Source organism: Streptomyces sp. AHA2, from assembly GCF_036857595.1.
GTDB lineage: Bacteria > Actinomycetota > Actinomycetes > Streptomycetales > Streptomycetaceae > Streptomyces.
Map to the genome: position 1 here is coordinate 1 of NZ_JAUQWJ010000028.1, position 55077 is coordinate 55077.

56 protein-coding genes, 1 rRNA gene, 1 pseudogene and 1 riboswitch (1 of these 59 only partly in view) are annotated in these 55077 nt (G+C 72.3%); of the genes and pseudogenes, 36 read left to right on the forward strand and 22 right to left on the reverse strand.

The window, feature by feature from the left end; genetic code table 11:
* From rrf to Q5694_RS32215, 11 genes are all read left to right on the forward strand, one after another.
* A 5S ribosomal RNA gene (gene rrf / locus Q5694_RS34945) occupies positions 1-70 on the forward strand; the annotation flags it as partial.
* Positions 71-181: 111 nt separating this feature from the next.
* Positions 182-790 carry a CDP-alcohol phosphatidyltransferase family protein gene (locus tag Q5694_RS32170; protein WP_333937046.1) on the forward strand — a complete coding sequence of 203 codons (609 nt, stop codon included), beginning with the start codon at positions 182-184 and terminating at the stop codon, positions 788-790.
* A 115-nt stretch (positions 791-905) separates the two neighbouring features.
* Positions 906-3401, forward strand: coding sequence for a mannose-1-phosphate guanyltransferase (locus Q5694_RS32175; protein WP_333937047.1), 2496 nt, complete (start codon positions 906-908; stop codon positions 3399-3401).
* Between the two features lie 109 nt (positions 3402-3510).
* On the forward strand, positions 3511-4422 hold the full coding sequence (locus Q5694_RS32180) for a DUF881 domain-containing protein (protein ID WP_333937048.1): 912 nt from the start codon (positions 3511-3513) through the stop codon (positions 4420-4422).
* Positions 4419-4751, forward strand: a complete 333-nt coding sequence (locus Q5694_RS32185) for a small basic family protein (RefSeq protein WP_003988855.1) — start codon at positions 4419-4421, stop codon at positions 4749-4751. The genes Q5694_RS32180 and Q5694_RS32185 overlap by 4 nt, the downstream gene beginning before the upstream one ends.
* A gap of 5 nt (positions 4752-4756) precedes the next feature.
* Positions 4757-5698 (forward strand): DUF881 domain-containing protein, encoded by a 942-nt coding sequence (locus tag Q5694_RS32190; protein WP_333937049.1) that lies wholly within the window; start codon positions 4757-4759, stop codon positions 5696-5698.
* A gap of 61 nt (positions 5699-5759) precedes the next feature.
* Complete coding sequence (locus Q5694_RS32195; protein ID WP_333937050.1) at positions 5760-6710, forward strand: FHA domain-containing protein; 951 nt, start codon at positions 5760-5762, stop codon at positions 6708-6710.
* A 49-nt stretch (positions 6711-6759) separates the two neighbouring features.
* Positions 6760-7497 carry a transcriptional regulator FtsR gene (gene ftsR / locus Q5694_RS32200; RefSeq protein ID WP_333937051.1) on the forward strand — a complete coding sequence of 246 codons (738 nt, stop codon included), beginning with the start codon at positions 6760-6762 and terminating at the stop codon, positions 7495-7497.
* A gap of 83 nt (positions 7498-7580) precedes the next feature.
* Positions 7581-8054 (forward strand): bifunctional nuclease family protein, encoded by a 474-nt coding sequence (locus Q5694_RS32205; RefSeq protein WP_003988851.1) that lies wholly within the window; start codon positions 7581-7583, stop codon positions 8052-8054.
* A 241-nt stretch (positions 8055-8295) separates the two neighbouring features.
* Positions 8296-8979 carry a MerR family transcriptional regulator gene (locus Q5694_RS32210; RefSeq protein WP_333937052.1) on the forward strand — a complete coding sequence of 228 codons (684 nt, stop codon included), beginning with the start codon at positions 8296-8298 and terminating at the stop codon, positions 8977-8979.
* Positions 8980-9049: 70 nt separating this feature from the next.
* On the forward strand, positions 9050-10528 hold the full coding sequence (locus Q5694_RS32215; RefSeq protein WP_333937053.1) for a DNA polymerase IV: 1479 nt from the start codon (positions 9050-9052) through the stop codon (positions 10526-10528).
* Between the two features lie 137 nt (positions 10529-10665).
* On the opposite strand, the gene Q5694_RS32220 is transcribed toward Q5694_RS32215, so the two are convergent.
* On the reverse strand, positions 10666-11043 hold the full coding sequence (locus Q5694_RS32220; RefSeq protein WP_333937054.1) for a PRC-barrel domain-containing protein: 378 nt from the start codon (positions 11041-11043) through the stop codon (positions 10666-10668).
* Between the two features lie 113 nt (positions 11044-11156).
* Positions 11157-11252, forward strand: a riboswitch (glycine riboswitch).
* Between the two features lie 176 nt (positions 11253-11428).
* On the opposite strand from Q5694_RS32220, the gene gcvP reads away from it, so the two are divergent.
* A complete protein-coding gene (gene gcvP / locus Q5694_RS32225; RefSeq protein ID WP_333937055.1) occupies positions 11429-14314 on the forward strand; it encodes an aminomethyl-transferring glycine dehydrogenase in 2886 nt (961 codons plus the stop codon).
* 126 nt (positions 14315-14440) lie between these two features.
* Here gcvP and Q5694_RS32230 read toward each other — a convergent pair whose 3' ends face one another.
* The 4 genes from Q5694_RS32230 to Q5694_RS32245 all read right to left on the reverse strand — a co-directional run bounded on the left by Q5694_RS32230 (position 14441) and on the right by Q5694_RS32245 (position 17779).
* On the reverse strand, positions 14441-15529 hold the full coding sequence (locus tag Q5694_RS32230; protein WP_333937056.1) for an ABC transporter ATP-binding protein: 1089 nt from the start codon (positions 15527-15529) through the stop codon (positions 14441-14443).
* A gap of 52 nt (positions 15530-15581) precedes the next feature.
* Positions 15582-16427 carry an ABC transporter permease gene (locus Q5694_RS32235; protein ID WP_443040983.1) on the reverse strand — a complete coding sequence of 282 codons (846 nt, stop codon included), beginning with the start codon at positions 16425-16427 and terminating at the stop codon, positions 15582-15584.
* Positions 16424-17230: a molybdate ABC transporter substrate-binding protein gene (gene modA / locus Q5694_RS32240; protein ID WP_333937058.1), complete on the reverse strand. Its 807-nt coding sequence runs from the start codon at positions 17228-17230 to the stop codon at positions 16424-16426. The genes Q5694_RS32235 and modA overlap by 4 nt, the downstream gene beginning before the upstream one ends.
* Positions 17231-17383: 153 nt before the next feature.
* Positions 17384-17779: a TOBE domain-containing protein gene (locus Q5694_RS32245; RefSeq protein WP_333937059.1), complete on the reverse strand. Its 396-nt coding sequence runs from the start codon at positions 17777-17779 to the stop codon at positions 17384-17386.
* 366 nt (positions 17780-18145) lie between these two features.
* Here Q5694_RS32245 and Q5694_RS32250 point away from each other — a divergent pair, with 366 nt between their 5' ends.
* The 4 genes from Q5694_RS32250 to Q5694_RS32265 all read left to right on the forward strand — a co-directional run bounded on the left by Q5694_RS32250 (position 18146) and on the right by Q5694_RS32265 (position 22420).
* Positions 18146-19438: an extracellular solute-binding protein gene (locus Q5694_RS32250; protein WP_333937060.1), complete on the forward strand. Its 1293-nt coding sequence runs from the start codon at positions 18146-18148 to the stop codon at positions 19436-19438.
* Between the two features lie 6 nt (positions 19439-19444).
* Positions 19445-20443 carry a carbohydrate ABC transporter permease gene (locus tag Q5694_RS32255; RefSeq protein ID WP_333937061.1) on the forward strand — a complete coding sequence of 333 codons (999 nt, stop codon included), beginning with the start codon at positions 19445-19447 and terminating at the stop codon, positions 20441-20443.
* A 71-nt stretch (positions 20444-20514) separates the two neighbouring features.
* The gene (locus tag Q5694_RS32260) at positions 20515-21279 is read left to right on the forward strand and encodes a carbohydrate ABC transporter permease (protein WP_333937103.1); all 765 of its coding nucleotides are present in this window, start codon (positions 20515-20517) and stop codon (positions 21277-21279) included.
* A gap of 55 nt (positions 21280-21334) precedes the next feature.
* Positions 21335-22420 (forward strand): endo-1,4-beta-xylanase, encoded by a 1086-nt coding sequence (locus Q5694_RS32265; protein WP_333937062.1) that lies wholly within the window; start codon positions 21335-21337, stop codon positions 22418-22420.
* A 100-nt stretch (positions 22421-22520) separates the two neighbouring features.
* On the opposite strand, the gene Q5694_RS32270 is transcribed toward Q5694_RS32265, so the two are convergent.
* Both Q5694_RS32270 and Q5694_RS32275 read right to left on the reverse strand, forming a co-directional pair.
* The gene (locus tag Q5694_RS32270; RefSeq protein ID WP_333937063.1) at positions 22521-22727 is read right to left on the reverse strand and encodes a DUF5999 family protein; all 207 of its coding nucleotides are present in this window, start codon (positions 22725-22727) and stop codon (positions 22521-22523) included.
* A gap of 452 nt (positions 22728-23179) precedes the next feature.
* Entirely contained in the window at positions 23180-23764 is a 585-nt protein-coding gene (locus Q5694_RS32275; protein WP_333937064.1) for a hypothetical protein, read from the reverse strand.
* A 549-nt stretch (positions 23765-24313) separates the two neighbouring features.
* Here Q5694_RS32275 and Q5694_RS32280 point away from each other — a divergent pair.
* Together Q5694_RS32280 and Q5694_RS32285 are read left to right on the forward strand one after the other, a co-directional pair.
* Positions 24314-25831: a glutamate--cysteine ligase gene (locus tag Q5694_RS32280; protein ID WP_333937065.1), complete on the forward strand. Its 1518-nt coding sequence runs from the start codon at positions 24314-24316 to the stop codon at positions 25829-25831.
* 68 nt (positions 25832-25899) lie between these two features.
* Positions 25900-26700, forward strand: coding sequence for a CPBP family intramembrane glutamic endopeptidase (locus Q5694_RS32285; protein ID WP_333937104.1), 801 nt, complete (start codon positions 25900-25902; stop codon positions 26698-26700).
* Between the two features lie 52 nt (positions 26701-26752).
* Here Q5694_RS32285 and Q5694_RS32290 read toward each other — a convergent pair whose 3' ends face one another.
* Positions 26753-27571 carry a PhzF family phenazine biosynthesis protein gene (locus tag Q5694_RS32290; RefSeq protein ID WP_333937066.1) on the reverse strand — a complete coding sequence of 273 codons (819 nt, stop codon included), beginning with the start codon at positions 27569-27571 and terminating at the stop codon, positions 26753-26755.
* A gap of 174 nt (positions 27572-27745) precedes the next feature.
* Here Q5694_RS32290 and Q5694_RS32295 point away from each other — a divergent pair, with 174 nt between their 5' ends.
* The 4 genes from Q5694_RS32295 (at position 27746) to Q5694_RS32310 (ending at position 31399) form a co-directional block, all read left to right on the forward strand.
* On the forward strand, positions 27746-28366 hold the full coding sequence (locus tag Q5694_RS32295) for a PadR family transcriptional regulator (RefSeq protein WP_333937067.1): 621 nt from the start codon (positions 27746-27748) through the stop codon (positions 28364-28366).
* Between the two features lie 222 nt (positions 28367-28588).
* The gene (locus tag Q5694_RS32300; protein WP_333937068.1) at positions 28589-29137 is read left to right on the forward strand and encodes a Clp protease N-terminal domain-containing protein; all 549 of its coding nucleotides are present in this window, start codon (positions 28589-28591) and stop codon (positions 29135-29137) included.
* A gap of 77 nt (positions 29138-29214) precedes the next feature.
* The gene (locus Q5694_RS32305) at positions 29215-30219 is read left to right on the forward strand and encodes an EamA family transporter (RefSeq protein WP_333937069.1); all 1005 of its coding nucleotides are present in this window, start codon (positions 29215-29217) and stop codon (positions 30217-30219) included.
* A gap of 226 nt (positions 30220-30445) precedes the next feature.
* Positions 30446-31399 carry a DMT family transporter gene (locus tag Q5694_RS32310; protein ID WP_333937070.1) on the forward strand — a complete coding sequence of 318 codons (954 nt, stop codon included), beginning with the start codon at positions 30446-30448 and terminating at the stop codon, positions 31397-31399.
* Between the two features lie 38 nt (positions 31400-31437).
* Here Q5694_RS32310 and Q5694_RS32315 read toward each other — a convergent pair.
* Both Q5694_RS32315 and Q5694_RS32320 read right to left on the reverse strand, forming a co-directional pair.
* A pseudogene (locus Q5694_RS32315) lies at positions 31438-32071 on the reverse strand (FMN-binding negative transcriptional regulator).
* On the reverse strand, positions 32071-32754 hold the full coding sequence (locus Q5694_RS32320; RefSeq protein WP_333937105.1) for a pyridoxamine 5'-phosphate oxidase family protein: 684 nt from the start codon (positions 32752-32754) through the stop codon (positions 32071-32073). Before Q5694_RS32320 ends, Q5694_RS32315 begins: the two are co-directional and overlap by 1 nt.
* Before the next feature lie 35 nt (positions 32755-32789).
* Here Q5694_RS32320 and Q5694_RS32325 point away from each other — a divergent pair, with 35 nt between their 5' ends.
* A complete protein-coding gene (locus tag Q5694_RS32325; RefSeq protein WP_333937071.1) occupies positions 32790-34121 on the forward strand; it encodes an aminotransferase class I/II-fold pyridoxal phosphate-dependent enzyme in 1332 nt (443 codons plus the stop codon).
* Here the strand turns inward: Q5694_RS32325 and Q5694_RS32330 are convergent.
* On the reverse strand, positions 34112-35059 hold the full coding sequence (locus Q5694_RS32330; protein WP_333937072.1) for a DMT family transporter: 948 nt from the start codon (positions 35057-35059) through the stop codon (positions 34112-34114). The two genes, Q5694_RS32325 and Q5694_RS32330, sit on opposite strands and share 10 nt — an antisense overlap.
* A 75-nt stretch (positions 35060-35134) precedes the next feature.
* Between Q5694_RS32330 and Q5694_RS32335 the strand changes: the two genes are divergently transcribed.
* Positions 35135-36037 (forward strand): LysR family transcriptional regulator, encoded by a 903-nt coding sequence (locus Q5694_RS32335; protein ID WP_333937073.1) that lies wholly within the window; start codon positions 35135-35137, stop codon positions 36035-36037.
* Between the two features lie 13 nt (positions 36038-36050).
* Here Q5694_RS32335 and Q5694_RS32340 read toward each other — a convergent pair whose 3' ends face one another.
* Positions 36051-36563 carry a pyridoxamine 5'-phosphate oxidase family protein gene (locus Q5694_RS32340; RefSeq protein ID WP_333937074.1) on the reverse strand — a complete coding sequence of 171 codons (513 nt, stop codon included), beginning with the start codon at positions 36561-36563 and terminating at the stop codon, positions 36051-36053.
* Between the two features lie 192 nt (positions 36564-36755).
* The gene (locus Q5694_RS32345) at positions 36756-37241 is read right to left on the reverse strand and encodes a Rieske (2Fe-2S) protein (protein ID WP_333937075.1); all 486 of its coding nucleotides are present in this window, start codon (positions 37239-37241) and stop codon (positions 36756-36758) included.
* A gap of 196 nt (positions 37242-37437) precedes the next feature.
* On the opposite strand from Q5694_RS32345, the gene Q5694_RS32350 reads away from it, so the two are divergent.
* The gene (locus tag Q5694_RS32350) at positions 37438-38193 is read left to right on the forward strand and encodes a HipA family kinase (protein WP_333937076.1); all 756 of its coding nucleotides are present in this window, start codon (positions 37438-37440) and stop codon (positions 38191-38193) included.
* Positions 38190-38603 carry a DUF3037 domain-containing protein gene (locus Q5694_RS32355; RefSeq protein WP_333937077.1) on the forward strand — a complete coding sequence of 138 codons (414 nt, stop codon included), beginning with the start codon at positions 38190-38192 and terminating at the stop codon, positions 38601-38603. The genes Q5694_RS32350 and Q5694_RS32355 overlap by 4 nt, the downstream gene beginning before the upstream one ends.
* A 13-nt stretch (positions 38604-38616) precedes the next feature.
* Here the strand turns inward: Q5694_RS32355 and Q5694_RS32360 are convergent, their stop codons facing one another.
* On the reverse strand, positions 38617-38904 hold the full coding sequence (locus tag Q5694_RS32360; protein WP_333937078.1) for a hypothetical protein: 288 nt from the start codon (positions 38902-38904) through the stop codon (positions 38617-38619).
* 425 nt (positions 38905-39329) lie between these two features.
* Between Q5694_RS32360 and fabG the strand changes: the two genes are divergently transcribed.
* The 5 genes from fabG to Q5694_RS32385 all read left to right on the forward strand — a co-directional run bounded on the left by fabG (position 39330) and on the right by Q5694_RS32385 (position 44069).
* Positions 39330-40091, forward strand: a complete 762-nt coding sequence (gene fabG, locus Q5694_RS32365; protein ID WP_333937079.1) for a 3-oxoacyl-ACP reductase FabG — start codon at positions 39330-39332, stop codon at positions 40089-40091.
* A gap of 12 nt (positions 40092-40103) precedes the next feature.
* Entirely contained in the window at positions 40104-40862 is a 759-nt protein-coding gene (locus tag Q5694_RS32370; RefSeq protein ID WP_333937080.1) for an SDR family oxidoreductase, read from the forward strand.
* Between the two features lie 219 nt (positions 40863-41081).
* Complete coding sequence (locus tag Q5694_RS32375; RefSeq protein ID WP_333937081.1) at positions 41082-42662, forward strand: ABC transporter substrate-binding protein; 1581 nt, start codon at positions 41082-41084, stop codon at positions 42660-42662.
* A gap of 93 nt (positions 42663-42755) precedes the next feature.
* Entirely contained in the window at positions 42756-43439 is a 684-nt protein-coding gene (ung, locus tag Q5694_RS32380) for a uracil-DNA glycosylase (RefSeq protein ID WP_333937082.1), read from the forward strand.
* 120 nt (positions 43440-43559) lie between these two features.
* On the forward strand, positions 43560-44069 hold the full coding sequence (locus tag Q5694_RS32385) for a hypothetical protein (protein ID WP_333937083.1): 510 nt from the start codon (positions 43560-43562) through the stop codon (positions 44067-44069).
* Between the two features lie 28 nt (positions 44070-44097).
* Here the strand turns inward: Q5694_RS32385 and Q5694_RS32390 are convergent, their stop codons facing one another.
* From Q5694_RS32390 to Q5694_RS32400, 3 genes are all read right to left on the reverse strand, one after another.
* On the reverse strand, positions 44098-44601 hold the full coding sequence (locus Q5694_RS32390; RefSeq protein ID WP_333937084.1) for a hypothetical protein: 504 nt from the start codon (positions 44599-44601) through the stop codon (positions 44098-44100).
* Positions 44602-44779: 178 nt separating this feature from the next.
* Complete coding sequence (locus Q5694_RS32395; RefSeq protein WP_333937085.1) at positions 44780-45292, reverse strand: DinB family protein; 513 nt, start codon at positions 45290-45292, stop codon at positions 44780-44782.
* A gap of 43 nt (positions 45293-45335) precedes the next feature.
* Complete coding sequence (locus tag Q5694_RS32400; RefSeq protein WP_333937086.1) at positions 45336-45977, reverse strand: TetR/AcrR family transcriptional regulator; 642 nt, start codon at positions 45975-45977, stop codon at positions 45336-45338.
* Between the two features lie 80 nt (positions 45978-46057).
* Between Q5694_RS32400 and Q5694_RS32405 the strand changes: the two genes are divergently transcribed.
* Entirely contained in the window at positions 46058-47242 is a 1185-nt protein-coding gene (locus Q5694_RS32405) for an FAD-dependent monooxygenase (protein WP_333937087.1), read from the forward strand.
* 13 nt (positions 47243-47255) lie between these two features.
* Positions 47256-48161, forward strand: a complete 906-nt coding sequence (locus tag Q5694_RS32410) for a Gfo/Idh/MocA family protein (protein ID WP_333937088.1) — start codon at positions 47256-47258, stop codon at positions 48159-48161.
* Here Q5694_RS32410 and lnt read toward each other — a convergent pair.
* Positions 48085-49659 carry an apolipoprotein N-acyltransferase gene (lnt, locus tag Q5694_RS32415; RefSeq protein WP_333937089.1) on the reverse strand — a complete coding sequence of 525 codons (1575 nt, stop codon included), beginning with the start codon at positions 49657-49659 and terminating at the stop codon, positions 48085-48087. The genes Q5694_RS32410 and lnt overlap by 77 nt on opposite strands.
* A gap of 211 nt (positions 49660-49870) precedes the next feature.
* On the opposite strand from lnt, the gene Q5694_RS32420 reads away from it, so the two are divergent.
* A complete protein-coding gene (locus tag Q5694_RS32420) occupies positions 49871-50473 on the forward strand; it encodes a DUF4291 domain-containing protein (protein ID WP_333937090.1) in 603 nt (200 codons plus the stop codon).
* Positions 50474-50486: 13 nt separating this feature from the next.
* Here the strand turns inward: Q5694_RS32420 and Q5694_RS32425 are convergent, their stop codons facing one another.
* The 3 genes from Q5694_RS32425 to Q5694_RS32435 form a co-directional block, all read right to left on the reverse strand.
* Entirely contained in the window at positions 50487-50666 is a 180-nt protein-coding gene (locus Q5694_RS32425) for a hypothetical protein (RefSeq protein ID WP_333937091.1), read from the reverse strand.
* A gap of 109 nt (positions 50667-50775) precedes the next feature.
* Positions 50776-51651: an undecaprenyl-diphosphate phosphatase gene (locus tag Q5694_RS32430; protein ID WP_333937092.1), complete on the reverse strand. Its 876-nt coding sequence runs from the start codon at positions 51649-51651 to the stop codon at positions 50776-50778.
* A 158-nt stretch (positions 51652-51809) separates the two neighbouring features.
* Entirely contained in the window at positions 51810-52280 is a 471-nt protein-coding gene (locus tag Q5694_RS32435) for a winged helix-turn-helix transcriptional regulator (protein ID WP_333937093.1), read from the reverse strand.
* Positions 52281-52393: 113 nt separating this feature from the next.
* On the opposite strand from Q5694_RS32435, the gene Q5694_RS32440 reads away from it, so the two are divergent.
* Complete coding sequence (locus Q5694_RS32440; protein WP_333937094.1) at positions 52394-53563, forward strand: thiolase family protein; 1170 nt, start codon at positions 52394-52396, stop codon at positions 53561-53563.
* 21 nt (positions 53564-53584) lie between these two features.
* Here the strand turns inward: Q5694_RS32440 and Q5694_RS32445 are convergent, their stop codons facing one another.
* A complete protein-coding gene (locus Q5694_RS32445) occupies positions 53585-54376 on the reverse strand; it encodes a TVP38/TMEM64 family protein (RefSeq protein ID WP_333937095.1) in 792 nt (263 codons plus the stop codon).
* Between the two features lie 367 nt (positions 54377-54743).
* Between Q5694_RS32445 and tuf the strand changes: the two genes are divergently transcribed.
* Positions 54744-55077, forward strand: the 5' end (the start) of a protein-coding gene (tuf, locus tag Q5694_RS32450) for an elongation factor Tu (protein WP_333937096.1). The gene runs 836 nt beyond the window's last position; only the first 334 of its 1170 coding nucleotides appear in the window; it begins with the start codon at positions 54744-54746; the stop codon falls past the right edge of the window.

Sequence of the window (55077 nt, forward strand, 5' to 3'; positions counted from 1 at the left end):
GGAAGCTAAGCCTTACAGCGCCGATGGTACTGCAGGGGGGACCCTGTGGGAGAGTAGGACGCCGCCGAACAATTCTTGAGCTCCGGCTCTCGGGTTTATGCAAACCCGAGAGCCGGAGCTTTTTTGCGTTGAGGTAGGGTCAGGGGGCATCGTCGGCACGTTTCCCACAGGAGGCCCCCGGGTGGAGGTTCAGGAGACTCGCGTCCAGACGGACCGTGTGCTCACCATCCCGAACATCCTCAGCATGGCGCGTCTCATCGGCGTTCCCGTCTTCCTGTGGCTGATCCTGCGCCCCGAGTTCGGTGGGCCGAAGAGTGACGGCTGGGCCCTTCTCGTGCTCGCCCTGAGCGGCGTCAGCGACTATCTGGACGGCAAGCTGGCACGCCGCTGGAACCAGATCAGCAGCCTGGGCCGGCTCCTCGATCCCGCGGCCGACCGGCTCTACATCCTCTCGACGCTGGTGGGCCTCACCTGGCGCGAGATCCTGCCGCTGTGGCTGACCGCCGTACTGCTGGCGCGTGAGCTGGTGCTGCTCGTCATGGTGGGCATCCTGCGCCGGCACGGCTATCCACCTCCCCAGGTGAACTTCCTGGGCAAGGCCGCGACCTTCAACCTGATGTACGCCTTCCCCCTGCTCCTGCTCAGTGACGGAAGTGGCTGGATCTCGTCACTGGCTGCTATTTTCGGATGGGCGTTCGCCGGATGGGGTACAACCCTCTATTGGTGGGCAGGAGTCCTCTACGTAGTACAAGTCCGCCGCCTGGTCCGTGCGGACGCCACGGCCGATTGAACCCCCGCTGATTGCTCCGGTAGCACGGGCGAGATGGCCCGCGCCGGAAAGGCGCGGGACGATCCTGGCGGGGGAGGTCGGCTAGACCCGTCTCTGCGAGGAGGACGCTTCCGACATGAAGGCCGTCGTGATGGCCGGTGGCGAAGGCACGCGCCTTCGTCCCATGACCTCGAGCATGCCCAAGCCGCTCCTGCCTGTGGCCAACCGCCCGATCATGGAGCACGTTCTGCGGCTGCTCAAAAGGCATGGGCTCAATGAAACAGTCGTCACCGTCCAGTTCCTGGCCTCGCTCGTCAAGAACTACTTCGGTGACGGCGAAGAGCTGGGCATGGAGCTCACCTATGCCAACGAGGAGAAGCCCCTCGGTACCGCCGGAAGCGTCAAGAACGCGGAAGAGGCGCTGAAGGACGACGCCTTCCTCGTCATCTCCGGCGATGCTCTCACCGATTTCGACCTGACCGAGCTCATCAATTTCCACAAGGAAAAGGGCGCGCTGGTCACCGTCTGCCTGACGCGTGTGCCCAATCCGCTGGAATTCGGTATCACCATCGTCGACGAGGAGGGCAAGGTGGAGCGCTTCCTCGAGAAGCCCACCTGGGGCCAGGTCTTCTCCGACACGGTGAACACCGGCATCTACGTGATGGAGCCCGAGGTCTTCGACTACGTCGACCCCGACGTCCCCGTCGACTGGTCCGGCGATGTCTTCCCGCAGCTGATGAAGGAAGGCAAGCCGATCTACGGCTACGTCGCCGAGGGCTACTGGGAGGACGTCGGCACGCACGAGAGCTACGTGAAGGCGCAGGCCGACGTCCTCGAGGGCAAGGTCGACGTCGACATCGACGGGTTCGAGATCTCCCCGGGCGTCTGGGTCGCCGAGGGAGCCGAGGTCCACCCCGACGCCGTGCTGCGCGGACCCGCCTACATCGGTGACTACGCCAAGGTCGAGGCGGGCGCCGAAATCCGGGAGCACACCGTCGTCGGCTCCAACGTGGTGGTCAAGAGCGGCGCGTTCCTGCACAAGGCCGTCGTCCACGACAACGTGTACGTGGGTCCCCACACCAACCTGCGCGGCTGCGTGATCGGCAAGAACACCGACATCATGCGCGCGGCGCGGATCGAGGACGGCGCGGTCATCGGTGACGAGTGCCTGATCGGTGAGGAATCGATCGTCCAGGGCAATGTGCGGGTCTACCCGTTCAAGACCATCGAGGCCGGCGCCTTCGTCAACACCTCGGTCATCTGGGAGTCCCGCGGCCAGGCGCACCTGTTCGGCGCCCGCGGTGTGTCCGGCATCCTCAACGTGGAGATCACGCCCGAGCTCGCCGTACGGCTGGCGGGTGCCTATGCGACGACCCTGAAGAAGGGCTCGACCGTCACCACCGCGCGCGACCACTCGCGTGGTGCCCGTGCGCTGAAGCGTGCGGTGATCTCGGCGCTGCAGGCCAGTGCCATCGACGTACGGGACCTGGAGAACGTGCCGCTGCCGGTGGCCCGGCAGCAGACGGCCCGGGGCAGTGCCGGCGGCATCATGATCCGCACCACGCCCGGGGTGCCGGACTCCGTCGACATCATGTTCTTCGACAGCCAGGGCGCCGACCTCTCGCAGGGCAGCCAGCGGAAGCTGGACCGGGTGTTCGCACGCCAGGAGTACCGGCGCGCCTTCCCCGGCGAGATCGGTGACCTGCACTTCCCGTCCAGCGTCTTCGACTCGTACACCGGGTCGCTGCTGCGGAACGTCGACACGACCGGGATCGCGGAGTCCGGGCTCAAGGTCGTCGTGGACGCGTCCAACGGAAGCGCCGGTCTCGTGCTGCCGAGCCTGCTCGGCAAGCTCGGTGTCGACTCGCTGACGATCAACCCCGGTCTCGACGAGGCCAGGCCGACCGAGACGGCCGACATCCGGCGCTCGGGCCTGGTCCGGCTCGGGGAGATCGTGGCGTCCTCGGGTGCCGCGTTCGGCGTGCGGTTCGACCCGGTCGGCGAGCGGCTGTCGCTCGTCGACGAGAAGGGCCGGATCATCGAGGACGACCGGGCGCTGCTGGTGATGCTGGACCTGGTCGCGGCCGAGCGGCGCAGCGGCCGGGTCGCGCTCCCGGTCACCACGACCCGGATCGCCGAGCAGGTGGCGGCTTACCACGGCACGCAGGTCGAGTGGACGACGACGTCCCCCGACGACCTGACGCGGGTCGGTGGTGAGGAAGGCACGATCTTCGGCGGCGACGGCAAGGGCGGTTTCATCGTCCCCGAGTTCAGCAGCGTGTACGACGCCACGGCGGCCTTCGTGCGGCTCATCGGGCTGGTGGCGCGCACGCAGCTCACGCTCAGCCAGATCGACGCGCGGATCCCGCGGGCGCACGTCCTGAAGCGGGACCTCGCCACCCCGTGGGCGGTCAAGGGCCTGGTGATGCGCCGGGTCGTCGAGGCGGCCGGGGACCGGTTCGTGGACACCACGGACGGTGTCCGCGTCGTGGAGACCGACGGCCGCTGGGTGATGGTGCTGCCCGACCCGGCCGAGGCCGTCACCCACCTGTGGGCCGAGGGCCCGGACGACGCCTCCGCGCAGGCGCTGCTAGACGAGTGGGCCGCGGTGGTGGACAGCGCCGGACGCTGACCGGCGGATGGAACGGCCCGCACGCGTGCGTGCCGGACATGTGCCCCCAACGGGGCCTGTCCGGCACGCCGGTGGGGCCGTTCGGAGGTAGTGGCCGCGACGTGCGACGATGTGCGGCATGCCGCAGCAACCCCCCATTCGGAGCACACCAGCGCGGCCCCGGCGCCCGGATGCGTCCATGTCGTTGCTCACCAACGTCATGGACCACAGCCTCGACGACGGCTACGCCGAGGCCGCGGCGCGCAAGAAGGCCGCCGGCGACGGCGGTCTGCCGAAGACCCTGCGGGCCAAGCTCGGGCTGGCCGCCGGTCTGGTGCTCGCGGCACTGGTCGTGACCGTGGGCGCCGCCCAGGCACGGGTGGCCGCCCCGGTGGTGGCCAAGGAGCGCGAGGAACTGGTCGACCGCATCGACCGGGAGACCGAGGCGGCCGACGAGCTGGAGGACGCCGTCGACGAACTGCGCGCGGACGTGAGCGCGCGGCAGCGCGAGGCGCTGAAGCACAGCGGCGGCGCCGAATCCGACCTGGTGGGCATCCTGTCCGGCGCCGTCGCGGTGCACGGGCCGGGCGTGAAGCTCGTGGTGAACGACGCCAAGGAAGCCGGTACGGGCGGTGACGGCGACCCCCGTGGGACGTCCGGGTTCTCCGACACGGGCCGGGTGCGCGACCGGGACATGCAGCGTGTGGTCAACGGGCTGTGGGAGTCGGGCGCCGAGGCGATCTCCATCAACGGGCAGCGGCTGACGGCGCTGTCGGCGATCAGGGCCGCCGGGGACGCCATACTGGTCGACAACAAACCGCTGGTGCCGCCGTACACGGTGCTGGCGGTGGGGGACGGGCAGCGGCTGAGCACGCGGTTCCAGAACAGCGCGGACGGGATCTACCTGAACGTGCTGCAGGAGAGCTACGGCATCAGGACAGGCATCTCGGCCGAGGACGACCTCCGGCTGCCTGCCGCGCCGAGCGTGACCGTGCGTACCGCACAGCCGAGCACTGAGAAGAGCGGGAAGGGCACATCGTGATCGCCGTACTGGGCCTCGTCGTGGGAGTCGTGGCCGGCCTGTTGGTCCGGCCTGAGGTTCCGGCGGTGGTCGAGCCTTATCTGCCGATCGCCGTCGTGGCGGCGCTCGACGCCGTCTTCGGCGGTCTGCGGGCGATGCTCGACGGCATCTTCGACGACAAGGTCTTCGTCGTGTCCTTCCTGTCGAACGTGGTCGTGGCCGCGCTGATCGTCTTCCTGGGCGACAAGCTGGGTGTGGGAGCCCAGCTGTCCACCGGTGTGGTGGTCGTCCTCGGCATCCGCATCTTCTCCAACGCCGCGGCGATCCGCCGGCACGTGTTCCGGGCGTGAGGCCGATGAGCGAGCACGACGACCAGCACACCGAGAAGCACATCGAGAAGCACCGCCACGCGCGCGGTGTGCAGCGCGACGGCGGGACGGCCGGGAACGGACTGCGCCGCGAACTGCCGCAGGAGGTGACCGGTGCCGCGCCCGCTGCCGGCGCCGCCCCGGCTCCGGGGGCCGCGTCGGAGACCGGGCCGGGGCCCGAGTCGCAGGCCGCCGCCGGGCAGCGGCTGACGGGCCGGCAGCGGCTGGTGCAGGGATTGTGGCCGCCGCGGGTCACCCGCGCGCAACTGATCGTCGCGCTGCTGCTGTTCGGCCTCGGCTTCGGACTCGCCGTGCAGGTGGCCTCGAACAGCGACGGCGACAGTGCCCTGCGCGGCGCACGTCAGGAAGATCTTGTCCGCATCCTCGATGAACTGGATGACCGCACTCAGCGTCTTGAAGACGAGAAGCAGGGACTCGAGCAGCAGCGCGACGAGCTGGAGAACAGCTCGGACCAGGCCGAGGAGGCCCGCAGGCAGACGGTCGAGAAGGAGCGGCAACTCGGCATCCTGGCGGGCACGGTGGCCGCGCAGGGGCCCGGCATCACCATGACGATCCAGGACACGAAGGGGACGGTCGAGGCGGACATGCTGCTCGACGCGGTTCAGGAACTGCGCGCGGCGGGTGCGGAGGCGATCCAGGTGAACGGCGTCCGGGTGGTCGCCGGGACGTACCTCAGCGACTCGGGCAAGGGGGTGAGCGTCGACGGGAACAAGATCAACGCGCCCTATCGTTTCCTTGTCATCGGCAAGCCGCAGGACCTCGAGCCGGCGCTCAACATCCCCGGAGGCGTGGTGCAGACTCTCGAGAAGGAACAGGCCACCGTCACGATCGAGCGGTCGACCAAGGTGGTCGTGGACGCCTTGCGAGCGGCGAAGCGGCCTGACTACGCTCGGTCGTCCTCGCGGTGAACCGGTGGTGCATGCGCGTCGTCCGGCGAGGGCATGAGGTTGCGGGGGGTCGGCGCACCGATTGGGTGGTGCGTGGTGGAAACTGTCTGGTGCAGACGGACGTTGTCAGGATGTCCGGGTCGGCCAGAGTGTTCAGTCAGGGTTCGTCCTGCCCCACGGGCGGGTCTGTTTCGGTCAAGGGGAATCGCCCGTGAAGTTGTTTGCGAAGTTGTTCGGCAAGAGCTCGCGAGAGGGCAGCGACAACGCGACCGCCCGTCATCGCGCACAGCCTGACGCGGAGGGCCAGCGGCCGCTCTTCCGTGACCAGGTGGGCGGTCCGGGCGGCGATGTCTCCGGCGCCCAGGGCGCGCCCTCCGTCGACCCCGCGCAGTCCGGCGGAATAGGTTTCGGCCAGCCGTCAGCCTCAGGTGCGGGTGGGTTCTCCGACCCGTACGCGTCCCACGCTCCGGGTGAGCAGCCGCGGCAGGAGGATCCCATGTCGGCCCTGGTGTGTACGCGCTGCGGCAACCGCAACGCGGAGAACAGCCGCTTCTGCTCCAACTGCGGTGCTCCGCTGCGGGCGGGCGCGGCGGCCGAACGCCCGTCCGAGACGACGTCCACGATCTCCATCTCCGGTCTCGAGGCCTACGACAGCGAGACCACCGGCCAGACGCAGATGCCGACCCTGTCGCCCGAGGCGCAGGCCGCGGTGGACGCGCTGCCGCTGGGTTCCGCGCTCCTGGTCGTGCGCCGCGGGCCGAACTCGGGCAGCCGCTTCCTGCTGGACGGCGATCTGACGACGGCCGGGCGGCACCCGCAGAGCGACATCTTCCTGGACGACGTGACCGTCTCCCGGCGGCACGTGGAGTTCCGCCGCGCCCAGGACGGCTCGTTCACGGTGGCCGACGTCGGCAGCCTCAACGGCACCTACGTCAACCGCGAGCGGATCGACCAGGTCGCTCTGAACAACGGCGACGAGGTGCAGATCGGCAAGTACCGGCTGGTCTTCTACGCGAGCCAGCGGGGCTACTGACCCGCTGCGCTCCCGGGACCGGTGAAGGTCCGTCCGTCAGGGAAGGTCCATGCTTCGAACACCGAGCGGCGGTGCCGGACACGGCACCGCCGCCGCGGACAGTGGGCTGATGAGCATCGGCACAGTGCTGACCGTGCTGCGCGACGAGTTCCCCGAGGTCACCGTCTCCAAGATCCGCTTCCTGGAGTCGGAGGGGCTCATCGAACCGCAGCGGACCCCGTCGGGGTACCGCAAGTTCAGCGCCCACGACGTGGAGCGCCTCGGGCACGTCCTGAGGATGCAGCGGGACCACTACCTGCCCCTGAAGGTCATCCGGGAGCACCTGGAGGCCATGGAGCGGGGTGAGAGCGTCCAGCTGCCCGTCGTGGGCCGTCAGCGGGACGGCGAGGTGGTGACCGAGACACCCGAGGGGCCGACGGCGGCCCGGATCGGGCGAGCCGAGCTGCTCGCCGCCGCCGGCATCGAGGAGCAGCAGCTGAAGGAGTGGGAGTCCTACGGGCTGCTCACTCCACTGGAGGACGGGGCGTTCGACGCCGAGGCGGTGACGGTCGCGGAGCTGATCGGTGAGCTGGGGCGGTTCGGGATCGAGCCCCGGCACCTGCGGGCGATGAAGGCGGCCGCCGACCGTGAGGCGGGCCTCGTGGACCAGGTGGTGGCCCCGCTCAAGCGGCACCGCAACCCCCAGACCAGGGCGCACGCGGAAGCCCGTACGAAGGAGCTGGCGGGGCTCACGGTGAAGCTGCACGCCGCACTGGTGCGCACGGCGCTCGGAGTGCGGCAGCCCTGACGGGGCGGGACGCCGGGGCCGGATCGGGCGCCCGATCCCGGCCCGACTACCCAAACATCCCGGGCACGGCCTAGGGTTGCTGTGTGAACGAGCTCGATGTCGTAGGTGTCCGGGTGGAAATGCCCTCCAACCAACCGATCGTGCTGCTGCGTGAAGTGGGAGGCGACCGTTACCTCCCCATCTGGATCGGACCGGGGGAGGCGACGGCGATCGCCTTCGCCCAGCAGGGCATGGCTCCGGCACGGCCGCTGACCCACGACCTGTTCAAGGACGTGCTGGAAGCAGTCGGCCAGGAGCTCACGGAAGTGCGCATCACGGACCTGCGTGAGGGCGTCTTCTACGCGGAGCTGGTCTTCGCCAGCGGCGTCGAGGTGAGTGCCCGCCCGTCCGACGCCATAGCGCTGGCCCTGCGCACCGGAACGCCGATCTACGGCAGTGACACGGTGCTCGACGACGCCGGTATCGCGATCCCGGACGAGCAGGAGGACGAGGTCGAGAAGTTCCGCGAGTTCCTCGACCAGATCTCGCCGGAGGACTTCGGCAGCAGCAGCCAGTGAGGACCCCGGAGCGGGCGCCTCGCGCAGCTGTGCGAGGCGAGTGAAACGCCCGCATGTGCCGCAGGCGTGTGAGAGCGTCATACGGGCCGCGACGAGGGCATTCGGCTAGCCTTTCCCCGCGACGGGGCACGGGAAACCACTCTCAGGGTGATTATCACTCGGCGTGGCGAGTGTGGCGATCGTTGACGCACCCCTGGTGACTGCCTACCGTCGAGAAGGCAGGTCAAGGACGGAGGTCGGCGTGAGAAGCAGCGGCGACGGTACGGCTGGGGGCGGCCCCGAGCGCAGTCTCAGGGCGAGCGGTCCGTACCCTCCCCCCGGCTCACGGCTCCGCGCGAGCGGGGCGTGTCCCCAGCCCGAGAGTGCGGCCGACCACGTTCCGCAGCGACCCGTGGCGGTGCCGAGCAGCGGAGGGACGACGTCCATGGCGTCCGAGCAGATCGGTTACCGCGGCCCCACGGCCTGTGCGGCGGCCGGCATCACGTACCGGCAACTGGACTACTGGGCCCGCACGGGGCTCGTGGAGCCGAGTGTGCGCCCCGCGTACGGATCCGGGACGCAGCGGTTGTACAGCTTCCGGGACGTCGTCGTCCTGAAGATCGTCAAGCGGTTCCTCGACACCGGGGTCTCGCTGCAGAACATCCGCACGGCGGTGCAGCACCTCAGGGAACGCGGCTTCAGCGACCTGGAGCGCATGACGCTGATGAGCGACGGCGCGACGGTCTACGAGTGCACTTCGCCCGACGAGGTCCACGCCCTGCTGCAGGGAGGCCAGGGGGTCTTCGGGATCGCCGTGGGCGTCGTGTGGCGGGACGTGGAGAGCGCGCTGTCCCAGTTGCACGGGGAGCGCGTCGACACCGGGGAGACCCTGATCGGCTCCAACCCCGCCGACGAGCTGGCCCGGCGGCGCAACCGCGCCGTCTGAGCCGCCGGTCCCGAACCCTGCGGGGCGCCCCGCACGAGCGTTGTCAGTGGGGTAGGGCAGCATCGGAGATGTGAGAACCGCGCCCACGATCCTGCATCTCGACATGGATGCCTTCTTCGCCTCGGTGGAGCAGGCGTCCAAGCCGAGTCTGCGCGGGAAGGCCGTGGTCGTGGGCGGGCTGGGGCCGCGGGGGGTGGTGGCGACCGCGTCGTACGAGGCCCGGGTCTTCGGGGTGCATTCGGCGATGCCCATGGGCCAGGCCCGGCGGCTGGCGCCCCACGCCGCCTATCTCGTGCCGCGCTTCGCCCTCTACCGCTCCATCAGCGAGCGCGTGATGGAGCTGCTGCGGGCCCTCTCGCCGCTCGTGGAGCCCTTGAGCCTGGACGAGGCGTTCGTCGATCTGGAGGCCGGGGGCAAGGCCTGGGACGAGGGCTCGGCGCGGCTGGTCGGCGCGCAGCTGCGGGCGGACATCCGCGCCGTCACGGGCCTCACCGGGTCGGTGGGGCTGGCCGCCTCCAAGATGCTCGCGAAGATCGCCTCCGAGCAGGCCAAGCCGGACGGCCTGGTGGTGATCGAGCCGGGGACCGAGCGGGCGATGCTCGGGCCGATGTCCGTGCGGACCCTGCCGGGGGTGGGCCCGGCGACGGGGGACCACCTGCGCAGGGCCGGGATCACCACGGTCGAGGAGATCGTCGAGGCCGGCGAGGACGAGCTGGTCCGGCTGCTGGGGAAGGCCCACGGGCACGGTCTGTACGCCATGGCGCTCGCCCGGGACGACCGGCCCGTGGTCGCCGAGCGGGAGGCCAAGTCGGTGTCGGTCGAGGACACCTACGACGTGGACATCCACGACCGGACGCGGGTGGGACACGAGGTGCAGCGGCTCGCCGACCGGTGCGTGCGCAGGCTGCGCGGGGCCGGGCTGTCCGGACGGACCATCGTGCTCAAGGTGCGGCGCTACGACTTCTCGACCCTCACCCGCTCGGAGACGCTGCGCGGCCCCACGGACGATCCCGCGGTGATCCGGGAGGCGGCGGCCCGGCTGCTGGACTCCGTCGACACGACGGGCGGGGTGCGGTTGCTCGGTGTGGGTGTCACCGGTCTCGCCGACTACACGCAGGAGGACCTGTTCGCGCAGGCGGCGGGGGAGCAGACCGAGGCGCGAGCACTCGCCGAGGAGCGTCCCACGGCGCCGGCCGAGGAGCAGCCGCCCTCGCTCGCCGAGCGGCGCTGGCCCGCCGGGCACGACGTGCGTCACGCCGAGTTCGGGCACGGGTGGGTGCAGGGCAGCGGCCTGGGACGGGTCACCGTGCGGTTCGAGACGCCCGCCTCCGGGCCGGGGCGGGTACGGACCTTCCGGATCGACGACCCCTTGCTGGAGCCGTCCGATCCGCTGCCGCTGGTGTTATGGAGACGTGGGGGCGGGGGAGCGGCGTCGTTGGGGACGGGGCGGGCGAGCGAGGAACGGGCGGGAGCGGACGCGGTGGCCGTGGTGGAGGACGGTGTGGCCGCCGGGCCGGAGGACCGTCCGTCCGGGGCGGCGTTGGCATAGGCAGGTCGGGTCCGCTCGGACCGGGCCCGGGGATCTGCGCCCAGCGTTCCCCTGAGGGGTTTCCTCGGCCTGGCGGCCCGGACCGTGGGCCGGGTGCCCGGTCCGAAGATGACGGGACAGATCCGCCCGGGGCCGTCCTACGCCTTCGTTTCGTCCGAGCCCGCCAGTCGGCCGAAGTCGCGGTCCGGGAGCGGGGGCGGGGCGGCGATGTCCAAACCGTAGTGGTGGTACAGCTGGAGTTCCTGCTCGGGGGAGAGGTGGCGGCCCACGCCGAAGTCGGGGGCGTCCTTGATGAGGGCGCGGTCGAAGGGGACGTGCAGCGCGCCCTCGATCAGTTCGCTGGGCTCGAGCGGGACGAACGCGTCCCTGCTGAACAGGCCGGTGCGTATCGCCGCCCACTCGGGCTCGCCGGTGGCGTCGTCGAGGTAGACCTCGTCGATGGTGCCGATCCTGGTGCCGTTGCGGTCGAACGCCTTGCGGCCGATCAGACTGCGCGGATCGATGTCGGTACGCACGGGCCCTCCACATGGTCGCAAGTCATCTGTAGACCTAACAAAACGGTACAAGCGGGGATGCGGCCACTCGAAGGCTCGTGCGTTGACCTCGCTGGTACGCTGACAGCGGCTGCTGACCCCGTGCGGGAGAGTCCTCCAGACACCACCGGAGGCGCCGAAGGAGCAAATCCTCCCCGGAATCTCTCAGGCACACGTACCGCACGGACGAGGTCACTCTGGAAAGCAGGGCGGGTGTCGACGGCTTCCGCTCTCACCGACGGTGAAAACCGGACGCCTTCGGGCGATCCGGTGAAGCTCTCAGGTTGAGATGACAGAGGGGGAGGCCGTCCGGGTACCCGCGCCGTGGTGCCCCTCGCAGGTCGCGTCAGACCAGGAGGCCTCCGCAATGACCGCCCACCGCATTCCGCTCTCCGAGCTCGAAGAGGCAGTCCCCTTCGAGCAGCGCCACATCGGGCCCGACCACGAGGCCCGCGCCAAGATGCTGGCCCACGTCGGCTACGGCTCGCTGGACGAGCTGACGGCCGCCGCGGTCCCGGCCGTGATCAAGAGCGCCGAGGCGCTGGACCTGCCGGGCGCCCGCAGCGAGGCCGAGGTGATCGCCGAGCTGCGTTCCCTCGCCGACCGCAACCAGGTGCTCGCTCCCATGATCGGCCTGGGCTACTACGGCACCCACACGCCGCCGGTCGTGCTGCGCAACGTCATGGAGAACCCGTCCTGGTACACGGCCTACACGCCCTACCAGCCGGAGATCTCGCAGGGCCGGCTCGAGGCGCTGCTGAACTTCCAGACCATGGTCGCGGACCTCACCGGACTGCCCACCTCGGGTGCCTCGCTGCTCGACGAGGGCACCGCGGCCGCCGAGGCCATGGCGCTGTCGCGGCGCCTGGGCAAGAACAAGAAGGGTCTGTTCCTGGTCGACGCGGACGCGCTGCCGCAGACCATCGCCGTCATCCAAACCCGCGCCGAGCCGGCCGGTGTCGAGGTCGTCGTCGCCGACCTCGGTGACGGAATCCCCGCCGAGATCGCCGAGCGTGAGATCAACGGCGTACTCATCCAGTACCCGGGTGCCTCCGGAGCCGTGCGGGACATCAAGCCGGTCATCGACCAGGCGCACGGGCTCGGGGCACTCGTCACGGTCGCCGCCGACCTGCTCGCGCTGACGCTGCTGAAGTCGCCCGGGGAGCTCGGCGCGGACATCGCCGTCGGGACGACCCAGCGCTTCGGCGTGCCGATGGGCTTCGGCGGCCCGCACGCCGGATACATGGCCGTCCAGGACAAGATGGCGCGCAGTCTGCCCGGGCGGCTCGTCGGCGTGTCCGTCGACGCCGACGGGAACAGGGCCTACCGGCTGGCGCTGCAGACCCGCGAGCAGCACATCCGCCGGGAGAAGGCCACCAGCAACATCTGCACCGCGCAGGTGCTGCTCGCCGTCATGGCCGGCATGTACGCCGTCTACCACGGGCCCGACGGCCTCAAGGGGATCGCGCAGCGCACCCACCGGTACGCCACCGTCCTCGCCGCCGGGCTCGCCAACGGCGGGGTCGAGGTCGTCCACGGGTCCTACTTCGACACCGTGACCGTGCGGGTCGAAGGGCGTGCCGCCGAGGTCGTCGCCGCTGCCCGGGACAACGGGGTCAACCTGCGCCTGGTCGACGCCGACCACGTCTCCGTCGCCTGCGACGAGACCACCACCCGCGCCCGGCTGCGTGCCGTGTGGGCGGCCTTCGGTGTCGAGGGCGGCGTGGAGGCCCTGGACGCCGCCGCGGACGAGGTCATCCCGACCGCCCTGCTGCGCACCGACGACTACCTGACCCACCCCGTCTTCCACCAGCACCGCTCCGAGACGGCCATGCTGCGCTACCTGCGCAAGCTGGCCGACCGGGACTACGCGCTCGACCGCGGCATGATCCCGCTGGGCTCCTGCACCATGAAGCTCAACGCGACCACGGAGATGGAGCCGGTCACCTGGCCCGAGTTCGGGCAGATGCACCCCTTCGCGCCCGCCGAGCAGGCCGCGGGGTACCTCACCCTGATCCACGAGCTCGAGGACCGTCTCGCCGAGGTCACCGGCTACGACAAGGTCTCCCTGCAGCCCAACGCCGGTTCGCAGGGCGAGCTGGCCGGTCTGCTCGCCGTACGCGGGTACCACCGGGCCAACGGAGACGAGCAGCGCACGGTGTGCCTGATCCCGTCGTCCGCGCACGGCACCAACGCGGCCAGCGCCGTCATGGCGGGCATGAAGGTCGTCGTCGTGAAGACCGCCGAGGACGGCGAGATCGACGTCGAGGACCTGCGGGCGAAGATCGAGCAGTACCGCGACGAGCTGGCCGTGCTCATGATCACCTACCCGTCCACCCACGGGGTGTTCGAGGAGCACGTCGCCGACATCTGCGCGCAGGTGCACGAGGCGGGCGGCCAGGTCTACGTCGACGGGGCCAACCTCAACGCGCTCGTCGGCCTCGCCAAGCCCGGCCACTTCGGCGGCGACGTCTCGCACCTGAACCTGCACAAGACGTTCTGCATCCCGCACGGCGGCGGCGGTCCCGGCGTGGGCCCCGTGGCGGTCCGCGAGCACCTGGCGCCGTACCTGCCGAACCACCCGCTGCAGCCGGAGGCCGGTCCGGTGACGGGCGTCGGTCCGATCTCGGCGGCTCCCTGGGGCTCGGCCGGCATCCTGCCCATCTCGTGGGCGTACGTCCGGCTGATGGGTGGTGAGGGGCTGAAGCGAGCCACCCAGGTGGCCGTGCTCAGCGCCAACTACATCGCCAAGCGGCTTGAGCCGCACTACCCGGTCCTCTACACCGGCCCGGGCGGGCTCGTCGCCCACGAGTGCATCATCGACCTGCGCCCCCTCACCAAGGCGACGGGTGTGAGCGTCGACGACGTGGCGAAGCGGCTGATCGACTACGGCTTCCACGCGCCGACGATGTCGTTCCCCGTGGCCGGGACGCTGATGATCGAGCCGACCGAGTCGGAGGACCTGGCCGAGCTGGACCGGTTCTGCGAGGCGATGATCGCCATCCGTGCGGAGATCGAGAAGGTCGGCTCCGGCGTGTGGCCCGCGGAGGACAACCCGCTGCGCGGCGCCCCGCACACCGCCGGCGCGCTCGCCGGTGAGTGGGAGCACGCCTACAGCCGCGAGGAGGCGGTCTTCCCGGCCGGGGTGTCGGCCGCCGACAAGTACTGGCCGCCGGTGCGCCGCATCGACCAGGCCTACGGCGACCGCAACCTGGTTTGCTCGTGCCCGCCGCTGGAGGCGTACGAGAACTGATCCGGCCGATCGGCCGCACCGGTCACAGGGAGGGGCTCCGCGGGTGCGGGGCCCCTCCCGTCGTGTGAGTCGCCCGGTGGTTCACGGGCCCCGGTCGGCTCGATCGAGGCGGTCGCCGGACGGGTGTCAGGCCGGGTACGCGTGTGTCTGGGTCGCCTTGACCGCCGCCCACACCGGTGCTCCGGGGCGCAGGTCGAGTTCCGCCGCCGCGACCGTGGTCAGGTCGGCGGTGAGGGGGAGTTCGCCGGTGAGGTCGGCGCGGATCTGGTCGCCGTGCGTCTCCAGCCCGGCGACCTCGCACCGCCACAGGTTGCGGGCGCTGGAGCCGGCCGGACGCTCGCGGTACAGCGTGACCGCGCCCGGCGGGAACGCCACGAAGACCGGGCCGGACAGCTCCTCGGTGGTGGTGATGGCGGGGCCCGTGCCGAGCCGGACGGTGTGTCCCTCGGCCCGTCCCCGGTAGAGGTTGAGACCGACCAGCCGGGCGATGTAGTCGGTGCGGGGGTGGCGGGCGATGTCGGCGGGGGTGCCCTCCTGGACGACCTCGCCGTGCTCGACGACGACCAGACGGTCGGCCAGCACCATGGCGTCCAGCGGGTCGTGGGTGACCAGCACGGCCACGGCCTCGAACGCGGCGAGGTGCCGGCGCAGCTGGGCGCGGACCTCCAGCCGGGTCCGGGCGTCGAGGGCCGCGAGGGGCTCGTCCAGGAGCAGCAGCCGGGGTTCCGTCGCCAGGGCCCGGGCCAGGGCCACGCGCTGGGCCTGGCCGCCGGAGAGGTGGCGGGGCTTGGCGCCGGCGTGGTCCGCCAGGCCCATGCGGTCCAGCCACCCGGCGGCCCGGACACGCGCCTCGGTCTTGCCGGCGCCCCGGCAGCGCGGGCCGAAGGCGACGTTGTCCAGCGCGGTCAGGTGCGGGAACAGCAGGTAGTCCTGGAAGACGACGCCGACCGGCCGGGCCTCGGGAGGCAAGCCGTCCAGCGTCGTGCCGTCCAGGCGCAGATGTCCGGCGGTGAGGGGGACGAGCCCGGCGAGCGCGCGCAGGGCGGTGGTCTTGCCGGCGCCGTTCGGGCCGAGCAGAGCCACGACGTCGCCCGGGGCGGCGGCCAGCGTGACGTCCAGCCGGAACGCACCGCGCTCGACGAGGAGACGGGCGTCGAGGCCCTGGGGGAGCGCGCCCCGGGGCTTGTCGTCGGCGGAGTCGGTCGAGTCGGTCATCGGGGAGTCGTCCAGAGGTCGGAAGGGTCGGCCGTACCGCGCGCCCATGCCGTCATGACGCCGTCATCCACCGGTCGCGCAGGGCCGCCAGCACCGCGATGGACACCGCCAGCAGCACCAGGCTGAGGGCGATGGCCGCCGCCGGGTCGTTCTGCAGGGCCAGGTAGACGGCGAGCGGCATGGTCTGCGTACGGCCGGGGAAGTTGCCCGCGAAGGTGATGGTCGCGCCGAACTCCCCCAGGGCCCGGGCCCAGGCCAGGACGGCCCCGGCCGCGATGCCCGGCGCGATCAGCGGCAGGGTGACCCGGCGGAACGCGGTGAAACGGGAGGCTCCCAGCGTGGCGGCGGCCTCCTCGTAGCGGGGGTCGGCGGCTCGCAGGGTCCCCTCCACGCTGATGACGAGGAACGGCATCGCCACGAAGGTCTCGGCGAGGACGACGCCCGCCGTGGTGAAGGGCAGGGTGATGCCGAACCAGGAGTCCAGCCACTGCCCCACCACGCCGTTGCGCCCGAAGGCGAGCAGCAGGGCCACACCCCCCACGACCGGCGGCAGCACCAGCGGCAGCGTCACCAACGCCCGTACGAGACCCCGGCCGGGGAAGCTCGTGCGGGCCAGCAGCCAGGCCAGGGGCACACCGACGACGAGGCTCAGACCCGTCGCCGCCGTGGCGCACACCAGGGAGAGCCGGAGCGCCTCCCAGACCTCCGGGCTGGTCAGCTGCTCGGGGAGGCTGCGCCAGGGGGCCCGCACCAGCAGTGCGACCAGCGGCAGGAGCAGGAAGGCCAGAGCGACCACGGCGGGGACGAGCAGGGGTACGGGCACGGTCCGGGTCCGGCCGCGCGGGCTGCCGCGACGCGGCCGGTCGCGGCGCGGACGGCTCCAGGGCGTGTCGGTCACGGCTTGAGGAATCCGGCCCCGGACAGCACCTTCTGGCCTTCGGCGGAGCGCACCAGGGCGATGAAGGCCTTCGCGGTCTCGGGGTTGCGGGCGTGCTCGAGCAGGGCGATCGGGTAGTCGTTGACGGCGTCGGCCGACTCCGGGAAGTCCACGCCGTCCACCTTGTCACCCGCCGCGCGCACATCGGTGCGGTAGACGACGGCCGCGTCGGCCTCCTTCAGCTCGACCTTGGTCAGGGCGCTCTTGACGTCCTGCTCGTAGGAGGCGGGCGTGACCTTCAGCCCGCCCGCCCTCAGGGCCTTCTGGGCGGCCGCACCGCAAGGAACCGTCCTGTCGCACAGGACGACCTTGAGGCCGGGCTTCGCGAGGTCCCTCAGGGAGGTGATCCGGTCGGGGTTGCCGGGCAGGGTGGCGATCTGCAGGCGGTTGCGGACGAAGGTCGCCGGGGTTCCCGCCGTGGCCTTCCGGTCCGCCACCAGTGCCATGGTCCTGGGGCTGGCGGCCGCGAAGACGTCGGCCGGGGCGCCGCTGTTGATGCCGGCGGCGAGGCTGTCGCTGCCGCCGAAGCTGAAGGTGATCTCGGTGCCCGGGTGCCGCTTCTCGAACGTCGCGCCGAGCTTTTCGAAGCTCTCCTGGAGGGAGGCGGCGGCGAACACGGTGACCGAGCCCGAGAGTTCGGAGGACGAGGGGCCCCGGTCCGAAGCCGTGTCCGCGGAGGAGCAGGCGCTCAGCGCCAGCAGCACCGCCGCGGCCCCGCCGGCGATCGGGAGCGTGCGCCGGGTGCGGTTCGCGGAACGGATCATCTGGGGGCCACTCCCTCGGTCTGCGGGGAAGAGCGCGCAGGCCCTTCCGATACGCCGATCATACTGGCGCATCTGCCAGGCAGAAGTCTCCTGCCCCATCGCATGAGCCAGGCGAACCGGACCTGTAGATGTGTATGTGCGGGAGCCGGGGATTCACGCCCTGTCGATGTGTACGTTTGTCGACTTCACGCGGGCCGTGGCCTCCATGCCGACCTCCAGGCCCAGCTCCTCCACGGCTTCCCGGGTGAGCAGGGAGACCAGCCGGTGCGGACCGGCCTGGATCTCCACCTGGGCGGCGACGTCCCCGAGCTTGATGGCGGTGACGATGCCGGGGAAGGCGTTGCGGGCCGAGGTGTAGGGGGTGTCGTCCTCGGGGGTCGCGGACCTGGCGAGTTCGACCGAGAAGGCCGCCAGGTCCCGCCCGTCGACGAGTCGCCGTCCGGTCTCGTCCCGGTGGGTGGTGATGCGGCCCGCGTCCGCCCAGCGCCGGGCGGTGTCCGGGCTCACGCCGAGCAGCCGTGCTGCCCGGCCGATCGTGTACGACTGCATGCCCGTCACACTAGTGCGGCGCCACGGAGTGGCCGTGACCGGTTCCGTCGCGGCCCCTGCCCGACGGCCGAGGCGCGTCGGCGGAGCGTGAGGCGGACGGGGCCCCGCCGGACGGGGCCGTTCCCGGGCTTCCGCGGTGGGTGAGCCCGTGTGCCCGGACGGTGTGATCGGGGCCGTCGTCGATCGCCCGGCAGGGAGTCGCCGTAACGTTCGACTCCGTAGCCGAATGTTTCGTTCGCCTCAACGTCCCTGTGCCGTCTGAAGATTCACCGCGTACGAGGGGTTGTCACCGTTTGGCCGCTGTCTCTAGGGTGCGGCATCAGCGCAGCTTTCTGGAACTCAGTCGAAACTTTCGAGGAGCTCATGATGGGCGACCCGGCACTGTCCCGCCGCGGCTTCCTGGCGGCCTCCGCCGCGGCAGGTCTGGGGGCGACGGCACTGACCGCGTGCGGCGGGGACTCGGACGGAGGGTCGTCCGGGACGACCACCATCGAGTGGTGGAACATCTCCACCACCCAGCCCGCCAAGAGCGTCTGGGCCTCGCTCGCCAAGAAGTACGAGGCACAGAACCCCAAGGTCAAGATCAAGATCGTCCAGCTGGAGAACGACGCCTACAAGTCGAAGATGACGGCCCTGACGGCGTCCGGGAAGCTGCCCGACATCTTCCACACCTGGGGCGGCGGCGTCCTGAAGCAGCAGGTCGACGCCGGGCTCGTCGAGGACCTCACGGACCGGACCAAGCCGTGGAGCCGGTCCCTGCTGCCGGTCGCCAAGGAGCCGTACCTGATCGACGACAAGCTCTACGGCATTCCGTTCGACATCGGCATGATCGGCTTCTGGTACAACAAGGCCCACTTCGCCGAGGCCGGCATCGACCGGCCCCCCACCACCTGGGACGCGTTCCTCGACGCCGTACGCAAGCTCAAGGACGCGAAGATCACACCCCTGGCACTGGCCGGCAAGGAGAAGTGGCCCGGCATGTACTACTGGGCCTACCTGGCGATGCGCACCGCCGGCGCCGACGCGCTGCAGACGGCCTACGAGGCCAAGGACTTCACCGGCGCCCCGTTCGTCGAGGCGGGCGAGCACCTGGACGAACTCGTCGGGCTCCGGCCGTTCCAGAAGGGGTTCCTCGGCGCCGCCTACTCCACGCCCACCGGGCAGGCCGCCACCGTCGGCAACGGCAAGGCCGCCATGGAACTGATGGGCCAGTGGGCGCCCACCGTGCAGGCCGACGCGGGCAAGGGGCTCGGCAAGGACCTCGGCTTCTTCCCGTTCCCCGCGGTCGAGGGCGGCAAGGGCTCCATCACCGAGGTGTTCGGCGGGGGCGGCGGACACGCCCTGCGCCGGGGCGCCCCGCAGGAGGCCGTCGACTTCCTGAAGTTCTTCGCCTCCGAGGCCACCGACCTGGAACTGGTCGAGAAGACCGGCGTGCTGCCCGTCGTCCCGGCCGCCGAGAAGGCCATCGCCGACCCCAACATCAAGGCCGTACAGGCCCAGCTGAAGGCGGCCACCGGCTTCCAGCTCTACCTCGACCAGGCCTACGCGCCCGCCGTCGGCCAGGAGGTCAACGACAGCGTCGCCGCGCTCATCGCCGGCTCCAGGTCGCCCGGCCAGGTCGCCCAGTCCATCACCAGGACCGCGAAGGAAGAGCAGTAGCCGGCGATGACCTCCACGTTCCTGCCGGACGAACGGACCGGCCCCGGCCTCGGCGCCCCGCCCCCGCCCGTGCCGCGGACCCGGAGCCGCGCCCGGCGCCGCACCCTGCACTGGCTCACCGCGGCGGGCTTCCAGGTGCCCGCCCTGGTGCTGTTCCTCGGGCTCGTGCTGCTGCCGATGCTCTTCGCCCTGTACGCCGCGTTCTTCCGCTGGGGCGGCTTCGGCATGCCCACCGACTACATCGGCGGCGAGAACTTCACCCGGCTCCTCCAGGACGACGTCTTCCTCGGCGACCTGTGGCGCTGCCTCGTCCTGGTGGTGCTGACGCTCGCGATCCAGCTGCCGTTCGCCCTCGCCATGGCCGTGCTGCTCAACCAGCGCATGCGCGGCCGGGCGGTCTACCGGATGCTGTTCTTCGCCCCGTACGTCCTGTCCGAGGCGATCACCGGCATCCTCTTCGGCATGATCTTCGCCCCGGACGACGGCTTCGCCGACCAGGTCCTCGGGCGGATCGGGCTGGACGGCCTGGGCGGACAGTGGTTCGCCGACCAGTCCACGGTGATGGCGACCCTCTTCCTGGTCATGACGTGGAAGTACTTCGGCTTCCACATGATGCTGTACCTGGCCGGACTCCAGGCCGTCCCCCGCGAGCTGACCGAGGCGGCGCTCATCGACGGGGCCGGCCCCTGGCAGCGCTTCCGCAACGTCACGCTGCCGCTGCTGGCGCCCACCCTGCGCATCAGCGTGTTCCTGGCGGTCATCGGCTCGATCCAGCTGTTCGACCTGGTGTGGGTCACCACCGCGGGCGGCCCCGACCATCACTCCGAGACCATGGCCGTGACCATGTTCCAGTACGGCTTCAAGCGCTACCAGGTCGGCTACGCCAGCGCGATCAGCGTGGCCATGTTCGCCATCAGCCTCGTCTTCGCCCTCGCCTACCAGCGGTTCGTGCTCCGGCGCGACCTGGAAGGAGCCACCACGACCATGCGGGGTGACGGAAAGTGACCAGTCGTCCGACCGTGCGCAAGGGCCGCAACCTCCCGCTGCACCTCGTGCTGGTCCTCGTCGGCGCGGTGATGGCCGTCCCCCTGCTCTACGCCGGGCTGTCGGGCTTCAAGACCACCGACGAGCTGTCCCGCAACCCGGTCGGCCTGCCCGAGTCCTGGGTGACGTCCAACTACACCCAGATCCTCGGCTCGGGGGACTTCTGGCGGCTGATCGGCAACAGCACCCTGATCGCCGTGGGCACGACGGTCCTGGTCGTCGCCGTGTCCGCGCTGTCGGCGTTCTCCTTCGCGCGGTTCGCCTTCCGCGGCCGGGAGGCGCTGTTCACCCTGTTCACGATGGGGCTGATGTTCCCGTTCGCGGTGGCGGCCCTGCCGTTGTTCCTGCTGCTGCGCTCCCTGGACCTGCTGGACAATCCGCTCGGCGTGATCCTCCCGCAGGCGGCCTTCGGCCTGCCGATGACGATCATCATCCTGCGCGGCTTCTTCCGGCAGATCCCCGGGGAACTGGAGGAGGCCGCCACGCTCGACGGGTGCAGCTCCTTCGGCTTCTTCTGGCGGGTGCTGCTGCCCATGGCACGGCCCGCACTCGGCACGGTCTCCGTCCTGGCCGTCGTCACCAGCTGGAACAACTTCTTCCTGCCGCTGCTGGTGTTCACCGAGTCGACGTGGTGGACGCTGCCCATCGGCGTCCAGCAGTTCCAGGGGCAGTACTCCGCGGAGTACGCCAAGGTCTTCGCCTACCTGGTGCTGGCCATGGTCCCCGCGCTCGCCTTCTACTCCGTCGCCGAGCGCCAGCTCGTCGGCGGCCTGACCGCCGGCGCCACCAAGGGCTGACACCCGCCCGCGACACGTACGGCTCACCACCCACCCGACCGTGAGGAGTCGCACCATGCGCACCACATCCACCACCGCACCACGCCTCGTCCTGGCCGGGGCGCTCGCCGCCGCGCTGCTGCTCGGCGGCGCCACCACCGGGCCCGCGGCCCGGGCGGCCGAGCGCCCCGGCCAGGAGCACACCCTCGCCGACCTCGCCCAGCGCCACGGCCGCTACTTCGGCAGCGCCACCGACAACCCCGAACTGGCCGACGAACCGTACACCGCCCTGCTGGGCCGCGAGTTCGACCAGATCACCCCCGGCAACGGCATGAAGTGGTACGCCACGGAGCCCCGGCAGGGCGTGTTCGACTTCTCCCAGGGCGACGAGATCGTGAACCTCGCCCGGTCCAAAGGGCAGAAGGTGCGCGGCCACACCCTGGTGTGGCACAGCCAGCTCCCGGACTGGCTCACCGGACGGGAGTGGACGGCCCCGGAGCTGCGCGCGGTGCTGAAGAAGCACATCCAGACCCAAGTGCGCCACTACCGGGGCAAGGTGTTCGCCTGGGACGTCGTCAACGAGGCCTTCAACGAGGACGGCACCTACCGGGACACCGTCTTCCTCCGGACCCTGGGACCCGGGTACATCGCCGACGCGCTGCGCTGGGCCCACCAGGCCGACCCGCACGTCCGGCTCTACCTCAACGACTACAACATCGAGGCGACCGGCCCGAAGAGCGACGCCTACCACGAGCTGGCCAAGCAGCTGAAGGCCCGGCACGTCCCGCTGCACGGCATCGGCTTCCAGACCCATCTGGCGCTGCAGTACGGCTATCCGGCCACCCTGGAGGACAACCTGCGCCGCTTCTCCCGGCTCGGTCTGGACACCGCCCTCACCGAGGTCGACGTGCGGATGCAGCTGCCCGCGACCGAGGAGAAGCTCGCCGAGCAGGCCCGGTGGTACCGGAGCCTCACCGAGGCGTGCCTCGCGGTTCGCCGGTGTGTCGGCATCACCCTGTGGGACTACACCGACAAGTACTCCTGGATCCCGGCGTTCTTCCCCGGCGAGGGCGCGGCCCTGCCCTGGGACGAGGCGCTGCGGCCCAAGCCGGCGTACCACGCGCTGCGGGAGGCACTGCAGACGCCGCGTCGCGGGCGGTGACGGGCGGTGACGGCGGCCGGACACGCGTCGGGGCCGGTGCGCGGGACGTTCCGCGGCCGGCCCCTCGTAGCCGGGCGGAGTGACGCCCCGCCCGGTGGCCTCAGGCGGCCGTCACCACCTGGCTGCCCGCCATCGGGCGGTGCGGGGCGATGACCCTGCCGTCCGGCAGCAGTTCACCGGTGTCCTCGAAGAGCACCACGCCGTTGCACAGCAGGCTCCACCCCTGCTCCGGGTGGTGCGCCACGAGGCGGGCGGATTCCCGATCGGCGGAGTCGGCTGACGGGCACGGTGTCTGGTGCTGGCACATGGGTGGGATCTTTCGCTTCGTCGTGATGGACGTGGTGACCGAGTCGACAGGCTCGGCCGTCGCTTCTGTTCCGCGGCTGGAAGTGTGGTCCATGGCCGCCCCCCGTCGGTTTGTTCGTCGGAACCCAGTGTTGCCCCACGGGCGGCGATCCGCAGGGATTTCGCCGCACCGCCCCTCACAGCTTCAGGACGCATCACCCGCGCGGGCGGTTCATCTCAACTGGGCCGTCCCTTCGGATGGTTCGCCGTGGCCTGAAGGGGCTAGTCCGGTCGGCAGGCCGACGCTGTCCGGCTCGTACGAGCCATGGTGCGCTCGTCGGAGCGAGCCACGCCGGCACGGCCGCCGGGAGGGCGGCCGGGAGGGCGGGGTCGGGCGGGCCAGGTGCGCGCACACGGTCGTACCCCGCCGCCGTGACGCCGGTGACGGGGTACGGGAACGTCGGTCGGCGGGGCTCAGGCGGGTGAGCCGAGAAGGCGCGTCGGGGTCGCCCGGTGGGTCAGCACCGGGAGGAGCTCGGCGACGCGGTGCGGGCGATGGGCCGCGATGCCGGGAGGCGCGGGGGCCAGGGGCACGAGGAGGTCGGTGGCCGCGGGGTGGCCGTCGGCCCCGTCCGCCGCGCAGTCCTCGTGCAGCCACAGCGTCAGCATGTAGAGGCCGGGCACCGACAGCAGGCGCGGCTGGTAGGGGTGCGGCATCGCCTCGGCCTGGCGCAGGGCCGACTCGGTGGAGCTGATGTACGGGCCCTCGAAGAAGTGGGAGAAGGTCCAGCCGTCCGCCGTCAGCACGGTGTCCGCCGCGGCCACGGCGTGCTCGCCGCAGCGGATCAGGAACCGCCACCCGGCCAGCCGGGTCGTGGACACGCCCTCGGCGGTGACCCGGTCCAGCACGTGCACGGGCAGCGGGAGCTCGGGGGTGCCGGGCACCTGGCTGCGCAGCAGGGAGGGAGTTCGCGCTTCTCGGACCGCGGTGGGCGAGGAGAGCGCGGCCAGGACGGAACGGAGTGCGGGCGCGGGAGCCGGCGGGACATGCAGCGGCATGGTGGGTCGCCTCTCATTCAAAGGCACGGTGGCGCGAGGGCGGGGGCGGACGGCGCTGTCAGCTCACGAAAGGTCAGGGAGGCAGGGCCGGGTCAGGAGAAAACGGGGGTGGGGTCCGTCGAACATCGCCTCGACGGCAGGACCCATCGACCGTGGGCGCCAACCTTCTGCCTTGTTCGCGAAGTTTATACGACACGGGTTCAGACTGTGTTTCGCCTAGCCGTTTCCGGTGAGTACAACAAGGGTACATTCGGTCGGCGATACGCGAGATAAATCCCGATTTCAGGCGGGGGTGCACGGCGGTGACCTCGGAACATGTCCGCGCAGCGGTCGGCCCATTCTCGTCGGCGTTTTTCACGAGTTCGCCGGAGCCGAATCACGTCGTGCGCGCCATGCCGGGTGAATGTGCCACCGGTCACATGTGACCAGCGTAGCGGTCGCCGGGTCCGCCCGGGACGTTATCGATCGCTTTCGCTGGGCATCCTCCACCTGACCGGGACCCCGGCGGCCGGATCTCGGCCTGCACATCATCCGAGGAGGGACGCTTCAATGGGGGAGAAGGTCGTGGCAGGCCGGTTCGACCTGTCCGATCGCCAGCGCTACCGCGACAAGCTGCGTCAGTGTCTGACGGGCCTGGAGCGACTCCTGGCGGAGAAGCGGTTCGACCGCCCCAAGAACCTCATGGGGTTGGAGATCGAACTGAATCTGGCGGGTGCCGACGGCATGCCGAAAATGTTGAACAAGCAAGTCCTCGAACGCATCGCGAGCCGTGACTTCCAAACCGAGCTCGCCATGTTCAACCTGGAAGTCAACATCCCCCCGCATCGCATCGACGGCCGGGTATTCGACCGGCTCGCGGAGGAACTCCGTACGTCACTGGCATATGCGGACCGGAAAGCGGCCGAGGTGGACGCCGGCATCGTGATGATCGGTATTCTGCCGACTCTCGACCGTGACGACCTGGTCTCGTCGAACCTGTCCGACGTCGACCGCTACACCCTCCTCAACGACCAGATCGTGGCCGCCCGCGGCGAGGAGTTCACCCTCGACATCGAGGGGGTGGAGCACCTGCGGTGCACCTCGAAGTCCATCGCGCCCGAGGCGGCCTGCACCTCGGTGCAGCTGCACCTGCAGGTGACCCCGGCCCGCTTCGCCGACGTGTGGAACGCGGCCCAGGCGGTCGCCGCCGCACAGATCGCGGTCGGCGCCAACTCGCCCTTCCTGTTCGGCCGCGAGCTGTGGCGCGAGTCGCGGCCCCCGCTGTTCACGCAGTCCACCGACACCCGCCCGCCCGAACTCCAGGCCCAGGGCGTCCGCCCGCGCACCTGGTTCGGCGAGCGCTGGATCTCCTCCGCGTACGACCTCTTCGAGGAGAACCTGCGCTACTACCCGGCGCTGCTGCCGATCTGCGACGACGAGGACCCGCTCGAGGTGATCGACCGGGGCGGTGCCCCCTCGCTCGCCGAGCTCGTCCTGCACAACGGCACGATCTACCGCTGGAACCGCCCCGTGTACGAGGTCGCCGACGGTGTGCCGCACCTGCGTGTGGAGAACCGCGTGCTGCCCGCCGGGCCGACCGTCGTGGACATCGTCGCCAACGCGGCGTTCTACTACGGCGTCGTCCGGGCCCTCGCCGAGGAGAGCCGGCCGGTGTGGACACGGCTGCCGTTCGAGGCGGCCGCCGCCAACTTCGACGCCGCCTGCAAGGACGGCATCGACGCCCGCTTCACCTGGCCCCGGCGCGGCCGCCACGGCGGTACGACGCAGGTCGACGCGGTGAACCTGATCCGCGACGAACTGCTCCCGCTCGCCGAGGCGGGGCTGGACGCCTGGGGCGTCGAACCGGCCGACCGCGACCTGTACCTGGGCGTGATCGAGGAGCGCTGCCGGCGCCGGACGAACGGGGCGAGCTGGCAGGCCGCGACCTTCCACCAGGCCCTCGACGCGGGCCTCGGCCGGGAGGACGCGCTGGCCGCCACCACCCGGCGCTACCGCGAGCTGATGCACAAGGGCGACCCGGTGCACACCTGGCCCGTGGGGCTGCCCGAACCGGTGTCGCTGGGCTGAGGGCACCCGCCGGGCCGCGGCCCGCTGCCGCCATACTGATCCGACAGGTCGGTGAAGTGGAGGCGGGTGTGCAGGCGGAGGCGAGCCCGGTGGGCGATTCCCTACCCCGGCAGGGGCTCTCGCGGCGGATGCTGCGCGACGAGACGCTGCTGGTCCTCGCGCTGTCGCTCGGGGCGAGCGGCGTCTCCGCGCTGATCAGCTTCCTCGGGTCGGTCACCGAGCCGGGCGGGCTCAAGGACCAGGCGGCCACCATGAACGCCTCGGCCGCCCCCGGCCGCCCCTGGCTCGACCTCGCCTGGCAGCTGTTCGGGATCACCACCGCACTGGTGCCCGTCGCGCTCGTCGCGCACTTCCTGCTGCGCGAGGGCGCGAGCCTGCGCACGATCGGTTTCGACCGCACCCGCCCGTGGTTCGACCTCGGGCGGGGCGCGGCGATCGCCGCGGTCATCGGCAGCACCGGCATCGCCTTCTACCTGGCCGCCCGAGGCCTCGGCTTCAACCTCACCGTGGTTCCCGAGGCGCTGCCCGACGTGTGGTGGAAGTACCCGGTCCTGATCCTCTCGGCCGTCCAGAACGCCGTGCTGGAGGAAGTGATCGTCGTCGGCTACCTGCTGCGCCGCCTGGACCGGCTGGGCTGGACGCCGACGGCCGCGCTGGTGGGCAGTTCGGTGCTGCGCGGCTCGTACCACCTGTACCAGGGCATCGGCGGCTTCGTCGGGAACCTGGTGATGGGCGTCGTCTTCGTCCACCTCTACCGCCGCTGGGGCCGGGTCGGGCCTCTGGTGGTGGCGCACTCGCTGCTCGACATCGGGGCGTTCGTCGGCTACGCGCTGCTGGCGGGCAAGGTGGGCTGGCTGCCGACGGCGTGACCGGCGGGCCGGACCGGGGCGTACGACGGCGTCGTGCGCCCCTTCGGTGTCCTCAGGCCAGCAGGTCGCCGTCGACGACCGTGACCGCGCTGCCGGTGAGCAGGGTGCGGTCACCGCGCAGTTCCGTACGGACGCGGCCGGAGCGGGGCGAGGCCTGCAGGCCCGTCAGGCCGGAGCGGCCGAGGCGCGCGGACCAGAACGGGGCGAGTGCGGTGTGGGCGCTCCCCGTCACCGGGTCCTCGTCGATGCCGACGTTCGGGAAGAAGCAGCGCGAGACGAAGTCGTAGCCCCGGGACGGGTCCTCGGCGCGTGCCGTGGCGATGACACCGCGCTCGGAGTGGGCGGCGAGGGCCTTCAGATCGGGACGGAGGCCCCGGACGGTCTTCTCGTCGGCGACCTCGACGAGCAGGTCGCCGACGTTCGGGCCGGTGTCGAGGACCGTGAGCGGTTCGGTGCCCAGGGCGGCGCCGAGGCCGGCGGGCGGCTCGGCCGGGGTGAGCGGGGCGGTGGGGAAGTTGAGCGTCACGGACCCGTCCGGGGCGGGCGTGGCGACGAGGACGCCGCTACGGGTGGTGAAGCGGACCGGGCCCTCGTGGGCGCCGGTGGTGTGCAGGACGTGGGCCGTGGCCAGGGTGGCGTGCCCGCACATGGCGACCTCGGTGGCCGGGGTGAACCAGCGCAGGGCCCAGTCGCCCTCACCGTCCGGCGGGAGGGGGTGGGCGAACGCCGTCTCGGCGTGGTTGACCTCCAGGGCGACGTTCTGCAGCCAGGTGTCGTCCGGGAAGGCGTTCGCGTCGTTCAGCAGCAGGACCCCGGCGGGGTTCCCGGAGAAGGGGCGATCGGTGAAGGCGTCGACGATTCGGATCCGCATGCCGCGACGCTAGAGCCTTGCCGAAGCCGCGGGCCAAGGCCAATCCGCGACGCGCGGACCGCTGGCACCGGCCGGACGCCGCTGTCCGCCCGTGCGACCGGTCTTGTCGTTCGTAAGTTACCGATATATCGTTGAAGCATCGCGACAGATCAACGATGGAATGGAGTGGTTGCGATGCGCACCCATGGTTTCGAGCACGGACACGGCGGACACCGGCACGGCCGGGGAGGTTTCGAAGGGCTGCGGGCGGCCTTCGGTCCCTTCGGCCCGGGAGGTCCCGGCTGGGGCGGGCCCGGCGGGCCGGGCTTCGGTCCCGGCCCCTGGGGCGGACGCGGACGCGGCGGGCCCCGCGGGAGGGCGCGGCGCGGGGACGTACGGGCCTCGATCCTGGCCCTGCTCAAGGACCGGCCGATGCACGGCTACGAGATGATCCAGGAGATCGCCGAGCGCAGCGGCGGGGCGTGGAAGCCCAGCCCCGGCTCGGTCTACCCCACCCTTCAGCTGCTGGAGGACGAGGGCCTGATCACCAGTGCGTCCGAGGGCGGCAAGAAGCTGTTCTCGCTCACCGAGGCGGGCCGGGAGGCCGCCGGTGAGGGGCCGGAGGCGCCCTGGGAGGAGGCGTCCCGCGGTGTCGACTGGGAAGCCCTCGGGGAGATCCGCCAGGCCGGGTTCGGTCTGATGGAGGCCTTCGGGCAGGTCTGGAAGACCGGCAGCAAGGAACAGCGGGAGAAGGCGCTCGGCGTCATCAACGACGCGCGCAAGAAGCTGTACCTGATCCTCGCCGACGAGGACTGAGGCCGGTCGACGGCAAGGCGCCCCCGCAGTGGTCCGGGGGCGCCTTCGTGTGCGCCGGCGGCCCGGCACCGGCGGCCGCCCGTCGTCCCGGGAGGCGAGGGCTGTCCGCGTGATGTCCTCCGCAAGGAGGAGATTCCGGCCGGCCGTGTGCACTTCCCGTGGGACGCGCAGATGGTTCCCGCCGAGGATGACCCGGGCGGGCGGGACTGATGGGGTGGGATTGTGCAATCCCGAATCCCCCGGCAGTCGTCCCAGGAGCCCGGCGCCCAGCGCGCCGACAACGATGCCAGGCTGGGTGACGCGCTCGCACCGGTGATCGGCGGCGCCCGCCGCCGGGCGGTCCGGGACGGGGACCGGCAGGTCGACACGGCCCATCTGCTGCATTCCCTGCTGGAGTCCGACCCCGCCGTGCGTGCCGCCTTCGGCGACGGGCCGCGGATCGCGCGGCTGCTCGGTTACCTCGTCCAGCGCAGCATCGGCTACGGGCTGCGCTGGCAGGGCCGGGTCGAGGACTCGGGCGCCGTTCCCGTGGTGGCGGGGGCCGCGGGCTTCTCGCCGCTCGCCTCCGCGTCGATGGACGACGCCCGGGAACGAGCCGCCGCACGGGGAGGGCAGCCCCGCGGCACGGATCTGCTCGCCGCGATCATGGCCGACCCGCAGGCACGCGCGGTCGAGGTGGTCCGGCGTGCCGGGATCGATCCGCGCGAGGTCTGCCCGCTGATCGGCGACCGGCCGGGCGTCACGGAGGAGTGCGGCGAGACCGGCCGCTGAGCGGCCGTGCCCCGGACCGTCCACGCTGTGAGACAGGTGTCATAGGGGGTGACGCTCCTGTCAGGGCCTGTCATCATGTGCCGGTGCGTACGACTGACAGCAGCGCGAGCGGGCGCGGCAGGGGAGTGGGGCTCGGCCTCGCGCTCGTCTCCGCGGTGGCCTTCGGCGGATCCGGTGTCGCGGCCAAGCCGCTGATCGAGGCGGGCCTCGACCCGCTGCACGTGGTGTGGCTGCGGGTCGCCGGGGCGGCCCTGGTGATGCTGCCGCTCGCCGTGCGGCACCGCTCCCTGCTGCGCCGGCGCCCCGGGCTGCTCGCCGGGTTCGGTCTACTGGCCGTGGCCGGCGTCCAGGCCTGCTACTTCGCGGCGCTGTCCCGGATCCCCGTCGGGGTCGCGCTGCTCGTCGAGTACCTGGCGCCCGCGCTCGTGCTGGGCTGGGTGCGCTTCGTCCAGCGGCGGCCCGTCACCCGCGCCGCCGCGGTCGGGGTCGTGCTCGCGGTCGGCGGCCTCGCCTGCGTCGTCGAGGTGTGGTCGGGCCTCGGCTTCGACGCCCTGGGGCTGCTGCTCGCCCTCGGCGCCGCCTGCTGCCAGGTGGGCTACTTCGTCCTGTCCGACCAGGGCAGCGACGCCGGGGACGAGGCGCCCGACCCGCTCGGCGTCATCGCCTACGGGCTGCTGGTCGGCGCGGCCGTCCTGACCGTCGTCGCCCGGCCCTGGAGCATGGACCGGTCGGTGCTCACGGGCACCGCGCGCATGGACGGCACACCCGTCGCCGCGATCGTGCTGCTGGCGTGGATCGTCCTGGTCGCCACGGTCGTCGCGTACGTCACCGGCGTGGTCTCCGTGCGGCGGCTCTCGCCGCAGGTCGCCGGGGTCGTGGCCTGCCTGGAGGCCGTCATCGCCACCGTCCTGGCCTGGGTGCTGCTGGGCGAGCACCTGTCGGCGCCGCAGATCGCCGGTGGCGTGATCGTGCTGGTGGGCGCGTTCATCGCGCAGTCCTCGACGCCCGCGAAGGGGGCGGAGCGACCGGTGGCGAGCGGTGGCCCGGAAAGGGAATTGTCCCGGCGCGGGAGCAGCGCGTAGGGTGGCGATCATGCCGTCCGACGCACTCGTTCTTCCGCCTCCGGCCGCCTGAGGCGGGCTTTTCCGGAAACCGCGCCCGGCGCTTGCGCCGCCGCGCCGAACGGTGCTGCCCGCAGACGAAGTCCGCGGACCCCGCCGATCCGACCGATCCGGGGCCCCTTCCGAACTTCCGCGCACCGCCGCCTTCCGCCGTGACGGCGTGCCGTGCGCTCTGCGGAGAGAACACGTGTCGAACACCGCTACCGGCCTGCCCGTGGGGCGAGGCCTCCTCTACCTGATCGTCGCCGGCGCCGCCTGGGGCACCGCGGGCGCCGCGGCCTCCCTGGTCTACCGGACCAGTGACACGGGGCCCGTCGCCCTCTCCTTCTGGCGCTGCGCCGCCGGACTCGCCGTGCTCCTCGCGGTCCGCGCGCTGCGGCCCCGCACGGGTACGACCCCCGTCCGCGAGCCGCTCGGCCGGAGGCTCGCGCGGTCCGGCGTCACCGGACTCGGGCTCGCCGTCTTCCAGACGGCCTACTTCGCCGCCGTCTCGGCCACCGGCCTGGCCGTGGCCACCGTGGTGACCCTGGGTGCCGGGCCCGTCCTGATCGCCCTCGGGGCGCGACTGACCCTGGGCGAACGGCTCGGCCGCGGCGGCACCGCCGCCGTCGCGGGCGCCCTCACGGGCCTCGCGGTGCTCGTCCTGGGCGGCGGCGGCACGACCGTACGCCCCTGGGGAGTGCTGCTGGCGCTGCTGTCGGCGGCCGGGTACAGCGCGATGACCCTGCTCACCCGCCGCTGGGGCCGCGACGGCGGGGCCGACTCCTCCCGGACGACCGTCGGGGCGTTCGCCGTCACCAGCCTGTGCCTGCTGCCCTTCGCCCTGGTGGAAGGGCTGGTACCGCACACCGAGGCGCCGGGCCGGCTGCTGCTCCTGCTGGCCTACGTCGCCGTCGTGCCGACAGCCCTGGCCTACGGCCTGTACTTCGCGGGCGCGGCCGTCGTCCGGTCCGCCACCGTCTCGGTGATCATGCTGCTGGAGCCGGTCAGTGCCGCCGCGCTGGCCGTCCTGCTGCTGGGGGAGCACCTCACGGGTGCGACCGTGGCCGGGACCTTGCTGATGCTCGGGTCGGTCACCGGCCTGGCGGTCGGGGAGGCGCGCAGCGCCCGCCCGGTGAAGGAGCCCGTGCCGCTCGGATGAGCCCACGGACCCGAGCCCCGGGGCGCCCGCCCCGGGGCTCAGACCTGGAGCCTGCGCAGGAGGTGCTCCCGCGCCCGGGCGTCGCCCGGGCCGCCGCGCGCCGCGAGGCCCGCGGCGATCCGCTCCTGCACCTCGGCCTGCTTGCGGCCCGCGTACGTGAACTCGGCCCGCACGTCCGTCACCTCCAGACGCAGCGCGCGGATGCCGGCGAGCATCCGGCCGTACGGTTCCTCGCCGGCCGCCGCCCGGGCCGAGACGCCCCGGGGCTGGAAGTGGTCGACCTGGCGGTTGAGCAGTGCGGCCTTCTCCGCCGGGTCGTCCACGACGTGCGCGCGGCAACGGAGCTGGACGGCCGCGTAGAGGTTCCGTGGGAACGCCGTGCTCCGGAGGGACGTCCGGGCCGGCCTGCCAGGGCCCGGGGATGTAGGCCTAGTCGTCGACCACGCTCAGCAGGACGTCGGGGCGGGCCTGGAGCGCGGGCCAGATCGGGTTCGGCCGGGCGAGGTGGGTGACGACCTCGCGGCGCCCGGGGTCGTAGGCGAAGTGCAGGGGCTGGACGTGCGGGGGTTCGCCGCCGGGGCCGTTGACCGCGAGCCGCCCGAAGTCGTGCGCGGCCAGCCAGTGCTGCCACTCGGAGTCGTCGCGGGGCGCGTCCCGGGGGTGGATCAGCATCACAGGGCCCGGAGATAGCCGGGCAGGGCGGTGCCGGGGGCGAGGCCGGGGTCGGGAACCGGTGTGCCGTAGGTCGCGCGGACCGGCACGACGCCCGCCCAGTGGGGCAGGGCCAGGTCCTCGGGCTCGTCGTTCACCCCGCCCGTGCGCAGTTTGGCCGAGACCTCCCGCAGGTCCAGGCGGATCACCGCCGTGGCGGCCAGCTCCTTCTTGTCGGCCGGGCGGGAGTCGGCGGAGCGGCCGGCGACGACGTGGTCGACCAGGGCGTCCAGCGCCTCGCGCTTCTCCTGCGGGTCCGTCACGTCCTGCGCGAGGCCGTGCACCACCACCGAGCGGTAGTTGATCGAGTGGTGGAAGGCCGAACGCGCCAGGACCAGACCGTCGACATGGGTGACCGTCACACAGACCGGCAGGCCCGGTTCCGCCCGGCCGGCCGCCCGCAGCGGGCGCGAGCCGGTGGATCCGTGCAGGTAGAGCCGCTCGCCGACCCGGGCGTACAGCGTCGGCAGGACGACCGGTGCGCCGTCGCGGACGAAGCCCAGATGGCAGACGCAGGCCTCGTCGAGTATCGCGTGCACCAGCTCCTTGTCGTAGGAGGCCCGTTCCGCGGAGCGGGTGGGGACGGTGCGGTCGGTCGGGGTGTAGGCGGTGTCGGGTTGCGGCGTCTGCGCGGGCCCCTGCATGGCGCTCTCCATTGCACTAGTGCATAATTGAGTTTGTGCTAGGAGACTATCTGATCGGTGGGCGGCGCGCAGCGGACATTTCCGCGGGCATCGAACGCGCGGTGGGCGACGGGCGGCTGAAGCCCGGTGAAGTGCTTCCGCCCATGCGGGAGTTGGCGCGGCAACTCGGCGTGAATCCCCACACGGTCGCGGCCGCGTACCGGACCCTGCGTGAGCGCGGTGTCATCGAGACCGCGGGCCGGCGCGGCAGCCGGGTGCGCCCGGCGCCGGCCACGACCGGCCGCGACCACATCCGGGTCGAGGTTCCCGAAGGGGTGCGGGACGTGGCCGGCGGCAATCCGGATCCGGCGCTGCTGCCGCCGCTCGCAGGCGTCTTCGCGGCGGCGGCCGCCGAGGGCGACCGGGCGCCCGTGCTGTACGGGGACGATCCGGTGGATCCCGGGCTGGCCCGAGCCGGGCGCGCGGGGCTCGACGCCGACGGCGTGCCGGACGGGCCCCTCGCCGTGGTCTCCGGTGCGCTCGACGGGGTGGAGCGGGTGCTGGCGGCCCACCTCAAACCGGGTGACACGGTCGCCGTCGAGGACCCGGGCTGGGGGCGCACCCTCGACCTCGTCCCGGCCCTGGGCCTGCGGACCGCCCCCGTCGGTGTCGACGACGACGGACCGCTGCCCGGGGACGTGCGCCGGGCGCTCGCCGCCGGGGCGCGCGCCCTGATCGTCACGGACCGGGCGCAGAACCCGACCGGCGCCGCGGTCGGCGCCGCACGCGCGCGCGCCCTGCGGGCGGTCCTGCGGGAGTACCCGGAGGTGCTGCTGATCGAGGACGACCACGGCCACGGCATCGTCGACCTGCCGCTGAACCCGCTGGCCGGTGCCACCCGGCACTGGGCGTTCGTGCGCTCGGCGGCCAAGGCCTACGGGCCCGACCTGCGCCTCGCCCTGCTGACCGGTGACACCGTGACCCTGGACCGGGTCCGCGGCCGGCAGCGGCTCGGGCCGGGCTGGGTGAGCCTGCTGATGCAGCGGGCCCTGGTACGGCTGTGGGCCGACGGGGTCGTGGACACGGCCGGGGTGGCGGCGGCGTACGGGCGGCGGCGGGACGCGCTGATCACGGCCCTGGCGCGGCGCGGTGTCCCGGCGCACGGCCGCAGCGGCATGAACGTGTGGGTGCCGGTACCGGACGAGACCGGGGTGGTCGCCCGGCTGCTGCACGCCGGCTGGGCCGTGTCCCCCGGTGCCCGATTCCGGCTGAGCGCTCCGCCCGGGATCAGGGTCACCGTCTCGGCGCTCACCGAGGACGACACGCAGGCCCTGGCCGACGCCATCGCCTCCGCGCTCGGTCCGGCACGCGCGCGCGGCTACGTCTGAGGCCGGGACCCGGGCCGCATCTGGGTCAGTGCCGCCCCCACCAGCACGATCACCGCGCCGACCGGTGTCGACCAGCTCAGGGACTCGCCCAGGACGACGACGCCCGCGGCCGTGGCGATGACCGGGATGAAGTACGTGACCATCTGCGCGGTCGTCGGGCCGACCTCGGCCACCAGGCCGTACTGCAGCAGCACCGCCAGGCCGGTGCCCAGGGCGCCCAGGGCGGCGACCGCAAGGAGCGGCACGACGGGCAGCCCGGTGGGCGGCGTCGTGAACAGCGGGGTCACGACGGCCAGTTGGATGGTGGCCAGGAGCAACTGGGCGCCGGTCATCGACAGGTGCGAACGGCCGTTGCCCGCCAGGGTGCGGCGGACGTAGATCCAGCCCACCGGGTAGCTGAGGGAGCCGAGCAGGGCCAGTGCCGTCCCGGTGGCGTCCAGCCCGTGGAAGCCCTGCCAGGCGCCCAGCACGGTCAGCACGCCCAGGAAGCCGAGGCCGAGCCCCGCCACCCGGACCCGGGTCGGGCGGTCCTCCGACAGGGCGACCAGCGACAGGGCCATCCCCCACAGCGGCGAGGTGGCGTTGCAGATGCCCGCCAGGGTCGACGGGATGGTCAGCTCGGCGTACGCGAACAGGGAGAACGGCAGGGCGTTCAGCAGAAACGCGGCGACCGTCAGATGCCCCCAGGTGCGCACCCCGCGCGGCAGCCGCTCGCGCCGGACCGCCATCGCCGCCGCCAGCACCGCCGTACCGAACGCCAGCCGCCCGAGCGTCACCTGGAACGGTGCGAACCCGCCGGTGCCCACCTTGATGAGCAGGAAGCTGAAACCCCAGATCAACGACAGGGCGGCGAAGCGCAGGCGCCAGTCGAGGCGGGGCCGGGCGGGCAGGGGGGACGGGGTCGCTGCGACCCGGCCGGTGGTGGTCACGGAGCTCATGACCGTCACGATGCGGCAGGACGTCGTCGTAGCACAAGCGAGAATTCGCACGCGGTATTGCGTAGTATCCCTTACATGTTGAACCTGGAGCGCCTGCGCACCCTCGACGCCCTGGCCCGCCACGGCTCGGTCAGCGGCGCCGCCGCAGGGCTGCACATCACGACGTCCGCCGTCTCCCAGCAGATGTCCAAGCTGGAGCGCGAGGTCGGCCAGCAACTGCTCGCCAAGAACGGCCGGGGCGTGCGGCTCACCGACGCCGGCCGGCTGCTCGCCGAGCACGCCGCGCGCATCCTCTCCCAGGTCGCACTCGCCCAGTCCGACCTGGAGGCGCAGCGCGGGCAGGTCGTGGGCGAGCTGAGGCTGGCCGCGTTCCCGACCGCCGCGCGCGGCCTGTTCCCGCACGCGCTGTCGGCGCTGCGCGAGCAGCATCCCGCGCTGCGGCTGCGCTCGCGCGAGCTGGAACCGGAACAGGGCATCGCCGGGGTGGTGCGCGGCGACCTCGACCTAGCGGTGGTGCTCGACTGGTACAACAAGCCGATGGCGCTGCCGGACGGACTGGTCAAGGCGTCGATCCTGGACGACCCGGCCGAGGTCGCCATGCCGGCGGGCCACCCGCTGGCCGGGCGCGAGGAGGTGGACCTCGCCGAGTTCGCCGACGACGAGTGGATCACCTGGGGCGAGGGCGAGTTCTGCCACGAGTGGCTGATGTTCACGCTCCGCTCCAAGGGCGTCGAGCCGATCGTCGGCCACCGCGCCGCCGAGCACCACACCCAGCTCGCCCTGGTCGCCGCGGGCCTCGGCGTGTGCATCGCCCCCCTGCTGGGCCGCCGCCCGGTGCCCGACGGGGTGGTGACCGTCCCCCTCAAGCAACGGGTGCGGCGGCATGTCTACGTGGTCTGGCGCGCGGACGCCGACCGCCGCCCGTCCATCCGCGCGGCGGTGTCGGCGCTGCGCGCGGCGGGGGAGGGCGTCGGCTGATCCGCCGGTGGCGCTAGGTGTATTGACCCGCAGGGTTGTTCACACGGCTGATCGGTGGCTGGCCGCCGAGCTTGCGGAAGTCCCAGGACACGGTCTTCGCCGGTGTCAGCCGCAGCCAGGCGTGCCGGCCGTCGTGCGGCATCTCCTCCAGCCCGAAGTTCTTCCGCGCGAACAGGGTCTCGGGCACGTCGAGTTCGGCGCGCAGCTCACCCGTGCGCGGTATCTCGCCCACGAACTCGACCGTGCCCGACAGCTCCGCACCGCGCAGTTCGTCGTACTCCTCGCCGGTGTCGACCACGATCGCCACCCGCGGATCGCGGCGCAGATCCGCCCACCGCTTGCTGCGCACCACCGAGTACAGCCAGATCGAGGTGCCGTCCCAGGCGAACCACAGCGTGGACACGTGCGGAGCGCCGTCCGCCGACACCGTGGCGACCCGGCAGGTGCGCTGCGCGGTGAGGAAGTCGTCCAGCTCGCCGGGCGTCATCATGATCTTCCGGCCCCGGCGCTGCTGTGTGGCGCTCATGCTCCCCCTCTTTCTCCCACGTCGTGCCAGAGGAGGTCCTCTGACATCACGTCGGAGAAGGATGGGTTCCCGTCCGTCGGCGTGCAAGGGGCGCCCGCGCGCCCACCGGGGCGCGGCGGACCGCCGCGGGAGGCCGTGGGCGGGCACGCCCGCGACGGGGTCCGCCGGTGGTGCCGGAGAAGCCCGGCGTGATCAGGCCAGCGTGATCGAGTCGCCGTCCACGGTGACCTGCCTGGCCTCCAGCGGCTTGACCGCCGGGCCCTTCTTCACGCTGCCGTCCAGGACGGAGAACTGGCTGCCGTGGCAGGTACAGGAGATGGTGTCGCCCGCGAGGTCCACCATCGGGCAGTTCTGGTGGGTGCAGATCGTCGAGAAGGCCTTGTAGTCGCCCGCGGTCGGCTGGGACACCACGACCTTCTCGTCCTTGAAGATCCTGCCGCTGCCCTCGGGGATGTCGGCGGTCTTCGCGAGCGCCGCACCGCCTCCCGCCCCGGCCGACGCGTCGCCGCCCTCGTTCGTCGCACCGCCACCCGTCGCGCCCTGCTCGGCCGACGAGCCGGACGCCTTGTCGTCCGAGCCGCACGCCGTCAGCGCCACGGCGAGCCCCGCCGCGCCGACCGCCGCCACGACGGCACGGCGGTTCGGGCCCGGCACCGGCTGAACTGATTCGCTGGTCATGCTGACGTTCCTTCCGGGGATTGGTGATCTGCGCAGAGGTACGGCCCTCGGGGACCGGCTGTTCAGAGACCCTCGAAATCCTGGCCCGCCGGCGCAGGTACGTGGGTAAAGGGGAGCTGTCGGTTCGCTGTCGGGTTCCGGCCCGGCACCGCGAGGTCGCCGCCGCCGCCCGCCGGCGCGTCAGTAACCTGGGGCGATGCTCAAGGAAGTGATCGCGACCCGGTTCATCGCGCCCCTGCGCGAGGGCGGTTCGCTGCCGGGCCTGGTCGAGGCCGACGACCTCGGCCGTTACGTGCTGAAGTTCACCGGCGCGGGACAGGGACGCAAGACACTCGTCGCGGAAGTCGTCTGCGGGGAGCTCGCCCGCCGGCTGGGGCTCAGGATCCCCCGCCTGGTCACCGTCGAACTCGACGCGGACCTGGGACTCGGGGAACCGGACCAGGAGGTGCAGAGCCTGCTCCGGTCCAGCGGCGGCACCAACCTCGGCATGGACTTCCTCTCCGGCGCGCTCGGCTTCGACCCGCTCGCCTTCCGCGTGGACCCGCGCGAGGCCGGGCGGATCGTCTGGTTCGACGCGCTCGTCAACAACGTCGACCGGTCCTGGCGCAACCCCAACCTGCTGATGTGGCACGGCGAACTGTGGCTCGTCGACCACGGCGCGACCATGATCTGGCACCACAACTGGCCCGGCGTGCAAGCCTCCGCCGCCCGGGCGTACGACGCCTCCGACCACGCGCTGGCACGGTTCGCACCCGATGTGGCCGCCGCGGCGACCGAGTTGGCGCCGCAGGTCACGGAGGAACTGCTCGCCGACGTCACCGCGCAGATCCCCGAGGTCTGGCTCGCCGGGGAGCCGGGCTTCGGCACCCCGGACGAGCTGCGGCAGGCCTACGCCCGGCCGCTGCTCGCCCGGGCCGCCGCCATCCACGACCGCATCCAGGGGCTCACGTGAACGACCGCCACATCATCAGGGGCGGACCCCGCGACCGCCAGGTCTACGAGTACGCCCTGCTGCGTGTCGTCCCGCGGGTCGAGCGCGGCGAGTGCATCAACGCCGGGGTGCTCCTGTACTGCCGCGCCGCGGCCTACGTCGGCGCGCTCACGCACCTCGACGAGACGCGTCTGCTGGCCCTCGACCCCGAGGCCGACGTCGCCGGCGTCCGCGCGGCCCTCGGGGGCGTCGAGGGCGTCTGCGCCGGGGGCGCCGCGGCGGGCCAGGCCGCGGCCGACGACCCCGGCCGCCGCTTCCGCTGGCTGGTGGCCCCCCGTTCGACGATCGTCCAGCCGGGCCCGGTGCACACCGGGCTCACCCGGGACCCTGCCGCGGAGCTCGCGCGGCTGCTGGACCAGCTGGTGAGGTGACGGCGGGCCGGGGTCAGGTCCGCTGACGCCGCAGGAGGTACCCGGCCACGACGGTGGCGCCGCCGGAGAAGGCCAGGCCGGCACCGATCACCCAGCGGCCCGGACCGTCGGTCGCGGCGCACCCGAGTCCGCCGCGCACGCCCTGGGACGGGGTGCCGGTCGGGGCGGGGGTGACCGGGCGTGAGGTGGCGGGCGACAGGGTGACCGGGCGTGAGGTGACCGGTGCCGGGGCGGCCGCCGGGGTGCCGGGGTGCCGGGGTCGATGATGCCCGTCCCGCCCCGGCGCGGAAGGGCCTCGCACGCCGTGCCGTCGTCGGGGCCCTGGTCCTCGTCGAGCCGGTTCGGGTCGCCGCGGTCCGCGTCGAGGACGCCCTGCGCGTCCTCCTGGAAGACGAAGTCCCGGCAGTCGCGGTCGTCCTGGGCGTGAGCGGGGACGGCGGGCGACTGCGAACCCGGCGATCGCCGGCAGCGGGCCGAGAACACCGGTGCGAGGGCGCACGGGGCGTCTCCTTCCGGGCCGCGGACGGGCCCCTCGACGCCATGGGCGACCGGCGGAGGCGGCTCGCGGCCCTGGGCCGATCGGGTGTTTGCGCGAACACCGCCGACCTGCCGGCCACGGGGGATGGATCACATGGCCGGTCGGGCCGTTGACACCGCGTGCCAGGGCTTCTAGCGTCACCACCACTGAAGGTACTAAGCGGTCGCTCACCTGAGGAGAAACCAGTCATGTCCACCACTGAGCAGCGGGTCGCCGTCGTCACCGGTGCAGCGCGCGGGATCGGTGCCGCCACCGCCGTACGGCTGGCCGCCGAGGGGCGCGCGGTCGCCGTGCTCGACCTCGACGAGGCCGCCTGCAAGGACACCGTCGAGAAGATCACCGCCGCCGGGGGCAGGGCCGTCGCGGTCGGCTGCGACGTCTCGGACGAGGCCCAGGTCGAGGCGGCCGTCGCCCGTGTCACCGAGGAGCTCGGCGCGCCGACGATCCTGGTCAACAACGCGGGCGTGCTGCGCGACAACCTGCTGTTCAAGATGAGCGTCTCCGACTGGGACACCGTCATGAACGTGCACCTGCGCGGTGCCTTCCTCATGTCCAAGGCCTGCCAGAAGCACATGGTGGACGCGGGCTTCGGCCGGATCGTCAACCTGTCGTCGTCCTCCGCGCTGGGCAACCGCGGCCAGGTGAACTACTCGGCGGCCAAGGCCGGTCTGCAGGGCTTCACCAAGACCCTCGCCAAGGAGCTGGGCAAGTTCGGCGTGACCGCCAACGCCGTCGCCCCCGGCTTCATCGCCACCGAGATGACCAAGGCCACCGCCGAGCGGGTCGGCATGGGCTTCGAGGACTTCAAGGCCGCCGCCGCCACCCAGATCCCGGTTGCCCGCGTCGGCGAGCCGGAGGACATCGCCAACGCCATCGCCTTCTTCACCGGCGAGGCCGCCGGATTCGTCTCCGGCCAGGTGCTGTACGTGGCCGGCGGGCCGCTCGACTAAGGGGCGAAGGACATGACTTCCACGGAACTTTCCGGCAAGGTCGCCCTGGTCACGGGCGCCAGCCGCGGCATCGGCTACGGCGTCGCCGAGGCCCTGGTCGCCCGCGGCGACCGCGTCTGCATCACGGGGCGCAACGAGGACGCCCTCAAGGAGGCCGTCGAGCGGCTCGGCGCCGACCGCGCGATCTACGTCGCCGGCAAGGCGCACGACGAGGCCCACCAGGCCGTCGCCGTCGACCGTACGATGGAGGCCTTCGGCCGGGTCGACTTCCTCGTCAACAACGCCGGGACCAACCCGGTGTTCGGCCCGATCGCCGACCTCGACCTGAACGTCGCCCGCAAGGTCTTCGAGACCAACGTCGTCTCCGCCCTCGGCTTCGCCCAGCGCACCTGGCACGCCTGGCAGAAGGACAACGGCGGCGCGATCGTCAACATCGCCTCCGTCGCGGGCCTGTCGCCCTCCCCGTTCATCGGCGCGTACGGCGTCAGCAAGGCGGCGATGATCAATCTGACGGTGCAGCTCGCCCACGAGTTCGCGCCCGGCGTTCGGGTCAACGCGATCGCCCCGGCCGTCGTGAAGACCAAGTTCGCCCAGGCCCTGTACGAGGGGCGCGAGGAGGAGGCCGCGGCGGCCTACCCCCTCGGGCGCCTCGGCGTGCCCTCCGACATCGGCGGCGCCGCGGCGTTCCTCACCTCCGAGCAGTCCGACTGGGTCACCGGTCAGACGCTCGTCGTGGACGGCGGCATCTTCCTCAACGCCGGCACCGGCTGACCGGCCCCCTCCGCCGTCCGGCACGGGCGTCCCTTCACCGAAGGGGCGCCCGTTCCCCTGTGCGGGGGACGTGAAGTGGCCGCGAAAGAGCCGCAAATCGGACTGACAACGTCGTCATAGGTTTATCGATCAAGAAGCCGCGTTCCGGGAAGGGTCAGCAGGCGCGGCACTGCGGTATGGTCTGCCGACCCTTGGTATGGCAGATCGAGGAGCGTGCGCGTGTTCAACCGGAACCGATGCCTGCGGCGGGTGGCGGCCATCGCGTCCATATCGTCCCTGGTCACCGGGTGCGGGGTGCTGTCGTCTGACACCCCGGAGGACGAAGGACCCATCGTCGTGGGCACCACCAGCGCCCCCAGCACGCTCGATCCCGCTGCGTCCTGGGACAGTTCCTGGGAGCTGTTCCGCAACATCTACCAGACGCTGCTGAGCTACCCCACGGGCTCGACCGAGCCCCAGCCGGACGCCGCCGAGCAGTGCGGGTTCAGCGACTCCTCGAACCAGGTCTACCGCTGCGAACTGCGCGAGGGCCTGACGTTCTCCAACGGGGACACGCTCGACGCCCAGGCCGTCAAGCACTCCTTCGACCGCATCCGCAGGATCAACGTCAACGGCGGTCCGGCCGGTCTGCTGGGCAGTCTCGAACGGGTGCAGGCGCCCAACGACCGCGAGGTGGTGTTCCACCTCAACAAGCCCGACGCCACCTTCCCGTTCGTGCTCGCCACCCCGGCCATGTCGATCGTCCCGCCGAAGGCCTACCCGAAGAACAGCCTGCGCGAGGGCGACGGCGTCGTGGGGTCCGGGCCGTACGTCCTGGACTCCTACGACGAGGGCAAGGAGGCCGTCCTCGCCCGCAACGACTCCTACAAGGGCTTCGCCGAGCGCCGCAACGACGCCGTGACCGTCCGCTACTTCCAGGACTCCGGCGCCATGGTCAAGGCCCTGCGCGACGAGCAGATCGACGTGACCTACCGCGGTCTGGCCGCCGGTGACGTCGTCGACCTGCAGAGCGCCAAGGAGCAGGAGATCCAGCTCGTGGAGGGCACCGGCACGGACATCAACTACCTGGTGTTCAACCCGAAGGACCCCTGGGCCGAGAAGAAGGCCGTGCGTCAGGCCATCGCGCAGGTCGTCGACCGGGCGGCGATCGCCCACAAGGTCTACAAGGACACCGTCGACCCGCTGTACTCCATGGTCCCCAAGGGACTCACCGGCCACACCACGGGTTTCTTCGACGACTACGGCGACCCCGACGTCGCCAAGGCCCGCAAGATCCTCAGCGAGGCGGGCATCAACCAGCGCGTCCCGCTGACCTTCTGGTACACCAGCGACCGCTACGGCTCCGAGACGGCCGCCGAGTTCAAGGAGCTCGAGCGCCAGCTCGAAGCCTCCGGCCTGTTCACGATCAGCCTCAAGAGCCGTCCCTGGAAGACCTACGTGGAGGGCTACCAGAAGGGCGAGTACCCGGTGTTCGGCCGCGGCTGGTTCCCCGACTTCCCGGACGCGGAGAACTTCATCGCGCCGTTCGTCGGCGAGCAGAACGCTCTGGGCACGCCCTACCCGGCGCCCGAGATCACCGGCGACCTGCTGCCCCGCTCGCGCCGCGAGAGCGACCGCGCGAACGTGGTGAAGGAGTTCGAGGAGGCCCAGCAGATCCTCGTCGACGACGCACGGCTGCTGCCGCTGTGGCAGGGCCGGCAGTACGTGGCCGCCAGCCGGGACGTCTCGGGCGCGGAGCGGGCCCTGGACCCGTCGACGATCATGATGATGTGGGAGCTGCACCGCAAGACCGCCTGGTGAGCGGACCGGTTCCGGCTCCCGCGGGGCGCGTTGTCAGTGGTCGCCGGTAGGTTCTGCAACCGGCAAGTGACCGCACATCGATAGGACGTTGACGTGACCGACATCGCCATGCTGCCCGAGTCCTGGCGCGGGGTTCTGGGCGACGAACTGCAGCAGCCCTACTTCAAGGAGCTGACGGAGTTCGTCGAGGAGGAGCGGGCGAAGGGTCCCGTCTACCCGCCGCGGGAGGAGGTCTTCGCGGCGCTGGACGCCACGCCGTACGAGGAGGTCAAGGTCCTGGTCCTCGGCCAGGACCCCTACCACGGCGAGGGCCAGGGGCACGGGCTGTGCTTCTCGGTCCGGCCGGGGGTGCGGATCCCGCCGTCCCTGCGCAACATCTACAAGGAGATGAACCAGGAGCTGGGCATCCCGATCCCGGACAACGGCTACCTGATGCCGTGGGCGCGGCAGGGCGTGCTGCTGCTGAACGCGGTGCTCACGGTCCGTGCCGGCGAGGCCAACTCGCACAAGGGCCGTGGCTGGGAGCGGTTCACGGACGCGGTGATCCGCGCGGTGGCCGGGCGTCCCGACCCGGCCGTGTTCGTCCTGTGGGGCAACTACGCGCAGAAGAAGCTGCCCCTGATCGACGAGTCCCGGCACGTGGTGGTCAAGGGCGCGCACCCCTCGCCCCTGTCGGCGAAGAAGTTCTTCGGCTCGCGGCCCTTCACACAGATCAACGAGGCCGTCGCCGCCCAGGGGCACCGGCCGATCGACTGGACGATCCCCGACCTCGGCTGAGCGTCCCGCGCGCACGAGGGCCGCCCGGAAGCCCCCGTGTCCACGGAGCCGCCTGAGCCGGATCACCGCGGCCTGCGGTTAGCGTCGGCGGGAACAGCCGGCGAGTGCGCGGAGGGCGTCGTGGCGGAACGACAGGGGCAGACGGTGCCGGACGCCGTGCTGACCCGCATCGGGCAGGTCGTCATGCTGCACCACGCGGGCGACCGGGAGGAGGCGCGGCACCGGTTCCTGGACCTGTGGGCGGAGCTCGGTGTGCACGGCGACCCGCTGCACCGCTGCACCCTCGCCCACTACCTGGCCGACACGCAGGACGACCCGGCCGACGAACTCGCCTGGGACCTGCGCGCGTTGTCGGCCGCGCAGGAGATCATCCAGGGGCCGTCCTCCCGGGAGGACGGTCTCGCGGTGCGCGCCTTCCATCCGTCCCTGCACCTGAACCTCGCCGACGACTACCTCGGGCTCGGCCGGTGCGACGCCGCCCGCACCCACCTGGCACGCGCCAGGGAAACGGCCGCCGCCCTCGCCGACGACAGCTACGGCGACGGGGTGTGGGCGGCCATCGCCCGCCTGGAGCGACGGCTGGGCGAGGGCGGCACGGGCGTCCGGACCCCACCGAGGCAGCGGCCCTAGCTGTGTTGATCACGAGCGTCAGCGGGCTTCAACCCCCGTACGTGTCCCGGCAGATCCTCGCCTCGGGGCTGTCCGGGCGCCAGCCGCCGTAGCGCCGGCCCAGGGCGCACACGTCCGTGCCGCCCGGCACCTGCTCGCCCGCCTCCCGCCGGACCGGTCCCGAGACGTCCGGCGGCGCGCCGGTGCGCGGGCGCTGGGGGCCGCGCGCGGCCGGCCGGGGCCGGTCCGGGCGGGGGTGCGGTGCGCGGGCTTCCCGGGGCGGGCGTCCGGGATCCGTGGCGGCCGCGGCGGGCGGCGCGGCCCGGCCGGACGGCGCCGCGGCCGGTTCCGGCTCGTGGGACTCCTCGATGCGCTGCAGGAACTCACGGGCCGGTGCCTGGACGACCGGGCTCCGCGAGCGGTCCTCCTGTCGCGGCGCCGACGGCGGTGCCGAGGGCCCGGGTGCGGGCGGCTGCCGGACCGTCGTGCAGCCGGCGAGGGCTGCGACGGCCGCGGTCACCAGGAGCGTGGCTGCGGTCGTGGTTCGGTGCACCCGCGCAACTCTGCTGCCCCCGGCCGCCGGTGGGACGGCGGAACGGCCCAGGATGCCCCGCACGGGTGATCTCCCGCGCCCCGCGGAGGCCCGTGGGCCCACCGACGCGCGGAACGTCGGTCGGTCCGTGCGGGCGACGGGTTCGGCCTCGGCGGCCCCGAGGACGACCGGTGTGGCGTCAGTCGCCGGTCGCGCCGTCGATGCGCTCGCGGATCAGGTCGGCGTGGCCGTTGTGCCGCGCGTACTCCTCGATCATGTGGGTGTACAGCCACCGCAGGTTGAACCGCTCTCCGGTGCGCCGGTGCTCGCCCTCGGTGATGTCGTCCAGGCCGAACCGGGCCGCGTTGGCCCGGGCCGCCTCGATCTCGGCCTGCCAGACGGCACGGGTCCGCTCCCAGGTGTCCGCCTCGGTGAGGTGGAACTCGCCGTCCGGGTCCTCCTCGCTGAAGAAGAGCGGCGGCGCGTCCTCGTCGGCCAGCACGCGGCGGAACCAGCTGCGCTCCACGTCCGCCATGTGCCGCACCAGGCCCAGCAGGGACAGGTCGGAGGGTTCCACGGAGGCGGAGCGGAGCTGTTCGTCGCTCAGACCCTCGCACTTCCAGGCGAGGGTCTGCCGGTGGAAGTCCAGCCAGCCCTCCAGCATCGTGCGTTCGTCGGCGGTGGTGCCGGGCATCCGTCGTTGGTCGGTCATGCACGCATCCTGTCCGAGGGGACCGGCACGCACACGTGGTTTTTCAGGCCCCGAGCATGCCGGTCAGCAGCTCCCGCACTCCGGCCCGCACCTCCTCCAGGCTCGGCACGCGGGCGCCGAACGAGCCGGCCACGCAGCTGAACATCAGCCCGTCCCCCCAGGCGATCAGCGACAGCGCGTGCCGTTCCGGGTCCGTCGAGCCCATCGCGGTGACCAGGGCGGTCAGCTGATCCCGGAAGCGGGCGCCGGTGGCGTCGAAGAACGAGCGCAGCTCGGGGCGGCGGGTGGCCTCCAGGGCCAGTTCGTAGCGGGCCAGGGTGAGGGCCCTGTGGTCCGTCAGCGCGCGGTGGACCGCGAGTGCCAGCGCGTCCGCCGTGGACTCCGGCCCCGACCTCGGGTCGGGCATCTCGTCCAGGGCCAGCACCTTCGCCTCGCGGTCGGCCAGCCGCCGCACCGCCAGCTCCAGCAGGGCCTGCCGGGTGCGCGCCAGGTTCGAGGTGGAGCCCTGGGGGAGTCCTGCCGTCTCGTCGACCGCCCGGTGGGTCAGTCCGCGCATCCCGCGCTCGGCGAGCAGGGCGAGGGCCGCGTCGGCGATCAGGTCGGAGCGCGCGGAGGCGGTGGTGCGTGAGGGGGCGACCGTGCGAGCGGAGGGGGCGGTGCGCGCGGAGGCGGTGCGAGCGGACATGGCCTCACGCTACCCGCCTGACTACGTCTGTAGTAGCCTCGGGACTGTCACTACAACTGTAGTCGAGCCCTGGAGGAGCCATGTCACAGCCGAAGCGGGTCGTCGTGGTGGGGGGCGGCATCGGAGGTCTGACGGCGGCGGCCGCCCTGCACCGGCGCGGCCTGCACGTCACCGTGCTGGAGCGCGCCCAGTCGCTGGAGCCGGTCGGGGCCGCGATCTCCCTCGCGCCCAACGCCCTGCGCGCGCTGGACGTCATCGGACTGGGCGACGAGACCCGCGACCTCGCCGCCTGGTCCGGGGACGGGGGCCTGCGCACCCCGAAGGGCCGGTGGCTGTCCCGTACCTCCGCCGAGGCGGCCGCCCGGCGCTTCGGCGGTCCGCTCGTGCTGCTGCACCGCGCCACGCTGATCGAGCGCCTCGCCGCGCGGCTCCCCGCGGGAACCGTCCGCACGGACGCCGCCGCGGGCCTCGTCGACAGCGGAGGCCCCGGCCGGCCGGCCCGCGTCAGGACCGCGCACGGGGAACTGGAGGCCGACCTGGTGGTCGGTGCGGACGGGATCCGGTCCGCCGTGCGCGGGACGCTCTTCCCGCACCACCCGGGCGCCGTCTACTCCGGCTGGACGACCTGGCGGGTCGTGATCCCCGTCCCCGGCGCCCGGTTCGCCTCGCACGAGACCTGGGGCCCGGGCCGCATCTGGGGCACGCACCCGCTGAAGGACGGCCGCGTCTACGCCTACGCCGGCGCCACGACCCCCGCAGGCGGACGGGCGCCCGACGACGAGAGGTCGCAGCTGCTGCGCCTCTTCGGGCACTGGCACGACCCGATCCCCGCCGTGCTGGCCGCCGCCCGCCCGCAGGACGTGCTGCGCCACGACGTCCACCACATCGCCGACCCGCTGCCCGCCTATCACCACGGCCGCGTCGCGCTGCTCGGCGACGCCGCGCACGCCATGACGCCGAGCCTCGGCCAGGGCGGCAACCAGGCCATCGAGGACGCCGTCGTCCTCGCCCACCACTGCGACGACCTCGCCGCCTACACCGCCGCCCGGCGCCCCCGCACGACCGCCATCGCCCGCCAGGCCGCCAAGGCCTCCCGCCTCAGCCTGATGAGCAACCGGGCGGGCATCGCCGTGCGCGACACGGCCATGAGCCTGCTGTCGCCGGCCGCGCCCGCCCTCTTCCTGCGCAGCTTCGACGGCATCGCCGACTGGGTCCCCCCGCAGCAGCCGTATGCTTCCGAGCAGACCCCGGCAGGCAACCGCTAGAGGAGACCACCCCGTGAAGGTCGGCTGCATCGGACTCGGCGACATCGCGCAGAAGGCCTACCTTCCGGTCCTCGCCTTCCGGGCGGACGTGGAACTGCACCTGCAGACCCGTACGCCCGCCACGCTCGACCGGGTCGGCGACGAGCTGCACGTCCCGCGGGAGCGGCGGCACGCCACCCTCGACTCCCTCGTCGCGGCCGGCCTCGACGCGGCCTTCGTGCACGCGCCCACGCTCGCCCACCCGGAGATCGTGACGCGGCTGCTGGAGGCCGGCGTGCCGACCTACGTCGACAAGCCGCTCGCCTACGAACTCGCCGACTCCACCCGGCTGGTGGAGCTGGCCGAGCAGCGGGGCGTGAGCCTGGCCGTCGGCTTCAACCGGCGCCACGCCCCCGGTTACACGCAGTGCGCCGACCATCCGCGCGAACTGATCCTGATGCAGAAGAACCGGGTCGGGCTGCCCGAGGAACCGCGCGCGATGATCCTCGACGACTTCATCCACGTCGTCGACACCCTGCGGTTCCTGGTGCCCGGTGCCGTCGACGACGTGACCGTGCGCGCCCGCGTCCGCGACGGGCTGCTGCACCACGTGGTGCTCCAGCTCGCCGGGGACGGCTTCACCGCGCTCGGCGTGATGAACCGGCTCAGCGGCTCCGCCGAGGAGGTCCTGGAGGTGTCCGGACAGGACACCAAGCGGCAGGTGGTGAACCTCGCCGAGGTCGTCGACCACAAGGGGCAGCCGACCGTGCGGCGGCGCGGCGACTGGGTGCCGGTCGCCCGCCAGCGCGGGATCGAGCAGGCCGTGCTGGCGTTCCTGGACGCGGTCCGCACCGGGCGGGTGCTCAGCGCGAGGGACGCGCTGGAGACCCATGAGCTGTGCGAACGGGTGGTACGGACGATCCAGGGGCCGACCGCCTGAGCCGCACGGTCCGCAGCCCGTCACCGACGGCCCAGACGCCGAGGATCAGCATGGCCGCGTGCACGGTCCAGTCGCCGAAGCGCACGTAGGGCGTCGTCCCGTGGGCGAGGGGCAGGGAGTAGCGCACCGCGGCGGAGGCGTCCGTCCGGAGCCGTGGGCCGACGGGCCGCCCGTCCGGGCCGTAGCCGGCCGAGACGCCCGTGAGGGTCGCGTGCACCATGGGCCGGCCGGTCTCGGCGGCCCGCAGGGCGGCCAGGGAGGCGTGCTGCGCGGGCGCCCAGCTGTCCTGGAACGTGGAGGTCGACGACTGGCCGACCAGCAGGTCGACGCCTTCCCGGGTCAGGTGGCGGGTCATGTCGGGGAAGGCCGTCTCGAAGCACACCATCGGCCCGACGCGCAGTCCGTCCCCGACGTCCATCACGACCGGCTGCGAGCCGCGCCTGCGGTCCTCGCCCGCCGCCTTGCCGACCGAGGTGGCCCAGCCGAGCATCGAGCGGGCCGGGACGTACTCGCCGAAGGGCACGAGCCGCATCTTGTCGTAGCGCTGCCCGGTGAGACCGTCCGGCCCGATCAGGACCGAGCTCTTGTAGATGCCGGGCTTGTCCGAGCGCCGGGCGTCCACGTTGACCACGATGTCGGCGCCCGTCACCCGTGACAGCGCGGCGAGCCGCCGGGCCAGGTCGGGCCGGTCGTCCAGATCGAACCCCACGCTGCTCTCGCCCCAGACGATCAGGTCCACGTCCTGCCCGGCGAGCCGCCGCGTGAGCTGCTCCTCGCGGGCGAACCGGCGGTCGGCGCTGTCCGCCCCGGCCACCACGCCGGGCTGGACGACGGCGACGCGGACCTGGCCGTCGACGGCCGGACGCGGCGCGAACGCCCAGGCGGCCGAGGTGGCGGCGGCCGTGGCCACCAGCCCGGCCACGGCCGGCACCCGCGCCCGGCGGACCGCGACGAGGACGGCGAGGGCCACGTTCAGCGACACGATCAGGAAGCTCAGCAGCCACACTCCGCCGACCGAGGCCAGGCGCAGCGCCGGCTGCACCTGCCACTGGCTGCTGCCGAGCATGCCCCACGGCCCACCCAGCCCCTGCCAGGAGCGGACCAGTTCGACGGCCAGCCAGCCCGAGGGCAGCACCAGCAGCGCCGCGGCGACCCGGGTGCGGGAGGGGACTCGGCCGAGCAGGCGGCGCACCAACCAGCCCCAGGGAGCCCACAGGGCGCCGAGCAGGGCGGCGATGACGAAGGTGAACACGTGCAGGCTCGGCAGGAGCCAGTGGTGCATGGCCAGCATGAACCCGAAGCCGCCGCACCAGCCGTCGTACGCCGCCCGCCTGCCCGTCGGTGCGGTGCGCAGGAGCAGCAGCCAGGGGACCAGGGCGGCGAAGGCCCACCACCACAGGGCCGGGGCCGGGAAGGCCAGGACGGGCAGGGCGCCCGCGACCGCCGCGGCGGCCGCACGCCGCCAGGGGGAGGCGAGCCAGTGGCCGAGCGTCTTCATGGGCGCCTCCTACCCCGTGCTGCCTCCAGTGTGCGTCCTGCGGACGATCTAGGACACAGGACACAGGACCCCGGTCAGTTGACCACAGGCGCCCTCCGCCGTCCGGGAAGCGCCGCCCGCCCGCCGGAGGCGGGTGGCCGCCGGCGGACGGGCCCGGCGTACCGGGATATTCGGTGGCCCCGGCGGCGCCGCCGGGGCCAGCCTGTCCCCCGTGAACGATCACCGAGAACCGCGCCACCGGATACGGGCCCGCCAGACCGGCTCCACACTCACCGTCTACCAGGCCTACCGCCCGGAGATCGGCGGCCCCGCCGCCCGCACGGGCCGCTTCCCCCCGGCGTGGAAGCGCGACCGCATGACATGGATCAAGCCCTCGTTCCTGTGGATGATGTACCGCTGCGGCTGGGGCACCAAGGAGGGGCAGGAGACCGTCCTGGCCGTCGAGATCAGCCGGGAGGGGTTCTGCTGGGCGTTGCGGCACGCGTGCCTGTCCCACCACGTGCCCGCGCTGCACGGGGACCGGGCGGCTTTCCGGCGGAGGCTGAGGCAGGCGCCGGCCCGGGTGCAGTGGGACCCGGAGCGGGACCTGCGGCTGGCCGCCCTGCCCCACCGCTCGCTGCAGCTGGGGCTCGCGGGGGAGGCGGCGGCCCGGTACGCCGACGAGTGGATCGTCGGGATTCAGGACGTCACGCCGCTCGCCAGGGAGATCCACGCCCATGTGCGAGCGGGTGAACTGGACAGGGCCGCCCGGCTGTTGCCCGAGGAGCGGCCCTTCGAGGTGGACGAGGAGGTGCTGGCGCCGCTGCGCGCCTGAGCGGGTGGGGCGGTCAGGCCGCCTTGACGACGTCGGCGCGCACGGCGGTGGCCCATTCGACGACCAGCAGCTCGTACTCCGTGCGCTCCTCGGCCGACAGGGTGCCGCCCGTGCGCCGCCACAGCGCACGGATCTCCTCGTTGACCACGGCAGCGGACCGCACGGAACCAGGGCTCGGGGAATCGGGGGACATGCGGACCAGCCTAGGGGCAGCCACTGACAGCGCGCTACCGGACGGCTACCGGATCGCTATGCGGTTGGTCACGAGACCCGGGTCACACGGGAGGGCCGCAGGGGCCCGGTCAGTGGGCCGGCTCACCCGCGTGCGGGCTGAGCACACCCATGCCGACCAGGACGATGATGAGGATGCCGAGCGCGATGCGGTAGTAGACGAACGGCATGAAGCTCTTGGTCGAGATGAACTTCATGAACCAGGCGATGACCGCGTATCCGACGCCGAAGGCGATGATCGTGGCGAAGATCGTCGGCCCCCAGGACACGTGCCCGCCCTCGGTGGCGTCCTTCAGTTCGAACGCGCCGGAGGCCAGCACCGCGGGGATGGCGAGGAGGAACGAGTAGCGGGCCGCGGCCTCTCGCCGGTAGCCCATGAACAGGCCGCCGCTGATGGTGGCGCCGGAGCGGGAGACACCCGGGACGAGCGCCATGGCCTGGCACAGGCCGTAGATCAGGCCGTCCCGGACGCCCAGGTCCTCCAGGGCCTTGCGCTGCTTGGGCGCGCGGTGCCGGCCGCCGCTCTCGTCCCGCGCCGCGAGACGGTCGGCGACACCCAGCACGATGCCCATGCCGATCAGCATGGTCGCGGTGATCCGCAGATCGCGGAACGGCCCCTCGATCTGGTCCTTCAGCGTCACGCCGAGTACGCCGATCGGGATGGAGCCGACGATCACGAGCCAGCCCATCCGGGCGTCCGGATCGCTGCGCAGCGCCTTGTTGGTCAGCGAGCGCGTCCACGCCGAGATGATCCGCCCGATGTCCTTGCGGAAGTAGATCAGCACGGCGGCCTCCGTGCCGATCTGCGTGATCGCCGTGAAGGCCGCGCCCGGGTCCTCCCAGCCGGAGAAGGCCGCGGTCAGGCGCAGGTGCGCGCTGGAGGAGACGGGGAGGAACTCGGTCAGCCCCTGGACGAGTCCGAGGATGAGTGATTCGAACCAAGACATGAGGTAGCGGAGTCCAAGTGCCGATCGTGGGACGGGCGACGGGCGCACGAGACCGCCGTTGCGGTGAACGGGGGATCATGTGCCGAGGGGGAAGCGTAGCGCCCTTGGGTTACCGCTCCTGCACAGGGGCTGGAAGCCGCCGGCCGGTGGCGGGACTCTCAGGCCGCCGTGGGCCCGGTGACGGTCCAGCCGGGCGCCTGCGGGTGGGCCGTGAGGTCCTGGTGGCGCACCTCGCCGCCGCAGGACCGGCAGGTGACCGCGGGGTCGAGGGTCCGGCCGCAGGAGTGCTGCAGCAGCATCGGGCGCTCGCCGTCCGCCCGGAGGTGCCGGTCGCCCCAGGCCATGAGGGTCCACAGCACCGGCTCCAGCTCCAGCCCGGCCTGGGTCGGCCGGTACTCGAAGCGCTGCGGGCGCTCGCTGTACGGCCGCCGGGTCAGGATCCCGGCGTCGACGAGCCGGCGCAGCCGGGCGGCGAGGATGTCGCGCGGCGCGCCGATGTTGCGCACGAGCTGGTCGAAGCGGCCGTTGCCCAGGCACACCTCGCGCAGGACGAGCAGGGAGTGCTTCTCGCCGACGAGCGCCAGCGTGTCGGCGATGGAACAGGGGCGCGGGTCCTTGGTGGCGGCCATGGGGCCAGTCTACGAGAGGGTTGGATTTTCCAACTCGCTGGTCTACCGTGAGTTCGGATTTCCTACTCACTGGTAGCTCACCGGTAGCTCCCTGGTAGCCGTGGAGGCCCGCCATGCGTGACGCAGTCGTCGTCGAAGCCGTACGCACACCGATCGGCAAGGGCAAGCCGAACGGCGCCCTCGCGCACGTCCACCCGGTGGAACTGCTCGCCCACACCCTGCGCGCCCTCGTCGAGCGCTCCGGTGTCGACCCGGCGCTGATCGACGACGTCATCGGCGGCACGGTCGACCAGGTCGGCGAGCAGGCCATGAACACCACCCGCTACGCCGTCCTGTCGGCCGGTTTCCCCGAGTCGGTCCCCGCGACGACCGTGGACCGCCAGTGCGGCTCCTCGCAGCAGGCCGTGCACTTCGCCGCCCAGGGCGTCCTGTCGGGTGCCTACGACCTCGTCGTGGCCTGCGGGGTCGAGTCGATGAGCCGGGTGCCGATGTGGTCCAACGTGCCGGAGGGCGAGGACCCGTTCGGACCGGGTGTCGCCGAGCGCTATCCCGAGGGGCTCGTGCCGCAGGGGATCAGCGCCGAGCTGATCGCCGCCAAGTGGTCCCTCACCCGGGAGCGGATGGACGACTTCGCGCTCTCCTCCCACCGCAAGGCCGCGGCGGCCTGGGAGGCCGGACTGTTCGACGCCGAGGTCGCGCCCCTGGAGGGCGTCACGCGCGACGAGTGCGTCCGGCCGGGCGGTACGAGGGAGACCCTCGCCGGGCTCAGGCCCGCCTACCACGATCCCCGCTTCGCGGAGCGGTTCCCGCAGATCGAGTGGAACATCACGGCCGGCAACGCCAGCCCCGTCAACGACGGCGCCTCGGCGGTGCTCATCACGTCGAGCGAGACCGCGGCCCGGCTCGGGCTGCGCCCGCTCGCCCGGCTGCACAGCTTCGCCGTCACCGGCTCCGACCCGCTGCTCATGCTCACGGGCGTCGTCCCGGCCACCGAGAAGGTCCTGCGCAGGGCTTCCCTGACCCTGGACGACATCGATCTGTTCGAGGTCAACGAGGCGTTCGCCAGTGTCGTCCTGGCCTGGCAGCAGGAGACCGGGGCCGACCTGGAGCGGGTGAACGTGCACGGCGGCGCCATCGCGCTCGGCCATCCGCTCGGCGCCAGCGGCACCCGGCTGACGACCACGCTGGTGCACGCCATGCGCGAACGCGGCGCCCGCTACGCGCTGCAGACCATGTGCGAGGCGGGCGGGCTGGCCAACGCCATGGTGCTGGAGAGGGTGTGAGGCCGCCCGGCTGAGGGACGCTCAGAGCCCGCGCAGGCGGTGCCGCTTGCGCCAGGCCACCACCACGCCCGCCAGCGCCGGCAGGGCGATGCAGGCCAGGGCGATCAGGAAGGCCGGGGAGGTCGGCGTCGAGGCCCGGGCACCGGCGACGGCGTAGGCCGCGGTGTTCGGGATCGAGCCGAGGGCCGTCGCCAGCAGGAACGGCGCCAGGCCCATCCGGGAGACGGAGGCACAGTAGTTCGCGGCCCAGAACGGCACACCCGGGAAGAGCCGCACCGCCAGCATCGAGCGGAAGCCGTGCCGGCTGAGCTGGCCGTCGGCGGCCTTCAGCCAGCGCCCCCGCAACAGCGGCCGAAGGGCGTCCTGCCCGAGCGCCCGGCCCAGGCAGAAGGCGATCCCGGCGCCCAGCACCGTGCCCGACAGGGCCACGCCGAGGCCGAGCTGGGAACCGAACAGGGCGCCCGCCGCGAGGTTGAGCAGCGGCCTCGGCACGAACGCCACGGTGCACACGCCGTACGCGGCCGCGAACACCACGGCCGCCATGGCGCCCCCGATGTAGGGCGGCCAGCCCTCCGTCAGCAGCCGCTGCGGCTCGAACAGCAGCACCGTGCACGCGCCGGCGCCGAGCAGCGCCACGAGCAGGGACAGCCGGGACCACGGGGAGAACAGCACTCTGGTGCAGCGGGCGGCGAAACCCGCGGACGCGGTGGACGGGGCGGCCGTGGCCCGGGGAGCGGCGACGGCGAGTTCCGCGGTGGTGGCCCGGGGAGAGGCCGTTGCGGTGCCCCCAGAGCGGGTGGTGGCATCGAGCATCCGGTGACACTAACCGACAAATGTGTGTGATCGCCGTATGGTTCGTCTCACGAGCGTCACAGGAACCCGGGCGCGCGGCGTGCCCGGGCGGAGGGAAAACCATTCGACGCGCCGGGTGTCGTCGGCGAGGATCGACCTCATGTTCCGGCATGCCTTCGCTCTCGCTGCGGCCCTGGTCAAGGGCGCTCCGAAGGCTGCCGTCGTCACTGTCGCGGCCGTCGCGGACGGCGCCCGAAGCTGACCCTCCCCGGTTCGTCCGGCGGGCCCCGCGAGGGGAGGGTCGGGCAGCGCCTCGGGGTCCCCGAATTCTTCTCCTCTCCGCCGACGCGCGCATCGCGCCCTCGGCCAGACGCTTCGAGGTACAGCCATGTCCAAGACGGCCTACGTCCGCACGAAACCGCATCTCAACATCGGCACCATGGGCCACGTCGACCACGGCAAGACCACTCTGACCGCCGCCATCACCAAGGTCCTCGCCGACCGCGGCACCGGCGCGTTCGTGCCGTTCGACCGGATCGACCGGGCGCCCGAGGAGGCGGCGCGCGGCATCACCATCGACATCGCGCACGTCGAGTACGAGACCGACACCCGGCACTACGCCCACGTCGACATGCCGGGCCACGCCGACTACGTCAAGAACATGGTCACCGGCGCCGCGCAGCTCGACGGAGCGATCCTCGTGGTGTCCGCGCTCGACGGGA

Excerpts from the sequence above, each read along its gene's own strand:
- Q5694_RS32175 (WP_333937047.1), top strand. The coding sequence starts at position 906 with ATGAAGGCCGTCGTGATGGCCGGTGGCGAAGGCACGCGCCTTCGTCCC.
- Q5694_RS32180 (WP_333937048.1), top strand. The coding sequence starts at position 3,511 with ATGTGCGGCATGCCGCAGCAACCCCCCATTCGGAGCACACCAGCGCGG.
- Q5694_RS32190 (WP_333937049.1), top strand. The coding sequence starts at position 4,757 with ATGAGCGAGCACGACGACCAGCACACCGAGAAGCACATCGAGAAGCAC.
- ftsR (WP_333937051.1), top strand. The coding sequence starts at position 6,760 with ATGCTTCGAACACCGAGCGGCGGTGCCGGACACGGCACCGCCGCCGCG.
- gcvP (WP_333937055.1), top strand. The coding sequence starts at position 11,429 with ATGACCGCCCACCGCATTCCGCTCTCCGAGCTCGAAGAGGCAGTCCCC.
- Q5694_RS32230 (WP_333937056.1), bottom strand. The coding sequence starts at position 15,529 with ATGACCGACTCGACCGACTCCGCCGACGACAAGCCCCGGGGCGCGCTC.
- modA (WP_333937058.1), bottom strand. The coding sequence starts at position 17,230 with ATGATCCGTTCCGCGAACCGCACCCGGCGCACGCTCCCGATCGCCGGC.
- Q5694_RS32245 (WP_333937059.1), bottom strand. The coding sequence starts at position 17,779 with ATGCAGTCGTACACGATCGGCCGGGCAGCACGGCTGCTCGGCGTGAGC.
- Q5694_RS32250 (WP_333937060.1), top strand. The coding sequence starts at position 18,146 with ATGGGCGACCCGGCACTGTCCCGCCGCGGCTTCCTGGCGGCCTCCGCC.
- Q5694_RS32255 (WP_333937061.1), top strand. The coding sequence starts at position 19,445 with ATGACCTCCACGTTCCTGCCGGACGAACGGACCGGCCCCGGCCTCGGC.
- Q5694_RS32260 (WP_333937103.1), top strand. The coding sequence starts at position 20,515 with ATGGCCGTCCCCCTGCTCTACGCCGGGCTGTCGGGCTTCAAGACCACC.
- Q5694_RS32265 (WP_333937062.1), top strand. The coding sequence starts at position 21,335 with ATGCGCACCACATCCACCACCGCACCACGCCTCGTCCTGGCCGGGGCG.
- Q5694_RS32270 (WP_333937063.1), bottom strand. The coding sequence starts at position 22,727 with ATGTGCCAGCACCAGACACCGTGCCCGTCAGCCGACTCCGCCGATCGG.
- Q5694_RS32275 (WP_333937064.1), bottom strand. The coding sequence starts at position 23,764 with ATGCCGCTGCATGTCCCGCCGGCTCCCGCGCCCGCACTCCGTTCCGTC.
- Q5694_RS32280 (WP_333937065.1), top strand. The coding sequence starts at position 24,314 with ATGGGGGAGAAGGTCGTGGCAGGCCGGTTCGACCTGTCCGATCGCCAG.
- Q5694_RS32290 (WP_333937066.1), bottom strand. The coding sequence starts at position 27,571 with ATGCGGATCCGAATCGTCGACGCCTTCACCGATCGCCCCTTCTCCGGG.
- Q5694_RS32295 (WP_333937067.1), top strand. The coding sequence starts at position 27,746 with ATGCGCACCCATGGTTTCGAGCACGGACACGGCGGACACCGGCACGGC.
- Q5694_RS32320 (WP_333937105.1), bottom strand. The coding sequence starts at position 32,754 with ATGCAGGGGCCCGCGCAGACGCCGCAACCCGACACCGCCTACACCCCG.
- Q5694_RS32330 (WP_333937072.1), bottom strand. The coding sequence starts at position 35,059 with ATGAGCTCCGTGACCACCACCGGCCGGGTCGCAGCGACCCCGTCCCCC.
- Q5694_RS32335 (WP_333937073.1), top strand. The coding sequence starts at position 35,135 with ATGTTGAACCTGGAGCGCCTGCGCACCCTCGACGCCCTGGCCCGCCAC.
- Q5694_RS32340 (WP_333937074.1), bottom strand. The coding sequence starts at position 36,563 with ATGAGCGCCACACAGCAGCGCCGGGGCCGGAAGATCATGATGACGCCC.
- Q5694_RS32345 (WP_333937075.1), bottom strand. The coding sequence starts at position 37,241 with ATGACCAGCGAATCAGTTCAGCCGGTGCCGGGCCCGAACCGCCGTGCC.
- Q5694_RS32350 (WP_333937076.1), top strand. The coding sequence starts at position 37,438 with ATGCTCAAGGAAGTGATCGCGACCCGGTTCATCGCGCCCCTGCGCGAG.
- fabG (WP_333937079.1), top strand. The coding sequence starts at position 39,330 with ATGTCCACCACTGAGCAGCGGGTCGCCGTCGTCACCGGTGCAGCGCGC.
- Q5694_RS32370 (WP_333937080.1), top strand. The coding sequence starts at position 40,104 with ATGACTTCCACGGAACTTTCCGGCAAGGTCGCCCTGGTCACGGGCGCC.
- Q5694_RS32395 (WP_333937085.1), bottom strand. The coding sequence starts at position 45,292 with ATGACCGACCAACGACGGATGCCCGGCACCACCGCCGACGAACGCACG.
- Q5694_RS32400 (WP_333937086.1), bottom strand. The coding sequence starts at position 45,977 with ATGTCCGCTCGCACCGCCTCCGCGCGCACCGCCCCCTCCGCTCGCACG.
- Q5694_RS32405 (WP_333937087.1), top strand. The coding sequence starts at position 46,058 with ATGTCACAGCCGAAGCGGGTCGTCGTGGTGGGGGGCGGCATCGGAGGT.
- lnt (WP_333937089.1), bottom strand. The coding sequence starts at position 49,659 with ATGAAGACGCTCGGCCACTGGCTCGCCTCCCCCTGGCGGCGTGCGGCC.
- Q5694_RS32425 (WP_333937091.1), bottom strand. The coding sequence starts at position 50,666 with ATGTCCCCCGATTCCCCGAGCCCTGGTTCCGTGCGGTCCGCTGCCGTG.
- Q5694_RS32430 (WP_333937092.1), bottom strand. The coding sequence starts at position 51,651 with ATGTCTTGGTTCGAATCACTCATCCTCGGACTCGTCCAGGGGCTGACC.
- Q5694_RS32435 (WP_333937093.1), bottom strand. The coding sequence starts at position 52,280 with ATGGCCGCCACCAAGGACCCGCGCCCCTGTTCCATCGCCGACACGCTG.
- Q5694_RS32440 (WP_333937094.1), top strand. The coding sequence starts at position 52,394 with ATGCGTGACGCAGTCGTCGTCGAAGCCGTACGCACACCGATCGGCAAG.
- Q5694_RS32445 (WP_333937095.1), bottom strand. The coding sequence starts at position 54,376 with ATGCTCGATGCCACCACCCGCTCTGGGGGCACCGCAACGGCCTCTCCC.